The 54,965-nt window shown below is 67.4% G+C and carries 56 protein-coding genes (1 of these 56 running past the window's edge); 31 read left to right on the top strand and 25 right to left on the bottom strand.

The window, feature by feature from the left end; all coding sequences use genetic code 11:
* From BRO63_RS25730 to BRO63_RS25720, 3 genes are all read right to left on the bottom strand, one after another.
* Nucleotides 1–836: the 5' portion of a bifunctional helix-turn-helix transcriptional regulator/GNAT family N-acetyltransferase gene (locus BRO63_RS25730; protein WP_088142510.1), read on the bottom strand. Its footprint begins 172 nt before the window's first position; only the first 836 of its 1,008 coding nucleotides appear in the window; the start codon lies at nucleotides 834–836; its stop codon lies beyond the left edge, outside the window.
* An 86-nt stretch (nucleotides 837–922) separates the two neighbouring features.
* Entirely contained in the window at nucleotides 923–1,567 is a 645-nt protein-coding gene (locus BRO63_RS25725; protein WP_088142509.1) for a DNA-3-methyladenine glycosylase I, read from the bottom strand.
* Nucleotides 1,568–1,575: 8 nt separating this feature from the next.
* Nucleotides 1,576–1,986 (bottom strand): lysozyme inhibitor LprI family protein, encoded by a 411-nt coding sequence (locus BRO63_RS25720; protein WP_088142508.1) that lies wholly within the window; start codon nucleotides 1,984–1,986, stop codon nucleotides 1,576–1,578.
* Nucleotides 1,987–2,085: 99 nt separating this feature from the next.
* Between BRO63_RS25720 and BRO63_RS25715 the strand changes: the two genes are divergently transcribed.
* Nucleotides 2,086–2,904, top strand: a complete 819-nt coding sequence (locus BRO63_RS25715; protein WP_088142507.1) for a metallophosphoesterase — start codon at nucleotides 2,086–2,088, stop codon at nucleotides 2,902–2,904.
* A gap of 29 nt (nucleotides 2,905–2,933) precedes the next feature.
* On the opposite strand, the gene BRO63_RS25710 is transcribed toward BRO63_RS25715, so the two are convergent.
* On the bottom strand, nucleotides 2,934–3,365 hold the full coding sequence (locus BRO63_RS25710) for a YciI family protein (protein ID WP_088142506.1): 432 nt from the start codon (nucleotides 3,363–3,365) through the stop codon (nucleotides 2,934–2,936).
* Between the two features lie 189 nt (nucleotides 3,366–3,554).
* On the bottom strand, nucleotides 3,555–4,604 hold the full coding sequence (locus BRO63_RS25705) for an NADP(H)-dependent aldo-keto reductase (RefSeq protein WP_088142505.1): 1,050 nt from the start codon (nucleotides 4,602–4,604) through the stop codon (nucleotides 3,555–3,557).
* A gap of 160 nt (nucleotides 4,605–4,764) precedes the next feature.
* On the opposite strand from BRO63_RS25705, the gene BRO63_RS25700 reads away from it, so the two are divergent.
* The gene (locus BRO63_RS25700; protein WP_088142504.1) at nucleotides 4,765–5,541 is read left to right on the top strand and encodes a bestrophin-like domain; all 777 of its coding nucleotides are present in this window, start codon (nucleotides 4,765–4,767) and stop codon (nucleotides 5,539–5,541) included.
* Between the two features lie 27 nt (nucleotides 5,542–5,568).
* On the opposite strand, the gene fhuE is transcribed toward BRO63_RS25700, so the two are convergent.
* The 6 genes from fhuE to BRO63_RS25670 all read right to left on the bottom strand — a co-directional run bounded on the left by fhuE (nucleotide 5,569) and on the right by BRO63_RS25670 (nucleotide 11,906).
* Nucleotides 5,569–7,764, bottom strand: a complete 2,196-nt coding sequence (fhuE, locus tag BRO63_RS25695; RefSeq protein ID WP_088142503.1) for a ferric-rhodotorulic acid/ferric-coprogen receptor FhuE — start codon at nucleotides 7,762–7,764, stop codon at nucleotides 5,569–5,571.
* 264 nt (nucleotides 7,765–8,028) lie between these two features.
* The gene (locus tag BRO63_RS25690) at nucleotides 8,029–9,039 is read right to left on the bottom strand and encodes a Dyp-type peroxidase (protein ID WP_088142502.1); all 1,011 of its coding nucleotides are present in this window, start codon (nucleotides 9,037–9,039) and stop codon (nucleotides 8,029–8,031) included.
* 90 nt (nucleotides 9,040–9,129) lie between these two features.
* Nucleotides 9,130–9,918, bottom strand: coding sequence for an alpha/beta fold hydrolase (locus tag BRO63_RS25685; protein ID WP_179215215.1), 789 nt, complete (start codon nucleotides 9,916–9,918; stop codon nucleotides 9,130–9,132).
* Nucleotides 9,919–9,989: 71 nt separating this feature from the next.
* A complete protein-coding gene (locus BRO63_RS25680; protein ID WP_088142500.1) occupies nucleotides 9,990–10,298 on the bottom strand; it encodes a DUF1634 domain-containing protein in 309 nt (102 codons plus the stop codon).
* Entirely contained in the window at nucleotides 10,295–11,152 is an 858-nt protein-coding gene (locus tag BRO63_RS25675) for a sulfite exporter TauE/SafE family protein (protein ID WP_088142499.1), read from the bottom strand. Before BRO63_RS25675 ends, BRO63_RS25680 begins: the two co-directional genes overlap by 4 nt.
* 10 nt (nucleotides 11,153–11,162) lie before the next feature.
* Nucleotides 11,163–11,906, bottom strand: coding sequence for a GntR family transcriptional regulator (locus tag BRO63_RS25670; RefSeq protein WP_088142498.1), 744 nt, complete (start codon nucleotides 11,904–11,906; stop codon nucleotides 11,163–11,165).
* A 138-nt stretch (nucleotides 11,907–12,044) separates the two neighbouring features.
* Here BRO63_RS25670 and BRO63_RS25665 point away from each other — a divergent pair, with 138 nt between their 5' ends.
* On the top strand, nucleotides 12,045–12,554 hold the full coding sequence (locus tag BRO63_RS25665) for a DUF1993 domain-containing protein (RefSeq protein WP_088142497.1): 510 nt from the start codon (nucleotides 12,045–12,047) through the stop codon (nucleotides 12,552–12,554).
* Nucleotides 12,555–12,597: 43 nt separating this feature from the next.
* Here the strand turns inward: BRO63_RS25665 and BRO63_RS25660 are convergent, their stop codons facing one another.
* Nucleotides 12,598–13,359: a class II aldolase/adducin family protein gene (locus BRO63_RS25660; protein ID WP_088142496.1), complete on the bottom strand. Its 762-nt coding sequence runs from the start codon at nucleotides 13,357–13,359 to the stop codon at nucleotides 12,598–12,600.
* A gap of 204 nt (nucleotides 13,360–13,563) precedes the next feature.
* Between BRO63_RS25660 and BRO63_RS25655 the strand changes: the two genes are divergently transcribed.
* From BRO63_RS25655 to BRO63_RS25625, 7 genes are read left to right on the top strand one after another with little or no spacing between them, the layout of a single operon-like run.
* Nucleotides 13,564–15,093 carry a class I adenylate-forming enzyme family protein gene (locus BRO63_RS25655; RefSeq protein ID WP_256943407.1) on the top strand — a complete coding sequence of 510 codons (1,530 nt, stop codon included), beginning with the start codon at nucleotides 13,564–13,566 and terminating at the stop codon, nucleotides 15,091–15,093.
* A 37-nt stretch (nucleotides 15,094–15,130) separates the two neighbouring features.
* Nucleotides 15,131–16,120: a Bug family tripartite tricarboxylate transporter substrate binding protein gene (locus BRO63_RS25650; RefSeq protein WP_088142494.1), complete on the top strand. Its 990-nt coding sequence runs from the start codon at nucleotides 15,131–15,133 to the stop codon at nucleotides 16,118–16,120.
* Between the two features lie 17 nt (nucleotides 16,121–16,137).
* Entirely contained in the window at nucleotides 16,138–17,001 is an 864-nt protein-coding gene (locus BRO63_RS25645; protein ID WP_088142493.1) for an IclR family transcriptional regulator, read from the top strand.
* Nucleotides 17,002–17,027: 26 nt separating this feature from the next.
* Entirely contained in the window at nucleotides 17,028–18,212 is a 1,185-nt protein-coding gene (locus BRO63_RS25640) for an acyl-CoA dehydrogenase family protein (RefSeq protein WP_088142492.1), read from the top strand.
* Between the two features lie 13 nt (nucleotides 18,213–18,225).
* Nucleotides 18,226–19,356 (top strand): acyl-CoA dehydrogenase family protein, encoded by a 1,131-nt coding sequence (locus BRO63_RS25635; RefSeq protein ID WP_088142491.1) that lies wholly within the window; start codon nucleotides 18,226–18,228, stop codon nucleotides 19,354–19,356.
* 29 nt (nucleotides 19,357–19,385) lie between these two features.
* Nucleotides 19,386–21,494, top strand: coding sequence for a 3-hydroxyacyl-CoA dehydrogenase NAD-binding domain-containing protein (locus BRO63_RS25630; protein ID WP_088142490.1), 2,109 nt, complete (start codon nucleotides 19,386–19,388; stop codon nucleotides 21,492–21,494).
* Between the two features lie 14 nt (nucleotides 21,495–21,508).
* Nucleotides 21,509–22,690 (top strand): acetyl-CoA C-acyltransferase, encoded by a 1,182-nt coding sequence (locus tag BRO63_RS25625; RefSeq protein ID WP_088142489.1) that lies wholly within the window; start codon nucleotides 21,509–21,511, stop codon nucleotides 22,688–22,690.
* 574 nt (nucleotides 22,691–23,264) lie between these two features.
* On the opposite strand, the gene BRO63_RS25620 is transcribed toward BRO63_RS25625, so the two are convergent.
* The 4 genes from BRO63_RS25620 to BRO63_RS25605 form a co-directional block, all read right to left on the bottom strand.
* On the bottom strand, nucleotides 23,265–24,257 hold the full coding sequence (locus tag BRO63_RS25620; protein ID WP_088142488.1) for a Bug family tripartite tricarboxylate transporter substrate binding protein: 993 nt from the start codon (nucleotides 24,255–24,257) through the stop codon (nucleotides 23,265–23,267).
* 114 nt (nucleotides 24,258–24,371) lie between these two features.
* On the bottom strand, nucleotides 24,372–25,283 hold the full coding sequence (locus BRO63_RS25615; RefSeq protein ID WP_088142487.1) for a LysR family transcriptional regulator: 912 nt from the start codon (nucleotides 25,281–25,283) through the stop codon (nucleotides 24,372–24,374).
* Nucleotides 25,284–25,322: 39 nt separating this feature from the next.
* On the bottom strand, nucleotides 25,323–26,459 hold the full coding sequence (locus BRO63_RS25610) for a CaiB/BaiF CoA transferase family protein (RefSeq protein ID WP_088142486.1): 1,137 nt from the start codon (nucleotides 26,457–26,459) through the stop codon (nucleotides 25,323–25,325).
* Nucleotides 26,459–27,253 carry an enoyl-CoA hydratase gene (locus BRO63_RS25605; RefSeq protein ID WP_088142485.1) on the bottom strand — a complete coding sequence of 265 codons (795 nt, stop codon included), beginning with the start codon at nucleotides 27,251–27,253 and terminating at the stop codon, nucleotides 26,459–26,461. Before BRO63_RS25605 ends, BRO63_RS25610 begins: the two co-directional genes overlap by 1 nt.
* Nucleotides 27,254–27,403: 150 nt before the next feature.
* Here BRO63_RS25605 and BRO63_RS25600 point away from each other — a divergent pair, with 150 nt between their 5' ends.
* The 11 genes from BRO63_RS25600 to BRO63_RS25550 all read left to right on the top strand — a co-directional run bounded on the left by BRO63_RS25600 (nucleotide 27,404) and on the right by BRO63_RS25550 (nucleotide 37,136).
* Nucleotides 27,404–28,336, top strand: coding sequence for a LysR family transcriptional regulator (locus BRO63_RS25600; protein WP_088142484.1), 933 nt, complete (start codon nucleotides 27,404–27,406; stop codon nucleotides 28,334–28,336).
* A gap of 152 nt (nucleotides 28,337–28,488) precedes the next feature.
* Nucleotides 28,489–29,451: a tripartite tricarboxylate transporter substrate binding protein gene (locus tag BRO63_RS25595; RefSeq protein ID WP_088142483.1), complete on the top strand. Its 963-nt coding sequence runs from the start codon at nucleotides 28,489–28,491 to the stop codon at nucleotides 29,449–29,451.
* The gene (locus BRO63_RS25590) at nucleotides 29,444–29,818 is read left to right on the top strand and encodes a Zn-ribbon domain-containing OB-fold protein (protein ID WP_088142482.1); all 375 of its coding nucleotides are present in this window, start codon (nucleotides 29,444–29,446) and stop codon (nucleotides 29,816–29,818) included. The genes BRO63_RS25595 and BRO63_RS25590 overlap by 8 nt, the downstream gene beginning before the upstream one ends.
* Nucleotides 29,815–30,981, top strand: a complete 1,167-nt coding sequence (locus BRO63_RS25585) for an acetyl-CoA acetyltransferase (protein WP_088142481.1) — start codon at nucleotides 29,815–29,817, stop codon at nucleotides 30,979–30,981. Before BRO63_RS25590 ends, BRO63_RS25585 begins: the two co-directional genes overlap by 4 nt.
* Nucleotides 30,982–30,993: 12 nt before the next feature.
* Nucleotides 30,994–31,899, top strand: a complete 906-nt coding sequence (locus BRO63_RS25580) for an SDR family NAD(P)-dependent oxidoreductase (RefSeq protein WP_088142480.1) — start codon at nucleotides 30,994–30,996, stop codon at nucleotides 31,897–31,899.
* 7 nt (nucleotides 31,900–31,906) lie between these two features.
* Nucleotides 31,907–32,782, top strand: coding sequence for a MaoC/PaaZ C-terminal domain-containing protein (locus BRO63_RS25575; RefSeq protein WP_088142479.1), 876 nt, complete (start codon nucleotides 31,907–31,909; stop codon nucleotides 32,780–32,782).
* Complete coding sequence (locus tag BRO63_RS25570; RefSeq protein ID WP_088142478.1) at nucleotides 32,779–33,447, top strand: 3-oxoacid CoA-transferase subunit A; 669 nt, start codon at nucleotides 32,779–32,781, stop codon at nucleotides 33,445–33,447. Before BRO63_RS25575 ends, BRO63_RS25570 begins: the two co-directional genes overlap by 4 nt.
* Nucleotides 33,444–34,112, top strand: a complete 669-nt coding sequence (locus BRO63_RS25565; RefSeq protein WP_088142477.1) for a CoA-transferase — start codon at nucleotides 33,444–33,446, stop codon at nucleotides 34,110–34,112. Before BRO63_RS25570 ends, BRO63_RS25565 begins: the two co-directional genes overlap by 4 nt.
* Before the next feature lie 12 nt (nucleotides 34,113–34,124).
* Entirely contained in the window at nucleotides 34,125–35,300 is a 1,176-nt protein-coding gene (locus BRO63_RS25560; RefSeq protein ID WP_088142476.1) for an acyl-CoA dehydrogenase family protein, read from the top strand.
* Entirely contained in the window at nucleotides 35,293–36,249 is a 957-nt protein-coding gene (locus BRO63_RS25555; protein ID WP_088142475.1) for an acyl-CoA dehydrogenase family protein, read from the top strand. Before BRO63_RS25560 ends, BRO63_RS25555 begins: the two co-directional genes overlap by 8 nt.
* Before the next feature lie 215 nt (nucleotides 36,250–36,464).
* Nucleotides 36,465–37,136 (top strand): hypothetical protein, encoded by a 672-nt coding sequence (locus tag BRO63_RS25550; RefSeq protein WP_373557800.1) that lies wholly within the window; start codon nucleotides 36,465–36,467, stop codon nucleotides 37,134–37,136.
* A gap of 42 nt (nucleotides 37,137–37,178) precedes the next feature.
* Here BRO63_RS25550 and BRO63_RS25545 read toward each other — a convergent pair whose 3' ends face one another.
* Nucleotides 37,179–37,787, bottom strand: a complete 609-nt coding sequence (locus tag BRO63_RS25545) for a LysE family translocator (RefSeq protein WP_088142473.1) — start codon at nucleotides 37,785–37,787, stop codon at nucleotides 37,179–37,181.
* Nucleotides 37,788–37,925: 138 nt separating this feature from the next.
* Nucleotides 37,926–40,514: a carbohydrate-binding family V/XII gene (locus tag BRO63_RS25540; protein ID WP_088142472.1), complete on the bottom strand. Its 2,589-nt coding sequence runs from the start codon at nucleotides 40,512–40,514 to the stop codon at nucleotides 37,926–37,928.
* Between the two features lie 397 nt (nucleotides 40,515–40,911).
* Here BRO63_RS25540 and BRO63_RS25535 point away from each other — a divergent pair, with 397 nt between their 5' ends.
* From BRO63_RS25535 to BRO63_RS25520, 4 genes are all read left to right on the top strand, one after another.
* Nucleotides 40,912–42,090 carry a phage tail sheath family protein gene (locus BRO63_RS25535; RefSeq protein ID WP_088142471.1) on the top strand — a complete coding sequence of 393 codons (1,179 nt, stop codon included), beginning with the start codon at nucleotides 40,912–40,914 and terminating at the stop codon, nucleotides 42,088–42,090.
* A complete protein-coding gene (locus tag BRO63_RS25530; protein ID WP_256943406.1) occupies nucleotides 42,087–42,545 on the top strand; it encodes an AAA family ATPase in 459 nt (152 codons plus the stop codon). The genes BRO63_RS25535 and BRO63_RS25530 overlap by 4 nt, the downstream gene beginning before the upstream one ends.
* A 125-nt stretch (nucleotides 42,546–42,670) precedes the next feature.
* Complete coding sequence (locus tag BRO63_RS25525; protein WP_088142470.1) at nucleotides 42,671–42,886, top strand: hypothetical protein; 216 nt, start codon at nucleotides 42,671–42,673, stop codon at nucleotides 42,884–42,886.
* Between the two features lie 157 nt (nucleotides 42,887–43,043).
* Entirely contained in the window at nucleotides 43,044–43,583 is a 540-nt protein-coding gene (locus BRO63_RS25520) for a hypothetical protein (RefSeq protein ID WP_088142469.1), read from the top strand.
* 27 nt (nucleotides 43,584–43,610) lie between these two features.
* Here BRO63_RS25520 and BRO63_RS25515 read toward each other — a convergent pair whose 3' ends face one another.
* Nucleotides 43,611–44,468 carry an IclR family transcriptional regulator gene (locus tag BRO63_RS25515; RefSeq protein ID WP_088142468.1) on the bottom strand — a complete coding sequence of 286 codons (858 nt, stop codon included), beginning with the start codon at nucleotides 44,466–44,468 and terminating at the stop codon, nucleotides 43,611–43,613.
* Nucleotides 44,469–44,794: 326 nt separating this feature from the next.
* Here BRO63_RS25515 and BRO63_RS25510 point away from each other — a divergent pair, with 326 nt between their 5' ends.
* The 6 genes from BRO63_RS25510 to BRO63_RS25485 all read left to right on the top strand — a co-directional run bounded on the left by BRO63_RS25510 (nucleotide 44,795) and on the right by BRO63_RS25485 (nucleotide 50,106).
* Nucleotides 44,795–45,550, top strand: coding sequence for a substrate-binding periplasmic protein (locus BRO63_RS25510; protein WP_088142467.1), 756 nt, complete (start codon nucleotides 44,795–44,797; stop codon nucleotides 45,548–45,550).
* 54 nt (nucleotides 45,551–45,604) lie between these two features.
* The gene (locus tag BRO63_RS25505) at nucleotides 45,605–46,264 is read left to right on the top strand and encodes an amino acid ABC transporter permease (protein WP_054451769.1); all 660 of its coding nucleotides are present in this window, start codon (nucleotides 45,605–45,607) and stop codon (nucleotides 46,262–46,264) included.
* Nucleotides 46,261–46,992: an amino acid ABC transporter ATP-binding protein gene (locus BRO63_RS25500; RefSeq protein WP_088142466.1), complete on the top strand. Its 732-nt coding sequence runs from the start codon at nucleotides 46,261–46,263 to the stop codon at nucleotides 46,990–46,992. Before BRO63_RS25505 ends, BRO63_RS25500 begins: the two co-directional genes overlap by 4 nt.
* 10 nt (nucleotides 46,993–47,002) lie before the next feature.
* Nucleotides 47,003–48,301, top strand: coding sequence for an NAD(P)/FAD-dependent oxidoreductase (locus tag BRO63_RS25495; protein ID WP_088142465.1), 1,299 nt, complete (start codon nucleotides 47,003–47,005; stop codon nucleotides 48,299–48,301).
* A gap of 27 nt (nucleotides 48,302–48,328) precedes the next feature.
* Nucleotides 48,329–49,597, top strand: a complete 1,269-nt coding sequence (locus tag BRO63_RS25490; protein WP_088142464.1) for an NAD(P)/FAD-dependent oxidoreductase — start codon at nucleotides 48,329–48,331, stop codon at nucleotides 49,595–49,597.
* Between the two features lie 95 nt (nucleotides 49,598–49,692).
* Nucleotides 49,693–50,106 carry a DsrE family protein gene (locus tag BRO63_RS25485; RefSeq protein ID WP_088142463.1) on the top strand — a complete coding sequence of 138 codons (414 nt, stop codon included), beginning with the start codon at nucleotides 49,693–49,695 and terminating at the stop codon, nucleotides 50,104–50,106.
* Here the strand turns inward: BRO63_RS25485 and soxB are convergent.
* The 6 genes from soxB to soxY form a co-directional block, all read right to left on the bottom strand.
* The gene (gene soxB / locus BRO63_RS25480) at nucleotides 50,091–51,800 is read right to left on the bottom strand and encodes a thiosulfohydrolase SoxB (protein ID WP_088142531.1); all 1,710 of its coding nucleotides are present in this window, start codon (nucleotides 51,798–51,800) and stop codon (nucleotides 50,091–50,093) included. The genes BRO63_RS25485 and soxB overlap by 16 nt on opposite strands.
* 34 nt (nucleotides 51,801–51,834) lie before the next feature.
* Nucleotides 51,835–52,341, bottom strand: a complete 507-nt coding sequence (locus BRO63_RS25475; RefSeq protein ID WP_088142462.1) for a TlpA family protein disulfide reductase — start codon at nucleotides 52,339–52,341, stop codon at nucleotides 51,835–51,837.
* A gap of 23 nt (nucleotides 52,342–52,364) precedes the next feature.
* Nucleotides 52,365–53,021: a sulfur oxidation c-type cytochrome SoxX gene (gene soxX, locus BRO63_RS25470; RefSeq protein WP_088142461.1), complete on the bottom strand. Its 657-nt coding sequence runs from the start codon at nucleotides 53,019–53,021 to the stop codon at nucleotides 52,365–52,367.
* Nucleotides 53,022–53,031: 10 nt separating this feature from the next.
* The gene (gene soxA, locus BRO63_RS25465; RefSeq protein WP_088142460.1) at nucleotides 53,032–53,856 is read right to left on the bottom strand and encodes a sulfur oxidation c-type cytochrome SoxA; all 825 of its coding nucleotides are present in this window, start codon (nucleotides 53,854–53,856) and stop codon (nucleotides 53,032–53,034) included.
* Between the two features lie 87 nt (nucleotides 53,857–53,943).
* Nucleotides 53,944–54,258, bottom strand: a complete 315-nt coding sequence (gene soxZ, locus BRO63_RS25460; RefSeq protein WP_013396030.1) for a thiosulfate oxidation carrier complex protein SoxZ — start codon at nucleotides 54,256–54,258, stop codon at nucleotides 53,944–53,946.
* Nucleotides 54,259–54,295: 37 nt separating this feature from the next.
* Nucleotides 54,296–54,763: a thiosulfate oxidation carrier protein SoxY gene (soxY, locus tag BRO63_RS25455; protein WP_041656212.1), complete on the bottom strand. Its 468-nt coding sequence runs from the start codon at nucleotides 54,761–54,763 to the stop codon at nucleotides 54,296–54,298.
* Nucleotides 54,764–54,965 lie beyond the last annotated feature (202 nt).

Genomic DNA, 54,965 nt, shown 5'->3' with positions numbered 1-54,965 from the left:
TAGGTCTGGTCGAAATGCGCGTCGGCAAAGGCCATGGCGCGATCCAGCAAAGCGCGGCCCACGCCCATGCCGCGCAGCGACTCGTCGACGATGAACCAGCGCAGGTGCGCCTCCCCGGTGGCGAGATCGCCATCAATGACGATGGAGGCCAGCGTCCTGCCGTTGTCCGCGTACAGCCACATGTTCTTGCCGGCGGCAGGCAGGCCTTCGGCGAATTCGGCTAGCTCGGTCGCCACCTTGCGTTCAAAGTAGACGCCGAATCCCGAGGCCTGCGCGTAGTAGCGCGCATGCAGGCTGGCCACGTCGCCGATGCAGCCGGGCAGGTAACCCGCGTGGATCTGCTCTGCCATGCCGCCAGCGGCGGCCGGCGCGGTGTTGGGGTTCTCGTGCGACAGCGCGTCGGCGTAAAGGGAAAGAAAGCGGATCAGCGACTGCTGGTCCTCGGGCGCCAGCTGGCGCAAGGCGCGCGAAACCTGATCCGTGGCGAACTGGTCGATCTGCGAGCGCAACCGGGTCCCGGCCTCGCTCAAGTACAACCGCGACGAGCGCGCGTCTTCGCTGTCGGCCTCGCGCGTCAGCAGCCCGGCGGATTCCAGCTTGGCGACCTGCCGGCTGGTGTTGGACTTGTCCAGCCTGAGGATGGCCGCCAGGTCGCGCGCCTGGATGCCCGGCTGCAGGCCGATCTCGATGATCGCGTGGACGGCGGATGGCGCCAGTTCGCTGCCCGCCAGCGAACTGCGCATGAAGCCCAGCTCGCGCACCAATTTCCGGGAAAACTCCCGCAAGTCGCGGATGGTCTGGTCGCGGGATTGGGTGGGGATGTCGATCAGGTCCATGGCGCGCCTATAAGGTTGCGATTCGCAACCAATATACTTGCGAAGCGCAACCAACTCAAGCTATTTATCGCCTGCCGCGGCCCGACCTACTTCGGCCGCTTGAAGCCCGCGCGCGCCGCCTCGACCGCCGGACGGCAGACGCAGCCGCTCATGTGGTCATTGACCATGCCCACGGCCTGCATGAAAGCGTACATGGTCGTGGGTCCCACGAAGGTCCAGCCGCGCTTCTTCAGCTCGCGCGACAGGGCCGCCGACGCCGGCGAGGTCGGATTGCCGTTCCAGTAGTCCAGGTCCACGGTCGCGGGACGGTCCTGCGCCGGCGGCTCATGGCGCCAGAGCCAGGCCGACAGCGAACCCGACTCATGGGCCAGGACCTGTGCGCGCCTGGCGTTGTTGATGGCGGACAGGATCTTGCTGCGGTTGCGCACGATGCCGGCGTTGCCCATCAGGCGTTCGACATCGCGCTCCGTATAGCGCGCCACCCGCTCGAAGTCGAAGTCGTCGAAAGCCTCGCGGAACGCCTCGCGCTTGCGCAGGATCGTGATCCAGGCCATGCCGGCCTGAAAGCCCTCCAGGCAGATCTTCTCGTACAGGCGGCGGTCGTCCGCCACCGGCCTGCCCCATTCGTGGTCGTGATAGTCCGGCATGGACGGCTGCCAGAAACAGCGCGCCACGCCCTGCTCGTCCGTGATCAGGCTCGGATTGCTCTCACTCATGTCATTCGTCTTCATGCGGCGGCTTACTGCTTGCCCGGCACCGGGCAGCTCAGGTCGCCTTCCTCGCATTTCAGGTAGGCCCGCAATTCCTTGGTGCGCGCCTGCGTCAGCTTGTCCAGGCACAGGCTCAGCGTCATGGGATAGGCGCTGCCGCCGGACGTGCCGCTGGACGCAAAGGCGCATTCCGCGTCGCGAAAGAACAGCCAGGCTTTCTGGGCGGCATGCAGCTGGGTCGTCGCGTCCCGGTCGTTTTTCAGGCGCGCGGTCACTTCCTTGTAGGCCGCGTTCAAGTCGGCGTCGGACTTGCGGTAGGCCTGGTCGGCGCACAGGCTCATGTCCGTCTGCGTGGCCGCGTTGCCGCAATCCAGCGGCTGCGCCTGCGCGCTTGCGGCCAGCGCAAGCGCGGCGGCGGCGGTCATGATGGCGATACGCATGGAATTCCTCCTGTGTGGCTGGTGAACGGAGAAAGTGTCGCATGGAACAATGGCCCCTCGCAGCGGCGGCCCCGCCGCCGGTGGCCTAAGATGGCGGCTATGAAGATCCAATTGCTCTCAGACCTGCACCTTGAAACCGACCCGGATTTCCTGGCCCGCCCCGCGCCCGGCGCCGATCTGCTGGTGCTGGCCGGAGACATAGGCTCGTACCGCCGCGGCTCGCTCATGGCCGGCGCCGACTTCGGCCTGGGCAGCTATGCGCCGAACAACGGCTGGCCCACGCCCGTGGTGTACGTGCCCGGCAACCATGAATACGACAACGTCGATTTCGACGAAACCCACGCCAGGCTGCGCGAGCTTTGCGGTGAGCTCGGCATCCATTGGCTGGAACGCGAGACGCTGGTCATCGACGGCGTGCGCTTGGTCGGCACCACGCTATGGACGGATTTCGACGCGCTGGCCGCCCCCGGCGATACCGTGGGCGCGGCCCTGAAAAAGCGCGAGAAGGCTTTCCGCGCGGCGGACTTCTACCTGGAAAAGGCGGAGATGCGCCGCAACGGCGCGCCCTTCATGGCGGAACAGATGCGCGAACAAGGGCTGATCTGCCAGCAATGGCTGCAAGACGCCCTGCGCGTGCCCCACGACGGGCCGACCGTGGCCATCACCCACTTCGCGCCCACCTTGGCGAGCGCGGATCCGCGTTACGGCGTCACCCCCGGCACTGCGGGCTTCTGCAATGCGCTGGACGCCCTGCTGCCCCTGGCCGACGTCTGGATGCACGGCCATCTCCACTGCCCTCAGGACTATGTGAAGAATGGCTGCCGCATCGTGGCCAATCCGCTGGGCTACGCCAAGAAGGGCGAACAGCAGGATTTTGCGCCAGATCGTTTGTGGGAAGTGACGGCGGCAGAGGCTTGATCGCCATGTCGCCCGCGCCCACCGCCAAATCACTGCTTGGGCGCTTTCTCCAGCTGATCACGCAGCCGTGCCTCCTGGGCGCGCAGCTCCGGCGTGAATTCCTCGCCGAAGTCCGCCATCTCGTATAACGGGCGGATTTCGATGTCGGACGGCCCCGGCATCGGATTGGGGCAGCGCTTGACCCATTCAATCGCCTCCTGCAGCGAGGCGCACTCCCAGAGCCAGTAGCCCGCGATCAGCTCCTTGGTTTCCGCGAAGGGGCCGTCGATCACCTGCCGGCTGCTGCCCGAAAAGTGCACCCGCGCCCCCTGGGAGCTCGGCTTCAGACCGTCGCCGGCCAGCATCACCCCCGCTTTCACCAGCTCCTCGTTGAACCGTCCCATGTCGGCCAGCAACTGCTCGGTGGGCATCACCCCTGCTTCGCTGTCGGCGGTGGCCCTGACTTGAACCATGAATCGCATCTCGGTCTCCTAGTGTGGATGGTGGAACTTGCATGCTCCATCGACACGACGAACCGCGCCAGGCGAAATCGACAGCCTTCAGGAAAAAAAATGTATCCGTGGCCGGATCGGCATCCCCCAAGAAAAAACCCATGACGCCCAGAAGGCGCCATGGGTTCTGGCCGTTAGGCGCGCGGAACGATCAGCGCATTACGGCGCGGGATTCGGCTGGCGGGCGTGGATCTTGTCGATTGCCTCCAGCACCTCGGCCGACAGGGTCACATCCACGCTGTCGATGTTTTCCTTCAGTTGCTCGAGCGTGGTGGCGCCGATCAGGTTGCTGGTGACGAAGGGGCGCTGGTTCACCCAGGCCAGGGCCAGGTGCGTGGGCGAAATGCCGTGCGCACGCGCCAGTTCGACGTAGGCGCGGGCAGCGGCCTCGGCCTGCTCGTTGCTGTAACGGGTGAAGCGCGTGTATAGCGTCAAGCGGGCACCCTCTGGGCGCGCGCCATCCAGATACTTGCCGCAAAGCACGCCCATCGCCAGCGGCGAATAGGCCAGCAGGCCCACGCCCTCGTGGTGCGAGTACTCCGACAAGCCGATCTCGTAGACGCGGTTCAGCAGGCTGTACGCGTTCTGGATGGTCGCGATGCGCGGCAAACCCTTGTTCTCGGCATGGCGCAGGAACTGGCCGACACCCCAGGGCGTTTCATTGGACACGCCAATGTGGCGCACCTTGCCGGCGCGCACGAAGTCCTGCAACACCTCCAGGGTTTCCTCGATCGGCACGGTGTACTCGTCCTGGACCCAGGGATAGGACAGCTTGCCGAAGGTGGCCGTTGTGCGGTCGGGCCAGTGCAGCTGATACAAGTCCAGGTAGTCCGTCTGCAGGCGCTTCAGGCTGGCGTCCAGGGCCTCGGTCAGGTTCTTGCGGTCCAGGTGGGTCTTGCCGTCGCGGATGTGGCCGGGGCGCTTGGCATCACGCACGGGGCCCGCCGCCTTGCTGGCCAGCACGATGTCCTGGCGGCGCTTCGTGCGGGCGAGCCAGGTGCCGATATAGGTCTCGGTCAGGCCCTGCGTTTCGGGCTTGGGCGGCACCGGATACATCTCGGCGACGTCGACCAGATTGATGCCACGCTCCAGGGCGTAGTCCAGCTGCTGGTGCGCCTCGGCTTCGGTGTTCTGCTCGCCCCAGGTCATGGTGCCCAGTCCGATCAGGCTGACATCCAGGTCGGTACGGCCGAGTTTGCGGTATTTCAATTTCTGCTCCGTGCGGTGTCGCTTACAAGGGAAGCGACACCTTACTCCAAGAAGCTTTTCAAATACCTGGCAACGATGCCCGGCTGCGGGTTATTCGCCCCTTGCCCGCCGCGCCGCACTCGGCATACGCTCTATCCCCAAATAACCACCGGAAATCAACGTGCTGCGCGAAATTGATGAAACCTATGTGTTTTTCATCTGCGTCATCGTTTGCCTGGCCATCATCGAGCTGGGATTCCGCTTGGGACGCAGGCACCGCCGCGCTTCCGACGACGCCGCCAAGACCCATATCGGCGCGCTCCAGACCGCCTTGCTGGGCCTGCTGGCGCTGCTGCTGGGCTTTACCTTCGCCATGTCGGTGACGCGTTTCGAGACGCGCAAGAACCTGGTGCTGGAAGAGGCCAACGCCATCGGCAACGCCTACTGGCGCTCGCAGCTGCTGCCTGCGGCCGCGCGCGAACCGATCGCCAAGCTCTTGCTGGAATACACGACGACGGCGCTGGAGTTCAGCGACGCCGACAACGACAAGGAGCGCCTGGCGGCAGCCGGCGCGGCCTCGCGGCGCATCGAGCGCCAGATCCGCAGCACCGCCGCAAGCGTCCTGGAGAACCCGCCCTCGATCTCCACCGTCATGTTCATCCAGGCCATCAACGAAATGGCCCAGGTCAACGAGAAGCGCCGCGTCGCGCTGGAAAACCACGTGCCCGAGCCGGTCTTCTACCTGCTCTTCATCGTCACCGGCGGCGCCATGGGTTTCATCGCCTACGGCACCGGGCTGCACAAGCGCAGGCGGCTGATCTCGACCGGCCTGTTCGCCACGCTTATTTCCCTGGTGCTGACCTTCATCCTGGATATCGACCAGCCCGCCAGCGGCGTCATCATGGTCAGCCAGGAAAGCATGGTGCGGATGAAGGCGACGCTGGAGCAGGAGCGCTAGGCGCGGCGCGCCCCCGCTCCCGGCGCATCAGTACTGGTAACGCATCGTCAGCATGGCGCTGCGGCCCGCCCCCCACGCGCCTTGGCTGTAAAACCCGATCTGGCTGTAGTACTTCCGGTCGAACAGATTGTTCACATTGAGCTGGGCGCTCAGGTTGCGATTGAAGCGGTAGCGGGCCATCAGGTTGGTGATCGCGTAGCTGCCCTGGCCCACACGCTCTTCGCCATTGGGGCCGCTGGCCATGGTGTACACATGGCTTTGCCAGTTGACGCCGCCGCCCACCGTCAGCCGGTTCCAGTCACCAGGCAGCGTGTAAGTCGTAAACACGCGCACCAGGCTGCGCGGCTGGTCGGTCTGTATGGCGTTGCCATCGCCGTCGCGCGCGGTCCAGTGCGACCAGCCGGCCGCCAGATTCCAGCCTGGCATGACTTCGCCCGAGACCTCCAGGTCGAAACCGCGGCTGCGTGTGCCCTGCGCAGCGGTGTACGCCTGGTTGATGGTACCCGGCACCATGTAGCCCGGATCGACCTGGGCCACATTGTCCTGCTCGATCTGGAACACCGCAGCGCTGGCGTTCAGCTTGCCCTCCAGGAATTCGCCTTTGATACCGGCCTCGTAGGCCTTGCCCTCCAGCGGATCGAGCCAGTTGCCGCCGCGGTCCTGGTAGCTCTGCGGATTGAAGATGCCCGTATAGCTGACATAGGCCGTGTAGGTCTCGTTGATGTCGTAAAGCAGGCCTGCATAAGGCGTGAATTCGTTTTTCTTGAAAGACTGGCGGCTACCGCCGCCGAAGCCGACGGAGTCCGTCTCCCACGTGCTGTAGCGGCCGCCCACGATGAGCTTGAGCGGGTCGGCAAGGTTGAACCGCAAGGCGCCGTACCAGCCCGTTTGCTTAGTGGTGTACCGGTTGGCGGTGACCGAATCGCTGCTCCATTCCGGCTCCGGATACGAGCCGTCCCAGTCGAGGAAATTGCCCACGGCCGCGCTCGACAGGGCCGAGCGGTAGTCGAAGTCGCCGTGCTGGCGGTTGAAGCTGGCACCCACGACAGCCTCGTGACGGCGGCCGAACAGCGTGAACGGACCGGAAGCCTTGACGTCGAGACTGTTCTGCTTGCGGTCTCCCAGATACCACGCCGGCGATGCGTTCACGCCCAGGCCGGTGTCGCGATCGGGCCAGCCGTAGAGATAGAGCAGCTTGGCGTCCATCTCGTTTTTGGAGTGCGATCCCACCGCGTTGACGGTCCAGCCGTTGTCGAACCGGTGCTCCAGACTGGCGAAGGCGCCCTGGGTCGTGCTACCCCACGAACTCCAATCCGCGCCGGTATTCAGCGAGCGGCTCCAGTCCGTTCGGCCGCCGTCGGCGTACCAGAGCGGGAAGCCGCCCCAGCTGCTGCGCTTCGGGTCGTTGTCCTGGTAATTGAAACCCACGCTCAGCGTCGTGCGGGAGGTGATGTCCGCGTCCACCACGCCATAGAACACCTTCTTGCGATTCTGGTAACCATCCAAATAGGAGTGATTGTCCTGATAGGCCGAGACGATGCGTCCGCGCACGCTGCCGGCAGAGTTGAGCGGCGTGGACAGATCCACCGTGCCACGATAGGTGTCCCAGTTGCCAGCGCTGACGCTCATATCCGCCTTGAATTCGCGGCTGGTGGCGTGCTTGCGTACCAGATTGATCGACGCAGACGGGTTGCCCGCGCCGGTCAGCAGACCGGTGGCGCCGCGCACCACCTCGACGCGGTCATAGATGATGGGATCGAGCGATGACTCGCCCGCGGCGTAGCCCGTGTCGAAGCTCGTTGGGATTCCGTCATACATGTAGTTGCTGACGCTGAACCCGCGGGAATTGAACGAGTACCGCTCGCTGTCATAGTTCTGCACCGAAATACCCGGCGTGCTCGCCATCACGTCGACCAGCGACAGCATGTTCTCGTCGTCCATGCGTTGCCGCGTGACCACCGTGACTGACTGCGGCGTTTCACGCAATGTCAGCGGCAGCCCAGTACTGGCGGCGGTGGCGCGCGGCGTATACGAACCGGTGCCCTCCGTGGTGGTGCTGTCGGCGTTGCCGATCACCTGTACGGACTGCAAAGTGGCCACGCCCTCGTCTTGAGCGGCGGCCGTGCCGCAGGCCAGTGCCATCAGCACCAGGCACGGCGTGCGCCGCAGGACGAGGCGTGGACGAACGGAACGAGTGCGGCCGGCGGGCCCGGGGTGTTGCATATTGGCTTCCTTTCCCATGTTGAAACTTCGAATGGGAAGAAAGTGTAATGCAAACAATTCTCAGGCGCGTTATTGAATAGTCAAGCATCACCTGCTGGACGTCCGTATCGTTTTGGGGACGCAGCCCGGTTGCAGGCAGGCTGCCCGCCCCCGCCAGCTGCCTTGTCGAATGGCGCGACCAGAATGAAAACTGGCGCGGCCACCCTCGCGGCCGCGCCAGCAATTCCGGCTACCCGGTGGGCCAAGGCCGCTCGTGGCTGTGCTTCAGCCGACCTTGTCCGCCGGCGCCAACGCCTGCGCCGCCGGCTCGCCCGCGTCCGCACAGGCGGCGGGACTACGCTCGGCAAGCGCTTCCAGCAACTCGGACGAGGGCACGAAGAACAGGCCGCCCGTGACCGCATGGCTGAAGTCGAGCAGGCGGTCGTAATTGCCAGGCGGGCGTCCGACGAACATGTTCTCTAGCATCAGTTCGATGGGCCGCGGCGAACGCGCGTAACCGATGAAGTAGGTGCCGAACTCCCCTGCCCCCGGCCGGCCGAACGGCATGTTGTCGCGCAGGATCTTCAGTTCCTCGCCGTTTTCCTCGATGGTCGTCAGGGCGCTGTGCGAGGAGATAGGCTTGATGTCGTCGTCGAGTTCCACGTTGGACCACTTGTGGCGCCCGATGACGCCTTCCTGGCCCTCGACCGTCAGCGCGTTCCAGGCCGCCATGTCGTGCAGGTACTTCTGCACCAGCACGTAGCTGCCGCCGGCGAATTCCACATCCTCGTCGCCGATGACGGTGAAATCAACCGCCTCCTGCCCTTCCGGATTCTCGGTTCCGTCCACGAAGCCGATGATGGCGCGCCGGTCGAAGTAGCGAAAGCCCTGGACTTCATCCACGACCGTCACTGCATCGCCCAGGCCGCCCAGCAGCAAGGTCGCCAGTTCGAAACAGAAATCCATCGAGTCCGCGCGGATGTGCAGCAGCAGGTCGCCTGGCGTCGCCATCGCCAGGCGCTCGCCGGAACCGAACTCGCGGAAAGGGTGCAGCGCGGCGGGACGCGGCGCGCCGAAAAGCGTGTCCCAGGCCGTGGAGCCGAAGGCGGTGACACAGGAAAGATTCTGCTCGGGCGCGCGCGTGCCCACCGTGCGGACGACGGCGGCGACGTCGGCGCACCAGCCGCGCACGGTTTCGGCGGCGGCGGCGCCCCCGTTGAGCGTGGCAACGATGAATATCGCGTAGCGGGTGGTGGTGTTGTGTACAGCTTGGGGGGCGGGTTGACGGTCTGACATCGGATCGGGGACCTCAAAAAAACGAGCGCGGCGGCGCGGAAGGGCTAGTCCGATTCTAAGCGCGGACTGTGAACGCGGGAACCGGGTTGGTCAAGGGACCGCCCGCAACCACTCGCTCACCACATCCAGCACGATGCGGCTTTGTTCGCGGTGCGGGACATGGCCGCAGTTTTCCAGCAGCAAAGGGCGTGCGCCCGCCAGCGCCACGAGCTTGTCCTGGTGCCTGGGCGAACCGTACTCGTCGACTTCGCCGTGCAGCGCCAGCACGGGGCAACGCACTTGGCGCAACTGCTCGTCCAGGTTCCAGGCTGCGAATTCGGGCGACAGCCAGGTGTCGATCCAGGCGCCCAGCACCCATGCGGCTTTTTCCCCGTGATACTTCTTCAGGCGGTCCAGCTGGCCGGGTTCCGCGAAGTTCTGCTTGGCGGCCCGTATGCCCTCCAGCGTGCGGTCTTCGGCAAACATTTGCGCGGACTCGGTGATCAGCGCCCGGCAATCGTCGGCGTACACGCCGGCGCTGCAGACAGCCATGCCGCCGCCCACGCTGTGGCCAAACCCGACGTAGGGCCCGATGCCCAGTTCTTCACGCAGACGGCGGAATCCCCCCTGCGCCTCATCTGCCACAAAGCCGGGCTCGAACACGGCGGTATTGGGATCGGAGCGGCCAAAGCCCAAGCGGTCATAGGCAATGACGCTGCGCCCGGTGGCCTGCGCCAGCTGTTCGGGGAAATCCCGCCACAGCTCCACGCAGCCCAGCGAATCGTGGAACATCACGATGGACGCCACGGCCGCTTCCTGCCCGGCGGGATCCCAGCGCCGCGCGTAAAGACGGCCCTCGCTGGTATTTACGTAGACATCCTGGCTGGTAATGGCAAGCATGAAAAATCCTGGGGAAGGTATCCAGCGATGCGCCATCGCACCGCGCTCCGATTATAGGAAAGCCGGCAGCCTCACCGCAGTCCGGACACCACGCCCGCGGCGATGATGAGCAGCACCAGTGCGGAGATCGCCGTGTAGGCGTAATCGCGTTCGCGCAGGAAGATGGCCAGCATCAGCGCCACCCGCGCCACCGGCAGCAGGATGAACAGGGCCACCCCGGCCTTGACGAGTTCCAGTCCGCGCAGGCCGGCAAGCGCTTGCGGCAGGAAATCGAAGGCCATGCCTGCGGCGATGAGGGCCGAGGCGAGCCATGTTCCGTACCACAGCAAGCCGGCGATGACGCGGTCGCGCCACGCCTGTTTGTCCGCTGCCTGCGTCATGCCGGACCTCCCGGCAGGTGCACGCCCAGCGCGCTCAGCAGCATCTGCACCGCCAGCAAGGACAGCACGATCACAAAGAAGAGACGCAGCTTGTCCGCCGGCAGGCCCATCAGCAGGCGGGCGCCGAGCAAGGCGCCCGCGACCGAACCCAACGCAACAGGACCGGCGATGCCGATGTCGATGTCGCCGCGCACGAAGTAAGCGCCCGCGCTGGCTGCGGCAGTCACGCCGATCATGAAATTGGACGTCGCGGATGAAACCTTGATGGGCAGCTTCAAGGCCGCATCCATGGCCGGAATCTTGAGCACGCCCGAGCCTATGCCGAGCAACGCGGATATCAGGCCGGCGCCGTACATCAGCGACAGGCCCAGCGGCACGCGGTCCACCTGATAGTGCACCTCGCGACCCAGCGCGCGGTCGGGGAAGCTGGAGTGCAGGCGCAGCGCCGTGGCCCAGCTTGCGGCGCCAGGCGCGATGGCGGCGGCCTCGCGGCGGCGCGCCAGCATCTGCTGCGCGGACAGCGCCAGGATGACCGCGAACAGGCCGTAGAGAAATCCGGTCGAGACGTTGCCGATGAGGAACACGCCGGTCAGCGCGCCCAGCGTGGTGGCCGTTTCCAGGACGATGGCAAGCCTGACATTGGTCAGCCGCCCTTTCAGGAACGGCGCGGCGCTGCCGCAGGAACAGGCGATGACCGAGATGATGCTGGCCCCTATGGCCACATGGATGTCCACGCCGAACAGCAGCGTCAGGATGGGCACGATGAAGATGCCGCTGGCCATGCCCAGCACCCCGCCCAGTGCACTGGCGCCGAAGGCGGCCGCGAACAGCCAGAAGATCGTCGAGCTCTGCATGGCCGGCGGCTCAGGTCGGCCTGCGCGGCTGGCGCGACAAACGGGTGCTGAACCGGATCAGGTCGCCGCGGTAATACAGCTTTTCGTAGTCGACGGGCCGCTGCCCCTCGGTGTAGGAAGTGCGCTCGATAAGGAAGATCGGGCTGCCCGGCGCGACACCCAGCGCCCGTGCGACGCGTTCGTCCGCCGTCACCGCTTCAAGTTGGTACTCGGCCTCGATCAGCGGCAGGTCGTAGCGCAGCTCGAGCAGGTCGAAGATGGGTTCGGCCTCCAGGTCGTTGCTGGCGACTTTTTCGCCCACGTCCAGCGGCAGATAGGTTTCATCGAACGACATGGCCACGCCGTCCGCCAGCCGCACGCGCTCGATGCGATAGACCAGCGCGCCGCGCGCCACGCCCAGCTGGCGCGCGACTTCTTCGGTCGCCGGCACCGGCCGTTTGTCCAGCAAGCGCGCCGTGGCCTGGCGGCCAAGCGCGGCCATGTCCTCGACGAACCCGCTCAGCGCCGTCAGCGCCTGGGTCAGCTTGGGTTCCGTGACGTACGTCCCCTTGCCGCGCCGGATTTGCACCAAGCCGCGGGCCACCAGGTTTTCCACCGCCTTGCGCACCGTGGTGCGGCTGACGGCGAAGCGCTCGATCAACTGGTCTTCGGTCGGCAGGCGATCGCCGGGCGACAGGCTGCCGGCCGAGATTTCCGCGGCCAAGGCCGTTTCCACCCGGGCGTAGAGGGGGGCATATTCGGAGTCGTTTTGCATGAAGAGATCATAACATCATGATGTCATGATGACTCAAGCCCTGACACAGGTTACGAATGCGAGCGCCAGCAACTGGTAGTCTTCGCAAGCCTGCCCGGCGCCTCCCGCGCCGGCGCCCACTCTCAAGCGAGACACGATATGAGCAATTTCATGCACAGCGCCTCCGTTCCCGTCCTGACGCAAATGCTGTCGGCCCTGTCCGACGTGCTGAAAAAGGCGGAAGCCCACGCCACGGAAAAGAACATCGATCCGGACGCCTATCTGGGCGCCCGCCTGTTCCCCGACATGTTCCCGCTGGCGCGCCAGGTGCAGATCGCGTCCGATTTTGCGAAGGGTATCGCCTCGCGCCTGGCCGGTGCGGAAGTGCCGTCGTGGCCGGACAGCGAAGCCACCTTCGCGGGCCTGCAGGCCTTGATCGCCAAGACGCTGGAGCACCTGGGTTCGTTCGGCCCGGAACAATTCGCGCAGAGCGACGCCCTCGAAATCGTGCTGCGCCCGGGCACGCCCAAGGAAAAGAAACTGAGCGGCAGCGCCTACCTGCTGCACTACGGCCTGCCGCAGTTCTTCTTCCACGTCACCACGGCCTACGACATCCTGCGCCACAACGGCGTGGAAATCGGCAAGCGCGATTACATGGGCAAGTACTGATCCGGTCCGGCGGGCCCCATGCCATGGGGCCCGCGCCCGGCCGCTACTCCGCGTAGCCCGGGTTGCGGCGGTCCAGCCGGCGCAGCAGGCCCGGCCAGGCCAGCATGGCCTTGTGCGCGCGGTCGGCCTGCGATTCCACCGTGGCGTTCTTCAGGATGTCGGGCGGAATGTAGGTCAGCTCGCCGCCGGCCTGGGCCCGCACCTGCACCATGCAGGCGGCTTCCAACCGGTGCATGGCCTGGAAGGCTTCGGCCATGCTCAGCCCCACGGTCAACAGGCCATGGTTGCGCAGGATGAGATAAGTGTTGCTGCCCAAGTCGCGCACCAGGCGCGGCTGTTCCTCGGGATTGAGCGCCAGGCCCTCGTAGTCGTGGTAGCCGAGCGAACGCAGGACGATGAACGCGAACTGCGACAGCGGCAGCAGCCCGGCCTTCTGCGCCGACACCGCCACGCCGTTGATGGAATGCGTGTGCAACACGCACATGGCGTCCTTGCGCGCGGCGTGGATACAGCTATGGATGGTGAAGCCGGCGGGATTGATGTCGTACTCCGACTCCATGACCTTGCGTCCGTCCAGGTCGATCTTGACCAGACTGGAGGCCGTGATCTCGTCGAACATCATGCCGTAGGGATTGATCAGGAAATGTTCGGTCCCCGGCACCTTGGCCGTGATGTGGGTGAAGATCAGGTCATCCCAGCCGAACAGCGCCACCAGCCGGTAGAGCGCCGCCAGGTCCTTGCGGACCTCCCACTCCGTTGCGCTGACCTGTTCGCGCACGCTGGCGCCCTTGCCTACCGTATCCATACCGTCTCCATTTTTCGATGACTGCCCACGCCATCTGCGCGGGCGCTGTCTGGCACTTTATTCGTTTTGCCCGCGGCCGGCACGCGGCGCGGCCAGGGAGCGGCCACCGCGCCGCCCAAGAATTCACATATGTGATGGAAATGGCGGGATGTCATTCCTATGATTCCGCTCAATAGCAGCCCAGCACAGATGCCCCGCCACACCATGTCCGTTGATCTTCCCGATACCGATTTCCGCATCCACCAGCTGGTGGGCCGGCACCTGCCCCGCCTGGCCGCGCATACCGCCCTTGTTTCCGACGAAGGACGCTGGACTTATGCGGAACTCGACTCGGTGATCGATGCCTTGACCGCGTATCTGCGGAACCAGGGCTTGCGCGCGGGCGACCGCCTGCTGATCGCCGGAGAAAGCGGCGGTACCCAGCTGGCCGCCGTGCTGGCCTGCAGCCGCCTGGACGCCTGGGCGGTCGTCGTCAACGCCCGCATGACCGGCGTCGAGGTCGACGCCATCAAGACGCACTGCGAACCCAGGATGGTGCTGGCGACCAGCGGCCTGTCCGAGCAGGCCCGGGCCCACGGTCTGCGCCATGGCGCGCGCGAGGTCGAGCTTGCCGGACTGCGGTTCGCCTGCACCGATGCCGATACGGCGGCGCGGGCCGAACCCGCGCAGGCGGACGCGCGCGAACAGGTTGCCGTGATGATCTATACCAGCGGCACCACCGGCACGCCCAAGGGCGTGATGCTGACCCACGCGAACCTGGGCCATTCTTCGGCCGTCGCGCGCCATGCCCGCGCCACCGCGCCGGACGACCGCATCTATTCGGCGCTGCCCATCTCGCATGTGTACGGCCTGAGCACCGTGGCCCTGGCCGCGCTCGGCGCCGGCGCAACGCTGCAGCTGGCCAGCCGCTTCGACGTCGAGCACGCGATCGCGGCCCTGGCAGGCGGCGTCACCATGCTGCATGGCGTGCCCGCGATGTACGTGCGCCTGCTGCAGGCGCATGAGCAAGGCACGCCGATACCCGCGCCGCGCGTGCGCCTGCTGCATTGCGGCGGCGCGCCGCTGGATCCTTCGCTCAAGGCGCGCATCGAAGCGATCTTCGGCGAACCCATCAACAACGGCTACGGCCTCACCGAGGCCTCGCCGACGATCAGCATGGTGCCTTACCGCCAACGCCGCGCCGACCTGAGCGTGGGCTACCTGATCCCCGGCATGCAGGCCCGCATCGTCGCCGAGGACGGCCAGGCCGTGATTCCCGGCGGCGTGGGCGAGCTGCAGGTGCGCGGCCCCAACGTCATGAAGGGCTATTACAAGGCGCCCGAGCAGACCGCGCAGGCGCTGGACGCCGATGGCTGGCTGCGCACCGGAGACCTGCTGCGCGCGGAGCCCGATGGCGCGCTCTTCGTAATGGGCCGCATCAAGGACCTCATCATCCGCTCGGGCTTCAACGTTTACCCCAGCGAAGTGGAAGCCGCGCTGAACGCGTACACGGGCGTGCGCCAGTCCTGCGTGGTCGGCGTGCCGCACGATGGCGATGAACAGATCATCGCCTTCGTCGAAGCGGAGGAAGGCCGCAGCATCGAGGCGCAAGCCTTGCAGGCCTTCGCGCGCGAGCGCCTGGCGCCCTACAAGCGTCCGCAGAAAATCATCCTGCTTTCCAGGCTGCCTGCGGCAGATAATGGAAAGATCCTCCGCAAGGCCGTCGTCGACATGGCGCGCGCGCACTGCATCTGACTCACCAAAACAGAATATCCATCCACAGGAGACAAGCATGGGATTCGCAGCACGAAGGCATTTCCTGGCGGCAGCGGCCGCATTGGCCGCCGCCTGCAGCCTGACGGCGCAGGCGGCGGAAAGCGCCTGGCCCGATAAGCCGATCCGCTTCATCGTGCCCAGCGCCGCGGGCGGCGGGGCCGACACGGTTGCGCGCCTGCTGGCCCAACACATCGGCGGCGTGCTCAAGCAACCGGTCGTGGTCGAGAACCGCGCAGGCGGGTCGGGCGTCATCGCCGGCAACGCCGTGCTGGGCGCGCCGGCCGACGGCTACACCTTCATGCTGGGCTTCACCACCATGTCGCAGCTGCCGGCCACCTCGACCGTGAAGATCCCGTATCAAGTGGACCGCGATTTCATCCCGGTCTCGCTGGTCGCCCGCTCTTCCAATGTGCTCGTGGTCAACCGCAGCAGCGTGGACGTGGATACGGTCAAGGGCTTGGTGGAGGCGCTGCGCGCCGCTCCGCAGAAATACAGCTACGGGTCCTATGGCAATGGTTCCACCGGCCATTTCCTGGGTGCGCAGTTCCTGCAGGAAACCAAGACCAGCGCTCAGCACGTGCCATACAAGGGCGCCGCCCCCATGATGTCCGACCTGCTGGGCGGCGTGGTTTCCTTCGCGTTTCCCGACATCGGCTCGGCGCTGCCACACCTGAACTCGGATCGCATCCGCGTGCTGGCCGTCACCGGCGACAAGCGCATGGCCACCCTGCCGCAGACGCCCACCATGACGGAACTCGGCTACCAGGGCTTCAACCTGGGCGCCTGGTTCGGCCTGTTCGCGGCCAAGGGCACGCCGGACGCCATTGTCCAGGCCATGTCGGCGCAGATCGCCGACGCGGTCAAGGCTCCCGAGGTCCAGTCCAAGCTCGTCGGCATGAACCTGGACCCCGTGGGCAGCGATCCCAAGACCTTCGCCACGTTCTTCCAGACCGACTTGAAGCGCTGGGCCGAGCTGGCGGACAAGGCCGACATCCGCACCGACTGAACCCGAGGGCGCAAATCATGTCCCGATCCTCCCGCCGGCTCGAACTTCCCGACGCGTCCATCAAGGACAGCACGCGCGACCTGGGCCAGCGCTCGGTGAAGTCGGCCCAGCGCGTGCTTGAACTGATCGAGTTGCTCGAACAGCTCGGACGCCCGGTCACGCTGGCGGAGATCGTGCGCGCCAGCGGCTATCCGCAATCCAGCACCTGGATGCTGGTGCAGACGCTGATGCGCATGGGCTACCTGTGCCACAACCCGGACGACGGCACCTACATGCCCAGCCTGCGGCTGAACATGCTGGGAGGCTGGGTGCATGACCTGGCCCTGCCCCGCAGCAACCTGCGCCTGGCCATGCGCGCCTTGGGCGAACGGCTGGGCCTGAGCGTCATCCTCGGCCAGCGCAGCGGCCGCTATGTCCAGTACGCCCACGTGCTCTACGGCGCCAAGGACCGCAAGACCCAGGTCCCCATCGGCGTGGTGCGTCCGCTGATCGACACCGGCCTGGGCTACGCGCTGCTGGCCCAGTTGCCCGACGACGAAGTCTGCGCCATCGCCAGCGTCTGCCTGGCGCGCGCCGAGCACAAATCCCCGGTGACGACGCTGCGCCAGGTCCTCGGCATCGTCGACCGCGCCCGCAACGCGGGCTTCGTCTACTCGCACCGGCTGCAAAGCGCCAATCGCGCCTCTTTCTCCTTCGCGCTGGTCAGCGACCCCGGCGCCGGCGACCACACCGGGCTGATGGGCCTGGCCATCGCCGGCACGCGCCAGGACGTGGCGGCCCGCCTGCACGACATCCCCCGCACCGTCAATGAGGTGGCGGCCGAATTCCTGCCGGACGTGCCCATCCACATCAAGGCGTCGGCCTCTATTTCGCCGATCTGAAGACACCCCATAGAGCGATCATCAACATGGATATTGAAGTCACGCCCGAAGAGCGGGAATTCCGCCTGGAAGTCCGCAGCTTCGCGCAGGCCCACCTGCCCGAAAGCGTCCGTCGCAAAGTGCTGTACGGCGAAAAACTTGAGAAACAGGAATACGTCGATTGGCAGCGCCACCTGCACCGCCAGGGCTGGATCGCGCCGGCATGGCCCGTGCAATACGGCGGCACAGGCTGGAGCCTGGGCAAGCAGCGCATCTTCCTGCATGAGCTGGCCCTGCAATGCGCGCCCGAGACCATTCCCTTCGGCATCGCCATGGTGGGCCCGGTGATCTACACCTTCGGCTCGGACGAACAGAAGACCCAGTACCTGCCCGCCATCCTCGGCTCGGAAACCTGGTGGTGTCAAGGCTTCTCCGAACCCAACGCCGGCTCCGACCTGGCCTCGCTGCGCACGCGCGCAGTCGATTGCGGCGACCACTACCTGCTCAACGGCCAGAAGGCCTGGACCACCCACGGGCGCCATGCCGACATGATGTTCTGCCTGGCCCGCACCAGCGACACGGGCAAGCCGCAGCAAGGCATCTCCTTCCTGCTGCTGGACATGAAGACCCCGGGGATCGAGGTCCGGCCGGTGCGCACCATAGACGAAGGCGCCAGCATCTGCGAAGTCTTCTTCAATGACGTCCGCGTGCCGAAGTCGGGCCTGGTCGGCAAGGAAGGCGAAGGCTGGACCTATGCCAAGTTCCTGCTCGGCCATGAGCGCGCCATGATCGCCCGCGTCGGCCGCTCGCGCATGCAGCTGGCCCGCGCGCAGCGCCTGGCCTCGCATCCGCTCGCGGATGGCAGCCGTCCCATCGACAACCCGATCCACCGCCAACGCCTGTGCGATATCGAGGCGCGCCTGCGCGCGCTCGAATTGACCGAACTGCGCGCACTCTCCGCCTACCGGCCGGGAGCCGGATTCGAGATCGCGGATTCCTCCATGCTGAAGATCGAAGGCTCGGAGATCTGCCAGGCCCTGACCGAACTGCTGCTGGACCTGGCTGGCCGCTACGGCATGGTCTACACCGGCCGCTACACCCAGTCGCCCATCGGCGACGCCACGGCGCACGGACTGCTGGGCGACCACCTGTTCAACCGCGTGGCCACGATCTATGGCGGCAGCTCCGAAATCCAGAAGACCGTGATCGCGAAGAGCCGATTCCAGAAATAAGCAAGGACACGCCATGAACCTGAACCTCTCCGAAGAACAAGAGATGATCCGCGCCAGCGTGTTCGATTACTTTTCGACCGCTTACGGCTTCGACCGCCATCTGGAACGGCTGGCCAAGCCCGAAAGCACCGACCGCGCGGCCTGGCAAGCCATGGGCGAGCTGGGTTGGCTGGGGCTGACCGTGCCGCAGGACGACGGCGGCCTGGGCCTGGGACCGCAGGAAACCATGCTGCTGATGGAAGGCGCGGGCGCTGCGCTCTGCACCGAGCCGCTATTGGCCAGCGCGGTGCTGGCCGCGCCCTTGCTGGCCGGTGCAGCCGCGGGCTCGCCGGCGGCGCAGGCGCTGCAGGCCGCTATCGGCGGCCAGGCCAGCCTGGCGCTGGCCTGGACCGAAAGCGACCGCGGCTTCGCGCCGCTGCACGCCGACACCCGCGCCGAACGCGATGGCGAAACCTGGCGCGTCCGCGGCCGCAAAACACTGGTCGACAACGGCGCGCAAGCCGACTGGCTGGTCGTGACGGCACGCGGCGAAGCCGGCCTGGCGCTGCTGCTGGTGCAGGGCGGCGCAGACGGCCTGACCCGCTCGGGCGCTCCACTGGCCGACGGCACCCGTAGCGCCGACCTGGTGTTCCAGGACACGCCGGCCGCCGCCTGCCTGGCCAGCGGCCGGCAAGCCGAAACCCTGCTGTTGCGGGCTGTCTACCGGGGCCTCGCGGCAAGCTGCGCGGCGGCGTTGGGCGCCATGGAACGTTCGCTGGAGATCTGCCGCGAATATCTGCACGAGCGCAGCCAGTTCGGCAAGCCGCTGGCCGCGCTGCAAGTCTTGCAGCACCGCTACGTGGACATGCTGATCGCGGCCGAACGCGCCCGTTCCATGACCCTGCTGGCCGCGCTGCGCGCGGACGAAGCCGCCGCGGGCGACGCCGAGGCACGCCGCGATCTCAGCCTGGCCAAGCTGACCGTAGGCCGCAGCGCGCGCCACGTGGGCGGCCAGGCCATCCAGGTGCACGGCGGCATGGGCATGGCCTATGAGTACCCCATCGGCCACTACTACCGCAAGCTGCTGTGTTGCGACGCCGCCTTCGGTTCGCAGGACGACCATCTGGCCCTGCTGTCCGATAACCTGGCCGCAGCCGCCGCCTGACCTCCGCCCTTACTCATCCGGACCCCGCCATGGCAACCATTGCACAAGACCGTATCCAGGCCACGAAACAGGACGGCGTCCTGCTGCTGGGCCTGAACCACCCGCCTCTGAACACACTGGATCACCCGCTGCGCCAACAGTTGCACGACGCCCTGCAAGCCGCCGCCGAGGACGCGTCGGTGCGGGCCATCGTGCTGCATGGCGCGCAAGGCAATTTCAGCGCGGGCGCCGACATCCGCGAATTCGACCAGCCCAGGCAGGCGCCCTGGGCCGGAGACGTCGCCAATCTCATCGCGGCCAGCGGCAAACCGGTAGTCGCGGCCCTGCAAGGCGTGGCGCTGGGCGGAGGCCTGGAACTGGCGCTGGCGGCGCATGCCCGCGTCGGCACCGCCAACGCCAGACTCGGCCTGCCCGAGGTCAAGCTCGGGCTGTTGCCCGGCGGCGGCGGCACGCAGCGCCTGCCCCGCCTGATCGGCGCGGCGCACGCCCTGCCCCTGATCCTGGAAGGCCGCGGCGTGGACGGCAATGCCGCGCTGGCGCTGGGCTTGCTGGACGAGGTTTGCGATGAGGCCGGCCTGCTGGACTGCGCCGTGCGCAAGGCCCGGGCGCTGTGCGCGGGGAATCCCATCTCGCGCCGCGACACGTCCTCCGCCGCCGAAGTGCAGGCAGGTCTGGCCGCCGTCGCGGCGCAGCGCCAGCGCCTGGCTGCCAAGCCCCATTCCCTGCCGGCCCAGCGCCTGCTGCTGGACTGCCTGCAGGCCGCGCTGGAACAGCCGCTGGAAGATGGCCTGAAGTTCGAGCGCGAGGCATTTCTGCAATGCGTGGCCAGCGCCGAGCACAAGGGCCTGGCGCATGCCTTCTTCGCCGAACGGCAGGCGGGAAAGTCGCCGGCGGGCCAAGTCCGGCCGCGCCCGGTTCAGCGCGCCGGCGTCATCGGCGGCGGCACCATGGGCGCCGGCATCGCCGTGGCCATGCTGGATGCAGGACTGGACGTGGTGCTTATCGAACGCGACGCAGCCGCGTTGCAGTCTGGCCGGGAACGGATCGATGGCGTCTACCAACGGCAAATCAACTCCGGCAGGCTGGACGCGGCCACGCGCGAGCGACGTCTGTCGCGCCTGAGCGCGGCAACCGACTATGCGGCGCTGTCCGCCGCCGACCTGGTGGTGGAGGCGGTTTTCGAGGACATGGACGTGAAGACGCAAGTTTTCGCGCAGCTGGACCGGGTCTGCAAGCCCGGCGCCATCCTGGCGACCAACACTTCGTACCTGGACATCGACCAGATCGCGCGCAGCGTCTCGCGTCCGCAGGACGTGATCGGGCTGCATTTCTTCTCGCCCGCCAACATCATGAAGCTGCTGGAGATCGTGGTGCCTGAGCAGGTCGCCGACGACGTGGTGGCGACGGGCTTCGCGCTGGCGCGGCGTCTGGGCAAAGTGCCGGTGCGCGCGGGCGTCTGCGACGGCTTCATCGGCAACCGCATTCTCTACGTGTACCGCGAGGCCGCCAACCACATGATGGAGGACGGAGCCTCGCCCTACCAGATCGACCAGGCGCTGGAGCGCTTCGGTTACGCCATGGGCCCGTTCCGCACCGCCGACCTGACCGGCGGCGACATCGGCTGGGCGACCCGCAAGCGCAAGGCGGCCACCCGTCCGCCCGAAGCGCGCTACGTGCGCGTGGCGGACCGCTTGTGCGAACGCGGCTGGTTCGGCCAGAAGACCGGCCGGGGTTATTACCTCTATCCCGAACGCGGCCAGCGCGGCGCACCCGACGCCGACGTGCTGGCGCTAATAGACGAGGAACGCGCCGCGCGCGGCATCGCGGCCCGCGCGTTCAGCGACGAGGATATCGTGCGGCGCTACATGGCCGCGCTGATCAACGAAGCCGCCAAGGTGCTGGACGACGGCATCGCGCTGCGTCCCGCGGACATCGACGCCGCGCTGGTCAACGGCTACGGCTTTCCGCGCTGGCGCGGCGGCCCCATGAAGTACGCCGACGACGTCGGCCTGGCGGCCGTCCTGGCCGACATCGAATCCTATGCCAAGGAGGACGCCGCGTTCTGGGCCCCGGCGACGCTGCTGCGGCGCCTGGCGCGCGAAGGCGCAACCTTCGGCAAGCTGAATCAACCCAAATAAGGAATCGCTGCATCATGCGAGAAGCCGTCATCGTCGCCACAGCGCGCACCCCGCTCACCAAGTCCAAGCGCGGCGAGTTCAACATCACCCAGGGGCCGACCCTGGCCTCCTACGCCATCCAGGCCGCGGTCGAGCGCGCAGGCGTGGACCCGCAGCGCATCGAGGACGTGGTCCTGGGTTGCGGCTATCCGGAAGGCACCACCGGCCGCAACGTGGCCCGCCAGGCGGCGCTGCGCGCCGGCCTGCCGCAAAGCGTCGCGGGCGCCACCGTCAACCGCTTCTGCGCCTCCGGCCTGCAGGCCATCGCCGACGCGGCGGCGCGCGTCGTCATGGGCCAGTCCGGTCCGGTCGTGGCCGGCGGCGTGGAAAGCTGCTCGCTGCTGCGCACCCGCGACGACGGTGTCAGCGGCATCGACAACTGGCTGCAGGACCAGATCCCCCAGCTCTACCTGCCCATGATCGCCACCGCCGACATCGTGGCGCAGCGCTACGGAATCAGCCGCGAAGACCAGGATGCGTTTGCCTTGCGCAGCCAGCAGCTCACCGCCGCGGCGCAGCGCGAGGGCCGCTATGCGGACGAGATCATCTCCGTGCGCGCGACCATGGAAGTCACCGACAAGGCGACTGGCGCCATCCGCCGCGAAGACGTCACCGTCAGCGCCGACAACTGCAACCGCCCATCCACCACCGCCGACGGCCTGGCCGGCCTGACGCCGGTCATGGGCCCGGACCGCTACGTGACCGCGGGCAACGCCTCGCAACTGGCCGACGGCGCCTCGGCCTGCGTCCTGATGGATGCCCGCGACGCCGAACGCGCCAACCTCGAACCGCTGGGCGCCTTCCGCGGCCTGGCCGTGGCCGGTTGCGCCCCCGATGAAATGGGGATAGGCCCGGTCTACGCGGTGCCCCGGCTGCTGGAGCGCCACGGTCTCAAGGTCGAGGACATCGATCTGTGGGAGCTGAACGAAGCATTCGCATCGCAGGCGCTGTACTGCCAGCGCCGCCTGGGCATTCCAATGGAGCGGCTTAACGTCAACGGCGGCTCCATCGCGGTGGGCCATCCCTTCGGCGTGACCGGCGCGCGCCTGACCGGCCATGTGCTGCTGGAAGGCAAGCGCCGCGGCGCCAAGTACGCGGTCGTCACCATGTGCGTGGGCGGCGGCATGGGCGCGGCGGGGCTATTCGAGATCTTCTGAGCGCTCAAAGGCGCGGGGTTGGAACCGCTCCGCTCCGCGCCGCACGGCAAAAAAACTCCTTCGTAGGTTTGCGGGTTTGCAGGCGAAGGCTGTGTCGCTTCGTCGGCCGCACGTCGGCGCGGACGCGGTGAGCGATTTGCTGATGGCCTTCAGCTTTTGAGGGTAGACGGTGATGCCATCAGAAAACCCATCGCCGCATTCGCACCAGCGAACACAGTAGCAATCAACAAAATCATGTATGTGTTATTCGGCCGCCCGCGCGGCCGAATAACACGGGCAGCCCAAAACTCGCCCCTGACCACGGCTCCAGCAGCGCGACGACCCAAGACACACGTAGCCCGTCGGCGCGGGCGGCGTGGCGGCGAGCAACCTCGATGCGCCCGACGGAATCCGAAGGAGTCGCCGAAGGCGAGGACGAGGATGAGGATGGGGAAGTCCGGAGCGAAGGCTCCGGACCGCAATCGTGGGCGCTCGCCGCCACGCCGCCCGCGCCGATGGGCGACCTACGAAGCACGAACCGCAGGAACAACCACAAAAAAAACAAAAAAAGGGCGTCCGCCGACGCCCTTGCCGCCTACTGCGGTTCGATCTTCGCGTCGATCGCGCGCTGGGTCCAGACCTGGCGCTGCGACTGCGCGAAGGCCTGGTGTTCGGCCACGGTGTTGGGCGAGACCTGCATGCCCAGGGATTCGAAGCGCTGCAGCACATCCGGTTCGCGCAGGATGGCTGCGACTTCCTGGTTCAGCTTCTGAACGATGGCGTCGGGCGTCTTGGCCGGCACGGCCACGCCGACCCACACGACCAGGTCGAACTTCTGGTAGCCCAGTTCCGCCAAGGTCGGCACGCCGGGAAACTCCTTGGCGCGTTCATGGCCGGTGTAGGCCAGGCCGCGCAGCTTGCCGGCCTGCATGAAGGAGGTGACCACGGACAGGTCGGCGAACAGGTAATCGACATGGCCGCCCAGCAGGTCGGTCACGGCCGGCGGCTGGCTCTTGTAGGGCACGCCGTTGGCGGCCGCGCCCGCCACGGTGTTGAAAGTGGCGCCGGCGATCTGGCTGGTGGGCGAGCCGTAGGCGTAATTCAGGGGCTTGGCCTGCGTAGCCTTGACCAGTTCCTGCAGCGACTTGTACGGCGCGTCCTCGCGCACCACCAGCATCATCGGGATGGTGGCGATGCGTACGACATGGGTGAAGTCGCCGGTGGGATCGAACGGCAGCTTGCGGAACAGCGCCGGCGTGGCCGAGTGCGTCGAGCTGCTGGTGAGGATCAGCGTGTAACCGTCGGGCTGGGCGCGCGCGACGAACGAGGCGCCGATGGTGCCGGACGCGCCGGGCTTGTTCTCGATGACGACGGGCACGTTCAGGCGCGGGCCGAGCTTCTCGGCAATGATGCGCGCGCTGGTGTCGGTGGCGCTGCCCGGCGAGAACGGCACGACGATGGTGATGGGCTTGTCGGGATAGACGCCCTGCGCCAGCGACGTGGACGGCAGCGCGCCAGCCAGCGCGGTCAGGACGGTGAGGCTGCCGGCGGCCAGCAGGCGGCGGCGGACGCCGAACGGTCGGATCATGCTTGTCTCCTGTGAGGGGCCGCGGGTCGGCCTCTTGAACTCTGACCGTATGATGCTTGCGACCCGCTTATCCCAACAAGGGACTAATTTTCATAGACTTATTCCAAACCGGGATTAATTCTCCTGCGCTTGGCGCTGCCGCAGATATTCCTCGGTCGCCTGCAGGAAGGCCGAAGCCGCCAGCGACAGCCTTGCGTTGCGGCGCTGGATGAGCCAGAGCTCGTGCCCGTGCTTGCGCGCGCCGTCGATGGCCAGGATGCGCAAGCCCAGTTGCCGCGCCAGGTCGCAGGCATAGCCGGGCACCACGGTTATCCCCAGCCCCGCGCCTACCAGCTTCAACGCCGAGGTCAGCATGCCGGCCTCGATGCGGTAGCGGAATTCCAGGTTCAGATCGGCCGCCACGCGGTCCAGGCTGCGCCGCACGCTGTACACGTTGCGCAGCATGATGTGGTCGTGGGCGGCCACGTCGGCCCACGAGACCGAGCGCTTGCGCGTCAGCGCATGGCGCGGCGCGCACACCGCGTACATGGTGTCGCGGTAGATGACCCGCGTGGCCAGTTCCTCCGAAGGGGTTTCGACCGATACGACGCCGAAGTCGGCGCGGCCGTTGCGCACGTGCTCGATGGTGTCGTCGGTGGACAGCTCGAACAGGTCCAGCTTCACGCTGGGGTGGGCGCGGTGATAGTCCGCCACCACCTCGCCCAGCAGGCCGACCATCATCAGCGGCGAAGTGGCCACGCCCACGGTGCCGCGTTCCAGCGTGCGCAGGCCCGACATGCTGCGCTCGGCCGCGCGCACCGTGCCCAGGATTTCCTGCGCGTAGGCATAGAAATCGGCCGCGCCGTCGCAGGGCGTGACGCTGCGGGTGGAGCGCTCGAACAGCGGCTGGCCGACCTCGGCCTCGAGTTCGGCGCAAAGCTTGCTGACGGCCGATTGGGTCACGAAGGCTGCCCGCGCGGCCGCAGTGAAACTGCGCAGTTCGTAAAGCGCGCAAAACACGCGCAATTGCTTGAGAGTGATGTTCATGGTCGAAGTCGCCGCCTGGCGCCGCCGGCCATGCCGGCCTCAGCGCGCAGGCTTGAGCATATCGCGATCGGCGTCCTGGCGCGGCGCCTGGCGCCTGATGTCGCCCGGCGTGCGTGAAAAACGCACCGGGATGCCGGCCGCCATCAGCGGCCCCTCGGTCGGATGCTCCAGGCGCTGGAAGAATCCCGTCGCCTTCAGGTGCGGATCCTCGAACAGGGCTTCCGGCGTGTTCACGCGTGAATGCGGAATGTCCGCGTCCGCCAGCAGCGCCAGCCATTCCCCGGTGCCGCGCAATGCGACGATGTCCGCCAGGTCCTGATAGAGCTCGTCGAAATGCCGCGCGCGCGAGGCCACGTCGACATAGCGCGCGTCCGCCGCCAGGTCGGCGCGTTCGGCCAGGGCGAAGAAGCGCCGCCACTGCGCGTCGGTGTAAGGCAGAAGCGCCAGGTAACCGTCGCGCGTGCGGTAGGGACGCCGCTGCGGCGACAGCACCCGGCTGTAACCCATCGGCCCCTGCGGCGGCACGAAGCTGTGGCCGCTCATGTGTTCGACCAGCGTGAAGGAGACCAGGGTTTCGAACATGGGAACTTCGATCTCCTGCCCCTGCCCCGAACGCTCGCGTTCGTACAGCGCCATGGGAATGGCGTAGGCCAGCGTCAGCCCCGCCACCTTGTCGGCAAGAATGGTGTTCACGTAGGCGGGTGCGCCGCTGTTGCGGCCTTGCAGGTCGGCCAAGCCGCTCATCGCCTGGATGATGTCGTCGAAGGCCGGACGCGCCGCGTAAGGGCCGTCCTGGCCAAAACCCACGGCCGAACAATGGATCAGCCGGGCGTTGCGCGCGCGCAGCGTGGCCGCGTCCAAGCCCAGGCGAGCCAGGGCGGCCGGACGCACGTTGGACACGAACACGTCCGCGCCATCGATCAGGCGCAGCAGGCTGTCGCGGTCCGCCGCCGTCTTCGCGTCCAGCGTCACGCTGTACTTGTTGCGGTTGAGGTTCAAGTAGGCCGGCCCCATGCCCGGACTCATCGCCGGGGCCGAGGCCCGGAACACATCGCCCTCGGGCGCCTCGACCTTGATCACCTCGGCCCCCATGTCGGCCAGGATCTGCGTGCCATACGGCCCCATGGCCACCGAGGTCATGTCAACGATGCGCACGCCCGCGAGCGGGCCGGCCATTACTTGGCCTCCTGCTGCTTCTTGCGATTGACGAAGGGGGCCATGTAGCGGCGCGGCTCGTCGGTGGTGAAGGCCTCGCCGAACGCCGCCACGCTGCGGTCCAGGCCGGCTTCTACCGTGGACTCGCTCCAGTAGCGCAACAGGGCCTTCTGCGAACGCACGGCGATCGGGCCGCTTTCGGCGATGGGCGACACGGTGCGTTCGACCAGCGCGTCGAGCGCGCCGGTTTCGCAGACGAATTCCAGGAAGCCCCACTGCCGGGCCTGCGCCGCGTCCACGGTCTCGCCAGTCAGCAGCAGCCAGTTGGTGGGGCCGGGGCCGATGATGGCCGGCAGCAGCACGGCATGGATCACGGACGGGATGCCCACGCGCACCTCGGGCATGCCGAAGACCGAGTCCGCCGATCCCAATCGAATGTCGCAAGCCGCGGCCAGCTCCATCCCAGCGCCCAGGCAGAAGCCCGGAATGCGGGCGATGGTGGGCACCGGAATCGCCGCCACCGCATCGCACAGGTCGCGCAGCCGCGTGATGAACTCGCGCGCGCCTTGCGGATCGAGTTCGGCCATTTCATAGATGTTGGCGCCGCCCACGAAGGCGCGCTCGCCCGTGCCGCGGATGACCACCGCGCGGGCATCGTCCTGCGCCGCGATCCAGCGGGCGGCGTCGGTCAGGCTCAGGGTGACCGCCGAGGCCAGGATGTTCAGGCTCTTGGCATCGTGGATCTGCAGGGTGTAGACGCCGCGCTCGTCGCGGGTCACGAGGGCATGGGTAAAGGCGGGAATAGGCGCAGTCATGGAAACTCCAGCTAGGGTTATGCCACCGATGCTAAGGGTGAGGTTTGATCACAACAAACGAGTAATTTTCATGAAATAAGTCTGAAATGGAATAAATCCCACAAACCGGACGGCTTGGGTACGATAGCCGCCTCTTGCGGGAGTCGCACCATGGGTATCACGCTGCGCCAGCTCCGGGCCTTCTGCGCCGTGTACGAGCTGAAGAACTTCACCCGCGCCGCCGAGGCGCTCAACCTGACGCAGTCCACCGTCAGCAAGCTCTGCTCCGAACTGGAGAAGGCGATAGGCATGGCGCTGTTCGAGCGCTCCGCGCGCGGCGTCGAACTGCTGGAGGGCGCGCCCGAGCTGTATGCCTATGCGCAGGAAACCTTCGGTTCGCTGCGCGCGGCCGAACGCAGCCTGAGCAGCCTGGCCGGGCTGGAACGCGGCGAGGTCTCCATCGCGGCCTCGCCCATCATGATGCACACGCTAATCGCGCCAGTGGTGGCGCAATTCCACGCGCGGCATCCCAACATCGTCTTCGACCTGCATGAACTCACCGGCGACGAAGCCACCGAGCATGTCCTGCACGGCAAGGCCGACATCGGCCTGGTGGCCCTGGAAAGCCAGGATCCCCGGCTGGACTGCCGCGTCGTCTACCGCGGTCCCATGTATGCGGTGGTGCCCGCCGGCCACCCCCTGGCACAGCACGAAGAAGCGCGTTGGCGCGAACTGGCGCGCTACCCGCACATCCTGCTGCGCGGCACCTATACCGTGCGCCGCAAGATGGACCAGATCCTGCAGGACCAGGGGCTGACGGTGCGCAGCGTGGCGCAGACCGGCAGCCTGACCACCGCCTTCGCCATGATCCGCGGCGGCATGGGCATCACGGTCATGCCCGGCTACGTGCGCCATGTCTGCCAGGAAATGGGTTTGAAGGCGCTATGTATCGCCGGCCGGCCCCAGGCCTTGCACGAGCTGTCCGTCCTGCGCCGCGCCGACTACCGGCTGTCGCGCGCCGCAGCCGCGTTTCTCGCCGCCTTCGAGGCCCATCTCGCTGAACAGGGACAGCCCGCCGCGGCCGGCAATTCATCTCTTTCTTGAATGCCTTCATGACAATTAATCAATTGTTTGCATGATGAACCGCTTCCATCATTGACGCGTCGAGGCCCCCGCCCTACGCGCCATCCGCAAGGTCACCTCGACGCCATAACCAAGCAGGGCAAACCAGCCCGCAGGACGAGGAGACCTACGACATGAAACTCAAGCCTGGCCTGAAGCAGCTGCTGACGCTGCTGGCCGCCCTTCCCGCCATCGCCGCCGCCGACACCTATCCGGCCAAGCCCGTGACCCTGGTGGTGGCCTATGCCCCGGGCGGCATGACCGACATCCTGACGCGCCGCATCGCAGCCGATCTGCAGACCCGCCTGGGCAAGCCCTTCGTGGTCGAGAACAAGCCGGGCGCAACCGGCCAGATTGCCACCGAGTACGTGTCGCGGCAGAAGCCGGACGGCTACACCATCCTGGTGGGCGCGACCAGCCACGTGATCAACCCAGCAATGAAGAAGCTGCCCTACAACGCCCGCAAGGACTTCGCTCCCGTGGCGCTGCTGGCCGTCAGCCCCAACTTCCTGCTGGTCAACGCCAACCAGGGCATCAAGACTTTCGCCGACTTCAAGGCCTATGCGCAAAAGCAGGCCTCGGTGCCCTACGGCACGGCCGGCGCCGGCGGCGCGCCCCACATCGTGGGCGAACTGCTGCGCGCGCAGAGCGGCCTGCCGCTGATGCACGTGTCCTACCGTGGCGCGGGCCCGGCCATGACCGATCTGGTGTCGGGCCAGGTGCCCTTCGGCATGGCCGAGTCCGTGACCGCCAACGCCTATCTGCAGTCCGGCAAGATCGTGCCCCTGGCCATCGCCTCGGCGCAGCGCCAGCCGCGCTACCCGGATGTGCCCACCCTCAACGAGCTGGGCTACAAGGGCTTCGACCTCAGCACCTGGGTGGGCGTCTACGCGCCGGCCGGCACGCCCGCCGACATTGTGCAGACGCTGAACAGCGAGATCCGCAAGTCGGTGATGCAACCAGCCACGCAGGACTACATCCGCTCGACCGGCTCCGAGCCCGGCGACCTGGACCTGGCGCAATACCAGAAGTTCGTCAGCGACGAGATGGACAAATGGCAGGCCGTCATCTCCCAGGCCGGAGTCAAGGATGAGTGAGGTCCGCATCGGCTCGCTGTCGCCGGAAGCCTATTTTTCCGAGGCGCTGCGCGCGGGACGCCTGGAGGTCCAGGTGTGCCGCAGCTGCGGGCTTTCGTTCTTCTTCCCGCGCACGCACTGCACCCACTGCCGTTCGCAGGAATACGCCTGGCGGCCCATGCGCGCCGGCGCCACGCTCTATTCCTATTCCGAAATCCCGGCCACGCCGCAGGCCCCCGCGCGCAATGTGATCCTGGCCGACATGGACGAGGGCTTCCGCATGATGTCCACGCTGCTGGACGAAGACGAGCTGCGCATCGGCATGCGGCTGACGGCCCGGCCCGACCCGCAACGCGCCCGCGTGGTGTTCGAAAAGGAAGCCCCATGACGGACTGGAACAAGAACCTGCGCGGCGCCATCGCCATCACCGGCTGCGCCACGGCCGGCATCGGCGACGCAGGCGGCCTGAACGACCTGGAGATCACCTCGCTGGCGGTGCACGCCGCCGTGCACGACGCCGGCCTGCGCATGGAGGACATCGACGGCCTGATGAGCGCCAGCCTGTCCTCATCGATGTGGCTGAACAAGCTCTCCGAATACCTGGGCCTGTACCCGCGCTTCATGGACAGCACCCAGATCGGCGGCGCCTCATTCGTCGGCCACCTGCTGGTCGCCGCGGCGGCGATCCAGGCGGGCCTGTGCCGCAACGTCGTGATCGCCTACGGCGCCACTCCGCGCGGCGGCAACGGCGTCTCGGCGACCTCCGGCGCCCGCGCGCGGCTGGATCCGTTTCCCTACGAGGAACCGTTCCAGCCCTTCAATCCGCCGACCAGCTACGCGCTGGCGACGCGCCGCCACATGCATGAGTACGGCACCACCCGCGAGCAACTGGCCGAGGTGGCAGTGGCCGCCCGCGCCTGGGCGCGGCTGAACCCGGAAGCCTACAAGCGCGAACCGCTCTCGATCGACGACGTGCTGGCCGCGCGCGTGATCTCCTCGCCGCTGACCGCGCGCGACTGCTGCCTGGTGACCGACGGCGCAGGCGCCATCGTGGTCACCGCCGCAGACCGCGCCGACGCCGCCCGGCCCGTGTACGTGCAGGGCACGGCCATGGCGCATTCACATCGCCAGATCGCCTGCATGGCCGACCTGACGCGCACCGTGGCGGGACAGAGCGCCGATCTGGCGCGCGAGCGGGCCGGCGTGGCGCTGGCCGACATCGACCTGGTGCAGCTCTACGACGCCTTCACCATCAACCCCATCCTGTTCCTGGAAGACATGGGGTTCTGCGCCAAAGGGGAAGGCGGCGCCTTCGTGTCGGGCGGGCGCATCGCTCCCGGCGGCGAACTGCCGGTGAACACCAACGGCGGCGGATTGTCCTGCGTCCACCCCGGCATGTACAGCATGTTCGGCCTGGTGGAAGCGGTGCGCCAGTTGCGCGGCGAATGCGGCGAACGGCAGGTGAAACAGGCGCGCACGGCGCTGGTGCACGGCAATGGCGGGGTGCTGAGCGCCCAGGCCACGACCGTGCTGACCAATTGGATGGATTGAAGGAGATTCGACATGCTGGAAGGAAAAGTAGTGGTCGTCACCGGCGCGGCCAACGGCATCGGCCGCGCCGCGGCGGTGGCCCTGGCCGCGCAAGGCGCGCGCGTGGTGGTCAATGACCTGAATGTGTCGCTGGACGGCACCAGCGCCTCGCAGAGCACGGCCGCGCAGGTGGTCGAGGAAATCCGCGCCGCTGGCGGCGAGGCCATCGCCAATGGCGACTCGGTGGCCGAATACGCCAGCGCGCAACGCATCATCGAGGCCGCCGCCGACGCCTACGGCCGGGTGGACGCGGTGGTGAACAACGCCGGCATCGTGCGCGACAAGATGTTCCACAAGCTCACGCCCGAAGACTTCGACGCCGTGGTCAAGGTGCATCTGTACGGTTGCTTCAACCTCAGCCACGCCGCCGCGCGCCACTTCCGCGAACAGGGCGGCGGCAGCCTGATCAACATGACCTCCAACTCGGCGGTCATCGGCAACCGCGGCCAGGCCAACTATTGCGCCGCCAAGCTCGGCATCGTCGGCCTGTCCAAGGCCATGGCGCTGGACATGGCGGCCTTCAACGTGCGCTCGAACTGCATCGCCCCGCTGGCCTGGAGCCGCATGACCGAGACCATCCCGGCCAAGACCGAGGAGCAGGCGCGCCACGTCGAGAAGATCCGCCGCATGGGGCCTGAGACCATCGCGCCCCTGATCTGCTACCTGGCTTCGGACGCTTCCGCCGATGTGTCCGGTCAGGTGTTCGCGATCCGCCTGAACGAGATCTTCCTGATGAGCCAGTCGCGCCCGGTGCGCTCGGTGCACCGCTCGGACGGCTGGACCACGGAGAGCATCGCCGAACACGGCATGGCCGCGCTGCGCGCCTCTTTCATGCCGCTGGACACGTCCGCCCAGGTGTTCGCCTGGGATCCGGTCTGAGGTAGCCATGGCGCTGGACTACCGCAGCCTGAAGGCCCACGCCTTCGCGCCCGAACGCCAGGCCTATGGCGAGGATGACTGCATCCTCTACGCCCTGGGCGTGGGCGCGGGCCTGGCCGCCGACGACCCCGTCGGCGACGAAACCCGGTTCATCTACGAGCAGGGCCTGCGCGCCCTGCCCGCCATGGCCTGCGTGCTGGCCTATCCCGGCTTCTGGATGCGCGATCCGCGCCATGGCCTGGACTGGAGCCAGGTCGTGCATGGCGAGCAGCGCATGCGCTTCGCGCGCCGCCTGCCCGCCAGCGGCGAAGTCACCTGCCAGATGCAAGTCGCGCGCATCGCCGACAAAGCCCCGGGCGCCTTCGTCGTGACGCGGCGCACGCTGAACGAAGCGGCCACGGGACAGGAAATCGCCGTCATCGAACAGCTGAACATCTGCCGTGGCGACGGCGGCTACTCCGGCGGCGACGCCGCGCTCAGCGACGCGCTGGACGCCCCCATCCCCGCGCCGCCCGCGACGCCGCCGGACAGCGTCATTGTCCTGCCCACCAGCCGCAACCAGGGCGCGCTGTACCGCCTGAATGCCGACCGCAATCCGCTGCATGTGGATCCGGCCAGCGCGCGGCGGGCCGGCTATGAACGCCCCATTCTGCACGGCGCTGCGCTGCTGGGCATGGTCAACCGCGCGCTCGAAGCCTGCCTGCGGCAATTGCCCGGCCTGCGGCTGGGCGAACTGGACCTGCGCTTCATGGCGCCGGTCTATCCCGGCCTGGACGTGGCGGTGTCCCTATGGCGGCAGCCGCAGGGCATGGCCCTGGCCTGCCATCAGGCCGGCGCCTTGTGCGCCCAGGGCCGCGCCGCCTGGGCCAAGGAGGAACAATGAAAGACAAGACTTGCGCAAACGTCGAAGAAGCCCTGCGCGGCATCGAATCGGGCGCCGTGATCTTCGTCGGCGGCTTTGGCGGCTCGGGCATACCCGCGCGCCTGCTGGCCGGCCTGCTGGCCAAGCAGAAAGTGGACGACCTGACCCTGATCAACAACAACGCCGGCGCGGGCGAGGCCAGCTTCCTCGCCCTGGTGGCCTCGGGCCGCGTCAGCCGTATCGTCTGCTCCTACCCGCGCATGCCGGGCAACGAGGTGATCCGCGAGCGGGTACAGGCGGGCAGCCTGGCCGTGGAGGTCATGCCCCAGGGAACGCTGGTCGAACGCATCCGTGCGGGCGGCGCGGGCATGGGACCGTTCTACTCGCCCACCGGTTATGGCACGCCGCTGGCCGAAGGCCGGGAAACGCGCATGTTCGGCGGCCGCGGCTACGTGCTGGAAGAGCCGCTGCGCGCGGACTACGCCTTCATCCGCGCCCATCAGGCCGATCAGTTGGGCAATCTGGTCTACCGCCGCGCCCAGCGCAACTTCGGTCCCGTCATGTGCATGGCGGCCCGCAACACCATCGTCGAAGTCGAAGAGATCCTGCCCTGCGGCGCGCTCGATCCCGACGCCATCGTCACGCCCAGCCTGTTCGTGCACCGCCTGTTGGGGAGCCTGCAATGAAACCACTGTCACGCGAGCAACTGGCCGCGCTGGTGGCCGCCGACCTGCCGGCGGGCGCCGTGGTCAACCTGGGCATAGGCATGCCCACCATGGTCACCGACCGCCTCGACCCCGCGCGCGGCGTGCAGCTGCACAGCGAGAACGGCATCCTCGGCATGCGCCTGCTGCAAGACCACGAGACCGCCGATGGCGACCTCATCAATGCCAGCAAGCAGTCGATCGCGCTCACTCAGGGCGCGGCCATATTCGACCACGTCTATTCCTTTTCCATCATGCGCGGCGGCCACATCGACATCACGGTGCTGGGCGCGTTCGAGGTCTCCTGCGAGGGCGACCTGGCCAATTGGTCGCTGGGCGCGGACGATCCCATGCCGTCCGTGGGAGGAGCCATGGACCTGGCCGTGGGCGCGCGCAACGTCTGGGTCATGATGGAAGCGCTGACCCGCGAGGGCGCGCCGCGCCTGCGCGGCCGCTGCAGCCTGCCCCTGACCGGCGCCGGCGTGGTCGGGCGGGTCTATGCCGACATCGGCATCTTCGACGTGCGCGATGGGGCCTTTGTGCCGCTGGCCCTGGTGGACGGCCTGCCGCCCTCCGAACTGCACCGCTGGATCGACGCGCCCGTGCGCATCGCGCAAGCGCCGCGCGTCCTGCATCCCCACTCCTGATTGCTCTCAACCATGATACGCACCGAACATTTTCTCGAAGACGCCGAGGGCTGGCTGCGCACCGCGCTGGCCCAGCTGCGCGAACAGTATCCGGCCACCGCCTCGCATACGCAGGAATGCCGCCAGGCCTGGAACCGCATGCTGTGCGCGGCCGATCTGATCGCGCTCACCTGGCCGCGCGAATACGGCGGGCGCGAGCTCAGCACCGCCACGCTGATCGCCTTCCACGAACTATGCGCGCGCCTGCATGCGCCGCAGCCCATCAACAGCATCGCGCATGCGATCCTGGCCCCCACGCTGCTGCGCTTCGGCACGCCCGCGCAGAAGGCGCAATTCCTGTCCGGCATCCGCGACGGCAGCGAGATCTGGTGCCAGGGCTACTCCGAACCCCAGACCGGCTCCGACCTCTCTTCCGTGCGCACCCGCGCCAAGCCGGATGCCGCCGGCTGGCGCGTCAGCGGCCGCAAGATCTGGACCACCCAGGCGCATCTGGCCAAGTGGTGCTTCGCGCTGGTGCGCACCGATCCCGACAGCCAGGCCCACCGCGGCCTGAGCTTCATGCTCATCGACATGCAAGCCGAGGGCGTGCGGGTCGAGCCCATACGCCAGATGACGGGCGAGGCCGACTACAACGAAGTGCTGTTCGACGCCACGCCGGTTCCCGAGGGCCGCATCCTGGGCGCACCTGGCGAAGGCTGGCGCATCGCCATGGCCGCCGCCGAGTACGAGCGCGGCATCTATTTCATGCCGCGCGTCATCCAGCTGGAAGACGAACTGCGGCAACTGACCGGGGCGCTGGCGCAGGCCGCGCTGGACGCGGACGAACGCGCCGTGCAGGCGCGGCGCGTGCGCGACCTGGCGGACCTGTGCCAGGTCATACGCTGGCGCGTGGACCGCGTGCTGCGGCAGGTTGCCGCGGGCGACACGCCCGGCATCGACGGCGCCATGCTCAAGCTGCTGTGGAGCGAAACCCGCCAACGCATCTGGGAACAACGCGTGGAACTGCTGGGCGAGGCCGCCCTGCTCGGCCCGCAGGCCGGCGCGCCCCATGCCGGCACGGCCAGCGTGCTGCGCGAATTCCTGTGGTCGCGCGCCGAAACCATCGTGGCCGGCACCTCGGAAATCCAACGCAATATCGTGGGCGAACGCCTGCTCGGCCTGCCCAAGGACAGGGGACAACATGCATAGCGAAATCAGGACACTGCTGTCCTCCACCTTCGGTCGCCTGCTGGAACAGCAGCATCCCGTCGCCCACGCTCGCCGCGCGCTGCCCGCCGACGACCCCGCCCAGCGCGCCCTGTGGAAGGAGCTCGCCGAAGGCGGCTGGTTGGAAGCGGGTTCGGAAGCCTTCCAAGCCGAGTACGGCCCCGGCACGCAACTCATGGGCGAATGGGCCGGACGCGCCCTGCTTACCCTGCCTTACGGTGCATCGGCGTTTCTTGCCAGCGCCCTGCTGGAACAAACGCCCGCCCTGTCGGCGGTCGTGCTGGACCTGGCGGCGCATCCGGCCAGCATCCGCTGCGACCGCGCCGGCGACGAGCAAGGCTGGATCGACGCCTACGGCCCCACGGCCCAGTACCTGCGCCTCGCCCGCCAGGACGAAGGCTGGCTGCTGGCGCGCTACGACCCGGCGATGCTCGAATCCGTGCAGGGCCTGGATCCCACCGTGGCGCTGGCCCGCCTGCGCGGTTCCGCCGTCGCGCAAACCGAACTGCCGGCAGCGCAGGCTGTACCGGCGCTGCAGAACCACCTCGCGTTCATGCTGGCGCAGTTGGTCGGCACCGCCGGGGCCTCGCTGGACCTGGCCATCGCCTACGCCAAGGAACGCGAACAGTTCGGCCGGCCCATCGGACAATTCCAGGCGATCAAGCACGCCCTGGTCGACGCCTGGACCGGACTGGACAACAGCCGCTACGCCGTGGAGGCCTTGCTGGCCGCGCGCGATTCGGCCGACCCGGAGCTTGCCGCATTGGCCGCCCGCCTGGCCGCCAGCGCCGCGCGGCGCGCCGTGAAGCTCTCCATCCAGGTGCATGGCGGCATAGGCTTCTCGTGGGAGCACGACGCCCAGCTTTACCTGAAGCGCGCCTACCGCCTGGCGGTCGAGGTCGAACGGCTGGCCGCGCTGATGCGGGACTAGCGTTCCAGGCATGCGCGCGCCGGAAGGGGCGCCGATAGAGGGTCATCAATTACGGCCGCCAAGTAGGGGCCGTTAACATAGCGGTTTTCCACAGCCGCTTTCCCTTGCGGGTTCCGGCGCGGCGCGACCGCGCCCGCCAGGCCCCTCCAAGCCCGATGAACCATGCCCCGCACCCGCCCGGCCGCCTGACATCCTATTACCGGAGCGGCGACGCCATGCGCAGCCGCAGCGTCAGCGGCACGGTGCTGACCGGCACGCTGGACCTGCCCGCGCCGCCCGCCCGCCTGCTGGCGGACTGGGAGCGCGAAATGGCCACGCGCCTGTTCCTGGAACCCGGGGACGTCGAACAGATGCCGCTGGTCCGCACACAGGCGCGCTGGCCTGAGTACGGCCTGTGCCTGCAGGCCATGGGCGACTGGATGCACGGCCAGGGACTGCCCGGCGTGCTGGCGTGCGCCGACATCGCCCTCATGGCTTGCCGCGGCGCCCGCTACCACCATGACGGCGCGCAATATGGCGGCGCCGCCTTCTGCAATCTGTTCCTGAGCGATGACCGCGGCCTGGACGTGCACTTCCCGGCTACCGGCCTGCGAATCCCGCTGCTGCGCGGCACCGCCATGATCTTCGACACCGGCCAGCCGCATGGCGTCATCCTGCGCCGTGGCACGGGCTTTCAAGAGGCCGACTTCGCGGCCGGCCTGGAATTGGCGCAATTGTTCCTGACCTGGGAACTGCCCATCGAGGATGTTCGCGTCGCACGAGCGCTCGGCATCGAATTCGATGTCGATCCGGCCACCGCCACGCGGCTGGACGAGGAACAGATCCGGATGAATGGCGCGCGCGCCGCAGTCGATCCGGAATCCGGATCTTGGTTGCGGGATGAGTGAAACTCCAGCGCCTGCCTGAACTTTCAGCCTCGTCCGCTACGCTCAAGACCCCGGCAGCGCCGCGCCCATGGCGGCAAACAAACCGCCGCACACCTTGTTGAAGCGCCGGCCGGCGCGCTCCAGCCAGGGGCGCACGCGATGCGCCAGCCGCGCCAGCACGTACTCGACCAGGAACTCCACCACGACGAAGGTCCCCGCCATGATGGCGAACTGCGTGTACAGGCTGCGGGCCGGATCGATGAACTGCGGCAGGAAGGCGCCGTAGAACAGCAGCGCCTTGGGATTGGAAATGGCCGACAGGAGGCCCTGGCTGAACATGCGCATGCCGCGGATGCGCGGCATGTCCGGGGTGGGCTGCAGCTGCACGCCCGGTGCGCGCCAGAGCTGGATGCCCAGCCAGATCAGATAGGCGCCGCCCGCCCACTTCAACACCGTCAGCGCCGGCCCCCAGGCCTTGAGCAAGGCGCTGATGCCCAGCATGGACAGGGCGATGAGCGCCACGAAACCCACCGCGCCGCCGGCAATGGTGCACAACGCCTTGCGGTGTCCGTGCAGCGCGCCATGCGTCAGGGCAAGCAGCGTGTTCGGCCCCGGGGTTATCGACAGCCCGATGACCGCGACCAGGTAGATGAGCCAGCTATGCAGCGCCATGGCGGATTGCTTGAAAGTAGGGAAAGCGGTCAGTCTAGTCCGCTGCGGCAGGGCCGCGCAAATGCGATCGGCATGGAAGGCGGGACGGCATGCGCGCCGCGCCCTCCTGCCGTGCCGCCCGATCCTGCTGCGCCAAGCTCAGCGGCGGAACCCTCCCCCATGGAACCCACCGAAACCGCCGCCCCAGCCTCCGCGGCCACCCATGCCGCGCCCCTGCCAGCCGCCGCCCTCCGCGCCGCCCATGCCGCCGCGGTCGCGCCAGCCTTCGCCCTGCATGCCGCGATCCTGCCAGCCGCCTCCCTCCATGCCGCCCATGCGGTCGCTGGAATAATCGCGCGCCTGGCGCTGGCCGTTCAGGTAATTGCTGCCCGACTGCGCGCTGGGCTGCACCGGTTGCCAGCCCGAGCTGGTGTGCTGTTGCCAGCCATTGTCGTTGTGCTCGTAGACATTGCCGTTGTGATCGGCATATACGTTGCCGTTGTTCCACGCCATGCCGCTGTTCGTGTTGCGGTCGTAGGTGGCGCCGCGCCGGTCCACGCTGCTGACTCCGTCGCCAGCCGTCCCGGTCGCCGTGGCGGAAGAAATGGTGCTGCGGCCGGTGTTGGTGTTGGTGCGCACGTCCTGGCGGCCCGCGGCCCATTGGCCGTCATCGTTGGCGACCGCGCCCGCGCGGCCCGCGCCCGATGCGCCGGTCGCGGGGTTGGTATAGGCGTCGCGCCGTCCGGCCGCCGCGTTGCCGGTGTACTCGTTGTAGGCCGCGCCGCGCGTGCCTTCGAAGGCCGCGCCGGTCTGCGGGTTGTAGCCTTCGGCATGGGTGCCCTGCCATTCGGTGCCGGTCCAGCCGTTCCAGCCGGCGGCGTGCGTGACCACGCCGGAGCCGCCCCAGGCGCCGTAGACATCGACCTGGTTGACGTTGACGCCGCCCCAATAGGGCGCGCCCCAATAAGGCCCCCAATAGGGCGCGGCGCCCCCCCAGGTCTCGCCCGCGACGAAGCCGAAGGCAAAGCCGGTCGCGGTGGCGAAGGCCGCGTCGTAACCATAGCTGGGCGGATAGCCGACCCAGGTGTCCTGCACGATGACCGGCGGGTACGCGTAGCCCGTGCCATACACCACGGTGCCGTCAGGACTGGCGACCACGCCCATATAGCCCGGCGTGTAGCCGAACACCACGGTCTGCGCGGTGGAACCATACACCTGCACGTAGGTGACGTAGTGCAGCGGCGAACTGACGGGTATGGTGTAGATGGCCGCCGGCACATGGTCCGCCACGCGCCACGGGCCCCGCGGCGAATCCGACACGAACCATACCGCGCGCGACAAGGCGTAGTAGCGGCCCTCGGCCTGGATCACCGGCACTTGCGAGTTGGCGGCGTAGTACAGCGCCGTGCCCTGAATGGGCCGCAGCGTAGGCTCGCCGCCGGCATACTCGACCTGCAGCTTGGCCCCGCTGCGCGACACCGTGGCGGTCTGCGGGATGGTCGAGGCGATCAGCGCCTCCTTGGCCTGCGGCGTGCCCGGCACCGAGGCCAGCACGCCAGACTGCGGATCCCGGGCCGGAATACGGGCGAAATCGCGCGGCAGCTGCTTGCCCGGCACGTAGGACCAGGGCCCGTCCAGGCTGGCGCCACGGAACCAGCGGCCGGACACCAGCAGGTAGTAGCGGTTGTCGCCGGGATTCATGAACAGGGCGTGATCGGCGTTGGCCACCGACAGCAGCGAGGTTCCCGGCACGGGCCGCATTTCGGGCTGGCCGACGGTCACCAGCAACTCGGCCGGCGCGGTCGACACCGCGATGGCGGGCGCGCGGTGCGGCGGCTTGCCGCCATGCGGCAGCAAGGGATCGGGCGCGGCCTTGCGGCGCGCCGCGTCGGCGGCAGCCAGCAATGCGGCAGGCGGCTGCGGCAGGTCCGTCCAGGGTCCGGTGGCGCTGGCCGCTTCGTACCAATGGCCGGCCGCTTGCAGGAAATAGCGGTCGGCGCCATTGGCCAGCATCAGCGCGCGCGTGTTGACCACCCGGCGCCAGCCCGCCGCGTCCGGCACCTCGGCCAGGACGGGTCCGCCATCGATCAGCACCAGCACGGTGGGCACCGTGCGGTAGATGATACGCGGCGGTGCGTTGTCCACCGGGACGGTCTTGGTGGCCGGGTTGTTCTGCGACAGCGTGTAGCTCAGTTGCAGCGCGTCGAGCCGCGTGACCACGCCCTTGGCGGGCAGGCGGGCCTCGAGCTGGCTGCGCAGCTTGGCGGCTACCTCCGGCGAGGTAGGCACCTGCACGCGCTCGATCCGGATGTCCGAAAGATGCACCAGGCCCGCCGGCTTGTTGACCTCGGCCCGGGCGGAAAATTCGGCCACGCCATAGGTCGGATTGCCCTTGGCCGCGCCAACGGCCACCGCCATGCGGCCCGAAATACGGTCGGCGGTCCAGGTATCGATCTGCGGTTGATAGAGTTCCACCCGCGTGCCGTCGGCGCCCTCGAAGCTGCGCGGCCATTGCAGCGAGCGCGCGGCCTCCTCCTGGGCGTCGGATTGGGCGGGCGCCGTTTGCGTCGGGGTCTGTCCCTGCGCTTGCGCCTGTGCCGTGCCGCTAGTCATCAGGCTCGCGCCGGCAGCCAGGCCGGCCACGGCCAGGGCCAGGGCAAGGCGTGAAAGACGCCCCGGCGGGCCCGCCGGCACGGACGGCGTTGTCGGGAAATCATGCACGCGCCACAGTCGGGTCAGGCTATACATCTCGCGCTCCTCGTTGAGGGCCGCGGCCGCCAGTCGGGGCCTCGGCCACTCTGATTTCCCGCAGCGCCGCCGCTGCGGGCCATGCGTCTGCCGGCCTCTGCGCAAGGCGTCCTGCATGGGCCGGCTTCTGAATAAGCAACAGAACGTTAACACCGCTGAAAAGCTATTGCCCGCTTTTATCAGACCTTCTATAAAACATCTCATCAGGGCTGCTACTTTTGCCCGATTGCCTTTCCGCTGCCATCCAACTAGAAGCGCGGCGCAACGCCCGCCACACGCCGGCATTCCCGTGCGTTGCGCCCAGGCCCGGGCCCCAGTCCGCGGCATCCTGGCCGTCCCTCGAAGACTTTCCTGCTGCAAGCACACGCCGCCAAGTAGCCGTGGAAAGGAGCAGTTCATGGCCCCTGCCCTGAATCATCCCGGGGTGTATGTCCAGGAAGCGCCCGCTGCCGCGCACACCATTGCCGGTGTGCCGACCGCGGTGGCCGCGTTCCTGGGCACGGCCATGCGCGGACCGCTCAACCAACCGGTCCGGGTGCTGGATTTCGCCGGTTACGAACGCGAGTTCGGCGGTCTGGCCGAAGGCTGCGAACTCGGCTACGCGGTGCTTCAGTTCTTCCTCAACGGCGGCGCCGAGGCCTGCGTGGTGCGCGTGGCGCCGACCGGGCTGAACGGAGCGCAAGACGCGCATGCCGCCTTCATCGGCCAACGCGCGCAGCGCCTGGGCCTGCATGCGCTGGACGAAGCCCATCCCTTCAATCTGCTGTGCCTGCCCGGCATCACGCACGCCGGCGTGCTCGCCGATGCCGTGTCCTACTGCAAGGAGCGGCGCGCCTTCATGATCATCGATGCGCCGCCGCAGGCGGCCGATGCTGCCGCCATGGCGACGACGGTCATGGGCACGGCGCTGCCCAGGTCCGATCATGCCGCGGTGTACTTCCCCTGGATTCAGGCGACCGACCCGCTGCGCATTGGCCAGCCCCGATTGACGTCCCCCTGCGGCGCGATCGCCGGCCTGTATGCGCGCACCGACGGCATTCGCGGCGTCTGGAAAGCGCCGGCCGGCATGGACGCCAGCCTTGCCGGCGTGCTGTCCCTGGCCGTCGCGGTCAGCGAAGACGAGAGCCGCAACCTGAACACGCTGGGCGTCAATTGCCTGCGCACGTTTCCCGGGCGCGGCACGGTCTGCTGGGGCGCGCGGACCTTGCAGGGCGCGGACCACTTCGCTTCGGAATACAAATACGTGCCGGTGCGCCGGCTCGCGCTCTACCTGGAGCGATCGCTCTACCGCGGCACGCAGTGGGCCGCGTTCGAGCCCAACGACGAAGCGCTCTGGGCGCAGATCCGTCTGAACCTCGGCGCCTTCATGAACGCGCTGTTCCGCCAGGGCGCATTCCAGGGCGGCACGCCGCGCGACGCCTATCTGGTCAAGTGCGATGGCGAAACCACCACGCAGCAGGACAGGAACCGTGGCGTGGTCAACATCCTGGTGGGATTCGCTCCGCTCAGGCCGGCGGAATTCGTGGTCATCCGCATCCAGCAACGCGCCGGCCAGACGCAAGGACTACAGCCGTGAATGCGCCTGCCGAACCACGCATCCTGGCCTTGTGGGACACGGGCAGCCAGAGCCGCGCGCACGCGCTGGCGCAGGCCGCCGCGACTGCCGAAGCGCTGGCGCGCGAGACAGGGCTGGAGCTGTATCGCATCGACCTGTCGCAGATCGTCAGCAAGTACATCGCCGAGACCGAGAGAAACCTGGACCGTCTGTTCGAGTCGGTCGAGCAGCGCGGCGCCATCCTGTTCTTCGACGAAGCCGACGCGCTCTTCGGCGAACGCGCAACCGTCAAGGACAGCCATGACCGCTACGCCAATATCGAGCCCAGCTATCTGCTGCAACCCATGCAGTCGTACCGCGGCCTGGCGTCGCGGGCCGACAGCCTGAAGTCCAACCTGGACAGCGCATTCCTGAGGCGGCTGCGCCTCGTGGTCCAGTTTCCGGCCGCCGCGCCGGATCAACCTGCCCGCCCCTGAAGCCGCGTTTTCCCGGCTGCCGACGGCGGCGCCGAAGTCACCATGGCGCGCCTGCTGCAAGCCGTCCGCGCCGACGCAAGCCTACACGCCAGGCCCTGGCCTGGCATCAAGACCAGAGGACACCCATGAAACCCGTCATCAACGAATACGTACGCGAACTCAGCCACCCCGGTTACGACGCGGCCCAACGCAATGCCTTTGTCGCCGCCATGGTGAGCAAGCGGCTGATGCGGCGCACGGAGCAACGGCGCGAGGCAGGCGAGGCCGACGCCGCGCTGGCCAGCGCGCTGGGCGACAGCGCCTCGGCCTCTGACGCGCGCGCCGGCAGCGACAAGACTTGAAGGCTGCGCAGCCGCAGGATGAAGCTGCGTCCGATACGGGCGCGGCACACGCAGGCAAGCCAGGCCGGCCGCCACGGTATCATCAGGCCTGTGGCGCCGGCTTGCTCCTCCGGGGGAAGCTGGCGCTGCCACCTCCGCCCACATCCTGCATAACGCGATGACCCCATACATCTCGGCCGGCATTCTGCTACTAGGCGTTTTCGCCGCCATCGCCTACCGCAGGCAGCGGCAGCGCACGATGGACACTGCCGGCCGGCGCCTGGGCAGCGACCTGATCGCGGGCGGCGCGCTATACGGCGTGGCCGCGCCGCCCATCGGCGGCGCGGCCGTCATCATTGCCCTGACCGCCGCGACCCGGGATCCCGAGACCCTGCTCATGCTGGTCTACGCCTTGCCCTGGTTCTACATTTTCGGCTTCGTGCCCGCCCTGCTGTGCGGTGTCGTGGCCGGCGCGCTGCGGCCGGCGCATCCGTCCTGGCGCGCCTGCGCCGGGATGGCGCTGGTCGGCGCCGTCTATGGCTTCGTTTTCCTGCTCGGCTTCATCTCCCACAACCGACCGTGGCAGGAAGACTTCGGCTTTCCCTTGACCGTCGGCGCCGCGCCCGGCGCGCTCAGCGCCTTCGTGTGCGCGCGCTTGCTGTACGGCAAGCCTGGTCGCCGCAGCGAGCCGGGCGACCAGACGCCGCAAACGGCCTGAGGCCGCGACCACCAGCCGCCGCCAGCCTCACGCCTTGCGCCCGCTGGCGCGCCCTGGCGGCTCGGCGTGCAGGTCGCGCGCTGCGCCGCCGCCAAACGCCGTCAGCGCGCGAGGCGTGGGCTGCGACATGGAAATCTGCCTGGCGGTTTCCAGCATCATCGGGACGTAGCGGGATACCGCGCGCTTGACCGTCCATTTGGCCGCCGACACGGACAACTGCAGTCCCGCCACCACGCGCTGGTTCAGATCGTAGACCGGCACAGCCAGCGCCAGATCCCCGCGGTAGTACTCCTCCTTGCAGCAGGCGTAACCCTGTTCGCGCGACAAACGGATCTGCGCCATCAGCTCGTCCAGGTCGGTCAGCGTGTTGGCGGTGTACTTCACGCGTTCGCTGGCCTCCAGGGCCTCGCAGGCTTGCTCGTCGCTCATGCCGGCGAGGTACACGCGCCCGGTGGAGGAGCAGTACATGGGGATGCGCCGTCCCACCGGCATGTGCACCAAGAGCCGCAAGGGGCTGGGGAAGCGGCCGATGTAGATCATGTCCTGCCCGGCCGGCTCCGCAAGATTCACGGTTTCGCCGGCATTGCGGTTGAGTTCCAGCAAAAAGGGATTGGCGCGATCCAGCAGCGTATGCGATTCCAGGTAGCGGCAACCGGCGTCCAGCGTGCGCGACGACAGCGAATAGCGCTTGCTGACAGGGTCCTTGTTGAGCAGGCCCAGCGCTTCCAGCGTGAACGCGAAGCGCTGCGCGGCGCTGCGGGTGATGCCCGCCGCGGCGGCAATGTCCGGCAGGCTCATGGAGGTGTGTTCGGCGTCGAAGGCATCGAGCACGGCGATGCCGGTGGCCAGCGATTGGACGTACAGCGTGGAGGATTCCGGATTCATGGCTGGGCTGGGCGGCGCAGGCCGCCAGTCTATTAGTGTTCGATACGTAGAGATTGCATTCCAATCCAATTGAATGCAAGAAAAAGTGGCAGATCTTTTGACATATTCTACCTTTTCCGTACCAGGTAATCCCGGGAAAACCCTTAAATAAAAAGCGCTTAGCTGAAAGCCTAGTTGATTGACAGGCTTTCCTTGGCCGGATTATAAAATCTACATGCGATATATAGTTATCGCTATTCGATACGATAATGCGCACCTGACAAGGACGAAATCGGACGTCCGGTACACCGTGCAGGTGCGCGATTCCAGCTTCCAAGGGGATTCCGATGCTGCACAAAGTGTTGAAAACGTTGTTGGCGACGGCGCTGTGCGCCGCCGCCCTGTCGGGCGCGCACGCCCAGACCGTCAAGGTAGGCGCCACGCCCACCGCGGTGCCGTTCAACTTCCTGGACCCGAAGACCAACACCCTGCAGGGCGTGATGATCGATATCGCCCACGCCGTGGGCAAGCAGGCCGGCTTTACCGCGGAAGTGATGCCGATTCCGTTCGCCTCGCTGGTGCCAGCCCTGCAGACCAACAAGATCGACATCATCGCCTCGGCCTTCGCCAAGACGCCGCAGCGCGCCGAGGTGGTCGATTTCACGCAGTTGGTGGTGGAGTACGGCGAGGCCCTGATCGTGCCGGAGAAGGACAAGACCGAATACAAGAGCATCGCCGACCTGAAGGGCAAGACCGTCGGCGTGCAGATCGGCACGCTCTACGTCGAACCGCTGAAGGCCGCGCCCGGCCTCAAGGAAATCAAGATGTACGAAACCATGTCCGACCTGGTGCGCGACGTGGCGCTGGGACGCCTGGACGCGGCGTTCGGCGACGGACCAGTGATCTCCTACCAGGTCCGCACCCAGGGCGTGCGCAACGTGCGCTACGTCGAAAGCTATCAGCCGGCCATGCCCACCAACATTGCGCTGGCCGTGCGCAAGGGCGACGCCGAACGCGTCAAGCAGCTCAACGCGGCCATCGATGCGTTGCGCCAGGACGGCACTCTCGCCGCCATCATGAAGAAGTGGGGCGTCGCGCCCTGATCCCGAGCGCCGCGGCCCGATCCGCCGCGGCGCGCCGCCTAACAGGTATCCAAGATGTTCCAGTCATTTTTCAGTGACGCCGCGGAGTTCTTCCCGGTGCTGATGCAGGGGGTGCTGACGACCATCGCCATCACTGCGGCGGCGCTGGTCATCGCCACGGCGCTCGGCCTGTTCTGGGCCCTGCTGCGGGTCAGCGGCGTCGCGCCGCTGTCGCACGCCAGCCGCATCCTCACCAACATCATCCGCGGCGTTCCCATCATCGTCGTGCTGTTCTACATGTACTTCGTGCTGCCGGAGATCGGCATCAGCCTGACCGCCTTCCAGGCCGGCGCGCTGGGCCTGGGCATCGCGTACTCCTCATACATGTCGGAAGTATTCCGCTCGGGCATCGACGCGGTCGATCCCGGCCAGTTCGAGGCGGCCCAGTCGCTGGGCATGTCGCGCGCCAAGCTGATGCGCCGGGTGGTGCTGCCGCAGGCCTTCAAGGTCGCGCTGCCGCCCTACGGCAACAACGTGGTCATGATGCTCAAGGACTCCTCGCAGACGGCGGTCATCACCGTGGTCGAGCTGTCCATGCAGAGCAAGCTGATCGCCTCCTCCACCTTCAAGAGCGCCACCATCTTCACGCTGGTCGCCCTCATGTACCTGGCCATGAGCCTGCCCATGATGTACTTCATCGGCAAACTTGAACGCCGCTTGGGGCGCCGTCAATGATCAAGATCGAAAACCTCAGCAAATCGTTTGGCGCCCACCGCGTGCTGGAAGGCATCAACGCCGAAATCCAGCAGGGCGAAGTGGTCTGCCTGATCGGGCCCTCCGGCTCCGGCAAGTCCACGCTCCTGCGCTGCATCAATGGCCTGGAACGCTACGACGGCGGCCGCATCACGATAGACGGCGTTACCGTGGACGCGCGCCGCAAGGACATCCAGAACATCCGCCAGCGCGTGGCCATGGTGTTCCAGCGCTTCAACCTGTTCCCGCACCGCACGGCGCTGGAGAACGTCATCGAAGGCCCGGTGCACGTCAAGGGCGAAAGCGTCGAGTCCGCCACTGCGCGCGGCCGCGAGATTCTGACGTCGGTCGGCCTGGCCGAAAAGATGAACCACTATCCGCAGCAGCTCTCGGGCGGCCAGCAGCAGCGCGTGGCCATCGCCCGCGCGCTGGCGATGGAGCCCGAGGCCATCCTGTTCGACGAACCGACCTCGGCGCTAGACCCGGAACTCGTGGGCGAAGTGCTGTCCGTCATGCGCACGCTGGCCGAAAAGGGCATGACCATGGTCATCGTCACGCACGAAATGGACTTCGCCCGCAACGTCTCCGACCGCGTGCTGTTCCTGGAAAACGGCCGCATCGCGGAACAGGGTCCCTCGCGCGAAGTGCTGACCGATCCTCGCAACGAACGCATGCGTGATTTCCTCAAACGCGTCACCCACGCCCAGTAGCTCCGGCACCATGAACCATGATCTGTTTTCGCCCGCAGCCACGCTGTGGGCCGCGACCGCGCCTGCGCGCGCCGCCTCGCCGGCGCTGGCCGGCCCGCTGCATGTCGACGCCGCCGTGATCGGCGGCGGTTTCACCGGACTGTCGGCCGCCTTGCATCTGGCCGAGGCCGGCCTCAAGGTAGCGCTGTTCGAATCCCATGAAGTGGCCCATCGCGCCTCCGGGCGCAACGGCGGCCAGGTAGTGCCGGGCTTCAAGCCCGGACCCGCCGCGCTGATCCGCCGCTTCGGCGCGGACACGGCGGCGCGCATGATGCGCTTTGCCTATGGCAATGCCGACTATCTTTTCGAGCTGGCCGAACGCCTGCGCATCGATTGCTCGCCCACCCGCAACGGCTGGATCCAGGGCGCATTCTCGGCGGCATCGGGCAGCTATCTCAAAAGCCGCGCGCGGGAGCTGAACGCGCATGGCGGCGACGTCGAATACCTGGACGCCGACGCGATGCGCGCGGCCACCGGCTCATCGTTCTGGCCCGCGGGGCTGCGCGAAAGGCGCGCGGGCGCGGTACAGCCGCTGGCCTTCGCGCGAGGACTGGCGCGCGCGGCGCAAGACGCCGGCGCGGCGGTGCATGACCACTCGCCGGTATCGGCCGTGACGCCGGCGCCTGGCGGCGGCGCGACGCTGAGCGTCAACGGCTTTGCCGTCCAGGCGCGCCACGTCGTGCTGGCGACAGACGCCTACACCGACCGGCTATGGCCTGCCGTAGCGCAGTCCTACGTCAACGTATCCAGCGCGCAGATCGCCACCGATCCCCTACCGCAGGCGCTGCAGGAGCAGTTGCTGCCGCTGCGCGCCGGCATCTCCGAGACGCGCAAGATCACCTACTACTGCCGCATCGACCCCGAGGGGCGCTTCGTCATCGGCGGCCGCGGGCACTCGTCCGAGCGCCTGGATCCGTCAACCGGCGAGCAGCTGCGCCGCGCCGCGATCGCGCGCTTCCCGCAGCTGGCCGATGCCACTTGGCGCCACGGCTGGGCCTGCCGCGTGGGCATGACCATGGATGACCTGCCGCGCGTGCATCGCCTGGCGCCGGGTATCTGGACCGCTTACGGCTACTGCGGACGCGGCGTGGCCATGGGCACGGCGCTGGGCCGCGTGCTGACCGACGCCATCCGCGGCGTGCCGGCGCGCGAACTCGAGTTTCCCGTCACGCCCATCGAGCGCATGCCCTTTTACCCGGCGCGGCAGTTCGGCGCGACGCTGGCCATCAACTGGTACCGCCTGCGCGACGCGCTGGGCTATCCCGCCTGACCCCTGCCCTGGCGCTTTCATATCGTCATGACGACTCAAACGAAATTTCCAGCCACGGTGGACGTGGCCATCATCGGCGGCGGCATCATAGGCGTGAGCACGGCGCTCGCGCTGGCGCGCGCGGGCGTGCGCTGCGCGCTGTTCGAAAAAGGCGCGCTGGCCTGCGAACAGTCCTCGCGCAACTGGGGCTGGGTGCGCACACTGGGGCGCGATCTGCCCGAGGTGCCGCTGGCGCTGCGCGCCAACCAGCTCTGGCGCGACATCCAGGACCAGGTCGAAGTCGGCTACCGCCGCAACGGCCTGGTCTACCTGCAGGAAAACGATAGCGACGCCGCCGAGCACGAAAGCTGGCTGGCCAAGGCGCGCGCCTACGGCGTAGAGGCCGACATGCTGGGCCGCGAAGCTGCGCTGCGCCTGCTGCCCAGTTCCTCGCGCGCCTGGACGGGTGCGCTCTACAGCGCCGCCGACGGCGTGGCGGAGCCGCAGATCGCCACCCAGGGTGTCGCGGCGCTGGCGCGCCAGGCCGGCGCGCTGATATACGAAAACTGCGCCGTGCGCGGCCTGGAGACCAGCGCAGGCCGCGCCGACACGGTCATCACCGAACGCGGCACTTTGCGCGCGCAGGCGGTACTGGTGGCCGCCGGCGGCTGGTCGCGCCTGTTCTGCGGCAACCTGGGCGTGGACTTCCCGCAGCTGAAGGTGCGCGGTTCTGTGCTGCGCACCGAGCCGTTCGACGCCGGCGTATCGCTGGCCATCAACGGCCGGGACTTCACCTGCCGCAAGCGTGCCGATGGCGGCTACACCGTCTCGCAGTTCTCGGCCTCCCTGGCCGAACTGGTGCCCGACAGCTTCCGCCTGATGGGCAAGTTCCTGCGCACGTGGATCGCCAATAATTCGCTGGTAAAGATCCGCTTCAGCAAGCGCTTCTTCGAGGAACTGGCGACGCCGCGCCGCTTTCCGGCCGACCGCGAGACGCCTTACGAGCGCTGCCGCGTGCTCGATCCCGCGCCCTACGCGCGCGGCATAGACCAGGCCTGGGCCCGCCTGCAGCACGCCTTCCCGGTGTTCCAGCAGGCACGCATCGCGCAGTCATGGGGCGGCTACATCGACGTGACGCCGGACGCCATGCCTGTCATCGCACCGGTCGCCGCCGTGCCGGGGCTCTATCTGGCATCGGGATTTTCGGGACACGGCTTCGGCATCGGCCCGGCGGTGGGAGAAACCATGGCCGCCCTCATCCAGGGGAATGCAGCGCCGGTGGACATCCGGCCATTCCGGCTGGAGCGATACGCCTAGGAGAGACGACGGCCGCATCATTGCCCCATGGCGCGCATGCGCTGATATCATGGCCATGCGCCGCGGCACCGCTGCCGCACCCAGAGGAGGCAAGTATGTTGAAAAAACTGCTGGCATTGATGTTGGGCATGGCATTGATGGGCGCGGCAAGCGCCACGCTGGCCGCCGACAAGGTCGTCTATCACGTCAACGATTCCGCCTCGCAGGCGCTTTCCGCGCTGCGCAACATGCGCAACCAGCTGGACACCGCGCCCGACACCTCCATCAAGCTGGTGGCCCATGCCGATGGCGTCGACTTCCTGATGACGGACTACAAGGACGCGGCCCAGGTCGGCCCGCTGATCTCGGCGCTAGCCGCGCGCGGCGTGGCCTTCGAAGTCTGCGAGATCACGCTCAAGAACCGCAAGCTGGCCAAGGATGCCTTCGTGATGGAAGCGGACTTCACGCCCTCCGGCGTGGTCCGCATCACCCGCCTGCAGCAAGAAGGCTATGCCTACATCAAGCCCTGATTGCCGGCCACGCCCTTGACCGCGGGCTGATTGGGGCTTACCTGGCCTATCGTCTTGCGGTCGCGCAGATAAGTCGCCACCACATCCCAAATGGGCTCGCCGCTGGCGCCTTCAGCCACCGGCGCCCAGCCGGCCACCTTGTACTGCTTGTCGGCCTGGACCGGCGAGCCTCCCAGGCGCATGTCGCTGATCCGCGCCCCCGCCGCGCCCGCCGGATCGATCGCATACTGCAAACCGCCCACGCGCACCATGTCTCCGCCCTGCTGGTAGTAGGGATCCGGGTTGAACAGATTGTCGGCCACGTCCTCCAGGATGGTCTTGAGGGTGGCGCCGCTCATCTGCGTCACGGTGGTATGGGGATAGGTGATGGCGGTCTGGTCCAGCACGTTTTCCATCGTGATCGCCTGGCCCGGCAGCAGGCTGGTGCCCCAGCGGAATCCGGGCGAAAAGGCAATCTCCGCGCCCTTGACCTGCATCAGCGCATCCAGGATCACCTGATCGAAGGTGCCGTTGAAATTGCCGCGCCGGTACAGGGTTTCCTCCGTGGTGGCCAAGGGCTGCGACAGCTTTTGCGCATACGGCGCGCGGATGCGCTCGACCAGCTCCGCCATGGCAGGGTCCGCCGGCAGGTACTGGGCGAACACCGGCATCAGCGTGTAGCGGAAGTCGGCCACCTTGCCGTCCTTGACATCGAAATCCAGCACGCCAAGGAATTTGCCGTTGCTGCCGGCATTGGTGACCAGCGTCTTGCCGCCGGCGTTCTGCACCGCCACCGGGGCGGGCACGCCGTCATGCGTATGGCCGCCCAGGATCGCGTCCAGGCCGCGCACGCGCGAAGCCAGTTTCAGATCCACGTCCATGCCGTTGTGCGATAGCAGCACCACGGCTTGCGCACCCTTGCCGCGCACCTCGTCTATGGTTTCCTGCAACCGCTGTTCCTGGATGCCGAAAGTCCAGTCCGGCACCATGTAGCGGGGGTTGGCGATGGGCGTATAGGGAAACGCCTGGCCGATCACGGCCAGCGGCACGCCGTTCATTTCACGCATCGAATAGGGAGCGAACACCGCGTCGCCGAAGTCGCTGGTCTCGACGTTCTGCGCCAGGAACTCGACCTTGCCCTTCAGGTCCTTCTCCAGCACTTCCTGCACGCGGTCGGCGCCCAGCGTGAACTCCCAATGCGCCGTCATCATATCCACGCCCAGCAGCAGGCAGGCATCCACCATGTCCTGTCCTCGGGTCCAGAGGGCGGTGCCCGACCCTTGCCAGGTGTCGCCGCCGTCCAGCAACAGCGCGCCCGGGCGCGAGGCCTTCAGGCGCTTGACCAGGGTCGCCAGATGGGCGAAGCCGCCCACCTTCCCGTACTGCCCCGCAGCCTGGGCGAAGTCCAGACAGGTAAAGGCATAGGCCTGGGCCGAACCCGGCGTGATGCCATAGGCCTTGAGCAGATGTTCGCCCACCAGATGCGGCGCGCGTCCCGCAGCCTGCCCGATGCCCAGGTTGACGCTGGGCTCGCGGAAATAGAGCGGCATGAGCTGCGCGTGGCAATCGGTGAAATGCAGGAAGTGCACGTTGCCGAAGGCGGGCGCGTCGTAGAACGCCTGCGCCGCCTGCGCCGCCGCTCGCGGGTGGTGCGACAGGCCCATGCCGCCCGCGGAGGCGACTGCCAACATCTGAAGAAACTCGCGTCGATTGATCATCGGTCCAACCGTGTGAGAGGGAGAGAGGCGCTCAGGAGCGCGGCGTGGCATGGCGCAGCAGTTCGAGCACGTCCTCCTCGAACATCTCGCCGGGGATGGCCTCGAGCAGCTTGCCATTCGCGTCCAGCACGAATATTTCGGGAATGACGCGGCGCTTGCCGAAGACCGCCCGCAGCGCTTCGTTGTCCATGGCCACGCCAAAGGTGTAGCCATGCTTGGCGACGTAGTCGCGCGCGGCCTGCTCATCCTTGTCGATGCTGACCGTCAGGATGCGCAGGCCCTTGCCGCGCGCGGCCTCGGTGAGCTTCTGCAGATGCGGATTCTGCCGCGCGCAGTAGGGGCACCAGGAAGCCCAGTACTCCACCACCAGCGGCTTGCCCGCGAAATCGGCGGCGGACAGCCGGGTGCCGTCCAGCAGCTGCACGTCCGGCATCACGAGCTTGTCCCCCACTTTCGGCGGCGCCTGGGCATGGGCCGCCGCGGCGGCCAGCATGCCCACGGCCAGCAGCAAGCGGCCGTATCTGGAAACAGCGTTCATGCGTCCTGCGCGCGGGGCGGCGTTCAAGGCTTGGCCTGGTCGTCGTTGACGGCGGATTGCGGATCCAGCAGCAGCGCCATGACATCCTTGAGCTGCTGTGCCGTCAGGATGCCCGCCGCGCCGAAGCGCGGCATGTTGGAACAAGGCATGGTGGCGTGCGAGTCGTAGATCTTGTTCCAGGTGTAGGCGACCATTTCCTTGCCGTTGCCGCGCAGCTTGCCGTACTGGTAGAGCGACGGACCGATATTGCCAAACGAAATCTCGGCCTTGGTCATCTGGTGGCAGGCATAGCAATTGCCGCCATTGATGGTCTTGGCCGTATCCGAGAACTGCAGGCCGCGGCCGTTCTGCGCCACTTTCTCGCCCTGCCGCCAATCGCCGATGTAGTTGCCGTCGGCGGGCGGCTTGACGTTGGCGGCGGCTTCCTGCGTGATCTTCAGGGCCGTTTCCGCGGGCATCTCGCCGCCTGCATCGGCGATCGAACAGGCCCGCTGCATGGTCGATTGATCGATCCGGTCCAGCTTGGCGAGGCCGCGCTCGACGAAGGAGTCCTTCAGCTCCGCCACCAACGCCTGGTGATCGACAACCGCCTTCGGCGCCGGCTGTTGCGCGGCGGCGTTTGCCGCCAGTAGCAGGCCCAAGGCCGCCAGGCCGGGCCAGGTCGTGCGTATCTTGCGCATGATTCCCCCTTTACCGCTTGATGGCCGGGGCCATCATCTGGCCGCCGTTGGCGTTGACACCCAGGAATACGGTCAGGTCCACCGAGGCGTCCGAACCGTATTTCAGCAAGGGCATGCGCTGCTGGCGGAAGCAGTCCTGCAGGCGCCATTGCATGGAACGCAGCGCACCTTGCGACACGCGATAGGCCGGCCAGCTGGCGAAGGCCGCGCGCGCGGGCTCCTGCTTGGTCAGGTTGGGCAGGTCCTGCAGGCGGATGCGCTTGTTGTCCCCGGTGTGGCAGGACGCACAGGAAAAGTCATACGGACCGCCGCGGTAGTAGAAGATGTCGCGGCCGCGCGCGTAGGCGGCCTGCTCCTTGGGGTGGCTCTGCGGCACGGCGATCTTCATGCCGCGCGACATGCCGGCCACATACGCCACCAGCGCCTCGATGTCGGTCGAATACTGCCCGTCGCCCGAGAACGGCTTCTTGGTGACCTCGGCGGCCTCCATGCCTTGCAGCTGCACCATGCAATAGACCAGGCGGCTCTCCAGGTCCATGACGCGGCCGGCATCCTCGAAGTAGCGCGGCAACTGCGCATACGCGCCCTTGACCACGCCGGCGCCTTGGCCCAGGTCGCATTTTTCCAGCGAGGCGTTCTTCGGCCCGCGGCTTTCCTTCCACAGGTCCTCGCCCGCCATCTCGATCAGCTCGGCGGGGTTGCCGTCGGCCAGCATTTCGCGGTACTGCGCGATACCCTGCGCCGTATCCTGCTCGGTCGCGGCCGCGGCGAACCTCGCCCCAGCCAGCGCGACACCGGCCAGCGCACAGGCGGCGGCCATGCGTTTCCTATCCATGTATGTCTCCTCACGCGGTTGCCCTGCCGGCCTTGCGTGCCGACGGGCGCTTATTGTTTGTCCGCCTTCACTCACACATTCGAAACGCTAGGTCACCGTGGTGGTGTCCGTGCGGGTCGCGCCTTCGCTGTCTTTCCACGTGACGCTGACCTTGTCGCCCTTGGCACCGCCCTTGAACTTGAACGACAGGAACGGGTCGCGCGACACCGCTGGCCCCCATTGCGCCGCGAGCACCACCTTGTCGCCGTTCTTCACCACGACGTCCTGGATGAAATGCGCCGGCACCACTTTGCCTTCGGCGTCCTTGCGCTGCCCGGTTTCCATGATGTGGCTCATCAGGACCTTCACCTCGATCACGCCGTCTTTCTCCGCGGCGCGGATCCGCATCGGCCTTGCTTCCATGTGCTGTCTCCTTGATTGGTCGTAGCCGGTGCGCGGATCAGCCGCCGCAGCCGCCCAGGGTCACCTTGATTTCCTTGTGCGCCGTGTAGTACTTGCCGTCGGCCTTGACCAGGGCGTACACGTCCGAGGTCTGGCCCATCTTCACGCGGGTCGCCACTTCGGGCTCGGTACCCGCGGGCAGCGTGAAGCTGGCAGCCAGGGCGTTCGGATTCTTGGTGACCAGGATGGAGATCTGCTCGGTGTTGGGCAGCTTGCTGACCGCCCCCACCGGCACCACCGCGCCGTTCTCGGCGATATCGGGGGCCACCAGCGTGATCTGGTCGCTGGCCACGGCGTCGCCACCGCCCAGCGCCTTGATCACGTCCTGCATGCTCTTGGCATCGAAGGCCTGCTTGTTCCAATCGGCCTGCACCGCCCAAGCCTGGCTGGGCCGCAGCAGGCCCGCCGCAACGGCCAGGCTGAGCACCGTGCCCAGGCCGACCACCTTGCGCCGCTGCCGATCGATGTGTTGTTGCGTCATAGCCGTCTCCTCTCTCCCTGAGTGTTCAACCCGGCGCGGGTGCGCCGGCCAGAATCCAGTCCACGATGCGTTTCAGGTCGTCGTCGCTGACGCCCGGGTTCGGCGGCATCGGCATGGCGCCCCAGACGCCGCCGCCGCCCTTGCGGATCTTCTGCGCCAGCATGGCGTGCGCGTCGGCATTGCCGGC

The sequence above is a fragment of the Achromobacter xylosoxidans genome, from assembly GCF_002192695.1.
Taxonomy (GTDB): Bacteria; Pseudomonadota; Gammaproteobacteria; order Burkholderiales; family Burkholderiaceae_B; genus Achromobacter; species Achromobacter xylosoxidans_C.
This window is presented reverse-complemented; position numbering and strand designations above follow the sequence as displayed.

Bases quoted from the DNA above. Each gene is read 5' to 3' on its own strand.
- BRO63_RS25725 (WP_088142509.1), bottom strand. From the start codon at position 1,567: ATGAAGACGAATGACATGAGTGAGAGCAATCCGAGCCTGATCACGGAC.
- BRO63_RS25720 (WP_088142508.1), bottom strand. From the start codon at position 1,986: ATGCGTATCGCCATCATGACCGCCGCCGCCGCGCTTGCGCTGGCCGCA.
- BRO63_RS25715 (WP_088142507.1), top strand. From the start codon at position 2,086: ATGAAGATCCAATTGCTCTCAGACCTGCACCTTGAAACCGACCCGGAT.
- BRO63_RS25710 (WP_088142506.1), bottom strand. From the start codon at position 3,365: ATGCGATTCATGGTTCAAGTCAGGGCCACCGCCGACAGCGAAGCAGGG.
- fhuE (WP_088142503.1), bottom strand. From the start codon at position 7,764: ATGCAACACCCCGGGCCCGCCGGCCGCACTCGTTCCGTTCGTCCACGC.
- BRO63_RS25690 (WP_088142502.1), bottom strand. From the start codon at position 9,039: ATGTCAGACCGTCAACCCGCCCCCCAAGCTGTACACAACACCACCACC.
- BRO63_RS25685 (WP_179215215.1), bottom strand. From the start codon at position 9,918: ATGCTTGCCATTACCAGCCAGGATGTCTACGTAAATACCAGCGAGGGC.
- BRO63_RS25680 (WP_088142500.1), bottom strand. From the start codon at position 10,298: ATGACGCAGGCAGCGGACAAACAGGCGTGGCGCGACCGCGTCATCGCC.
- BRO63_RS25675 (WP_088142499.1), bottom strand. From the start codon at position 11,152: ATGCAGAGCTCGACGATCTTCTGGCTGTTCGCGGCCGCCTTCGGCGCC.
- BRO63_RS25670 (WP_088142498.1), bottom strand. From the start codon at position 11,906: ATGCAAAACGACTCCGAATATGCCCCCCTCTACGCCCGGGTGGAAACG.
- BRO63_RS25665 (WP_088142497.1), top strand. From the start codon at position 12,045: ATGAGCAATTTCATGCACAGCGCCTCCGTTCCCGTCCTGACGCAAATG.
- BRO63_RS25660 (WP_088142496.1), bottom strand. From the start codon at position 13,359: ATGGATACGGTAGGCAAGGGCGCCAGCGTGCGCGAACAGGTCAGCGCA.
- BRO63_RS25655 (WP_256943407.1), top strand. From the start codon at position 13,564: ATGTCCGTTGATCTTCCCGATACCGATTTCCGCATCCACCAGCTGGTG.
- BRO63_RS25650 (WP_088142494.1), top strand. From the start codon at position 15,131: ATGGGATTCGCAGCACGAAGGCATTTCCTGGCGGCAGCGGCCGCATTG.
- BRO63_RS25645 (WP_088142493.1), top strand. From the start codon at position 16,138: ATGTCCCGATCCTCCCGCCGGCTCGAACTTCCCGACGCGTCCATCAAG.
- BRO63_RS25640 (WP_088142492.1), top strand. From the start codon at position 17,028: ATGGATATTGAAGTCACGCCCGAAGAGCGGGAATTCCGCCTGGAAGTC.
- BRO63_RS25635 (WP_088142491.1), top strand. From the start codon at position 18,226: ATGAACCTGAACCTCTCCGAAGAACAAGAGATGATCCGCGCCAGCGTG.
- BRO63_RS25630 (WP_088142490.1), top strand. From the start codon at position 19,386: ATGGCAACCATTGCACAAGACCGTATCCAGGCCACGAAACAGGACGGC.
- BRO63_RS25625 (WP_088142489.1), top strand. From the start codon at position 21,509: ATGCGAGAAGCCGTCATCGTCGCCACAGCGCGCACCCCGCTCACCAAG.
- BRO63_RS25620 (WP_088142488.1), bottom strand. From the start codon at position 24,257: ATGATCCGACCGTTCGGCGTCCGCCGCCGCCTGCTGGCCGCCGGCAGC.
- BRO63_RS25615 (WP_088142487.1), bottom strand. From the start codon at position 25,283: ATGAACATCACTCTCAAGCAATTGCGCGTGTTTTGCGCGCTTTACGAA.
- BRO63_RS25610 (WP_088142486.1), bottom strand. From the start codon at position 26,459: ATGGCCGGCCCGCTCGCGGGCGTGCGCATCGTTGACATGACCTCGGTG.
- BRO63_RS25605 (WP_088142485.1), bottom strand. From the start codon at position 27,253: ATGACTGCGCCTATTCCCGCCTTTACCCATGCCCTCGTGACCCGCGAC.
- BRO63_RS25600 (WP_088142484.1), top strand. From the start codon at position 27,404: ATGGGTATCACGCTGCGCCAGCTCCGGGCCTTCTGCGCCGTGTACGAG.
- BRO63_RS25595 (WP_088142483.1), top strand. From the start codon at position 28,489: ATGAAACTCAAGCCTGGCCTGAAGCAGCTGCTGACGCTGCTGGCCGCC.
- BRO63_RS25590 (WP_088142482.1), top strand. From the start codon at position 29,444: ATGAGTGAGGTCCGCATCGGCTCGCTGTCGCCGGAAGCCTATTTTTCC.
- BRO63_RS25585 (WP_088142481.1), top strand. From the start codon at position 29,815: ATGACGGACTGGAACAAGAACCTGCGCGGCGCCATCGCCATCACCGGC.
- BRO63_RS25580 (WP_088142480.1), top strand. From the start codon at position 30,994: ATGCTGGAAGGAAAAGTAGTGGTCGTCACCGGCGCGGCCAACGGCATC.
- BRO63_RS25575 (WP_088142479.1), top strand. From the start codon at position 31,907: ATGGCGCTGGACTACCGCAGCCTGAAGGCCCACGCCTTCGCGCCCGAA.
- BRO63_RS25570 (WP_088142478.1), top strand. From the start codon at position 32,779: ATGAAAGACAAGACTTGCGCAAACGTCGAAGAAGCCCTGCGCGGCATC.
- BRO63_RS25565 (WP_088142477.1), top strand. From the start codon at position 33,444: ATGAAACCACTGTCACGCGAGCAACTGGCCGCGCTGGTGGCCGCCGAC.
- BRO63_RS25560 (WP_088142476.1), top strand. From the start codon at position 34,125: ATGATACGCACCGAACATTTTCTCGAAGACGCCGAGGGCTGGCTGCGC.
- BRO63_RS25555 (WP_088142475.1), top strand. From the start codon at position 35,293: ATGCATAGCGAAATCAGGACACTGCTGTCCTCCACCTTCGGTCGCCTG.
- BRO63_RS25550 (WP_373557800.1), top strand. From the start codon at position 36,465: ATGCGCAGCCGCAGCGTCAGCGGCACGGTGCTGACCGGCACGCTGGAC.
- BRO63_RS25545 (WP_088142473.1), bottom strand. From the start codon at position 37,787: ATGGCGCTGCATAGCTGGCTCATCTACCTGGTCGCGGTCATCGGGCTG.
- BRO63_RS25540 (WP_088142472.1), bottom strand. From the start codon at position 40,514: ATGTATAGCCTGACCCGACTGTGGCGCGTGCATGATTTCCCGACAACG.
- BRO63_RS25535 (WP_088142471.1), top strand. From the start codon at position 40,912: ATGGCCCCTGCCCTGAATCATCCCGGGGTGTATGTCCAGGAAGCGCCC.
- BRO63_RS25525 (WP_088142470.1), top strand. From the start codon at position 42,671: ATGAAACCCGTCATCAACGAATACGTACGCGAACTCAGCCACCCCGGT.
- BRO63_RS25520 (WP_088142469.1), top strand. From the start codon at position 43,044: ATGACCCCATACATCTCGGCCGGCATTCTGCTACTAGGCGTTTTCGCC.
- BRO63_RS25515 (WP_088142468.1), bottom strand. From the start codon at position 44,468: ATGAATCCGGAATCCTCCACGCTGTACGTCCAATCGCTGGCCACCGGC.
- BRO63_RS25510 (WP_088142467.1), top strand. From the start codon at position 44,795: ATGCTGCACAAAGTGTTGAAAACGTTGTTGGCGACGGCGCTGTGCGCC.
- BRO63_RS25505 (WP_054451769.1), top strand. From the start codon at position 45,605: ATGTTCCAGTCATTTTTCAGTGACGCCGCGGAGTTCTTCCCGGTGCTG.
- BRO63_RS25500 (WP_088142466.1), top strand. From the start codon at position 46,261: ATGATCAAGATCGAAAACCTCAGCAAATCGTTTGGCGCCCACCGCGTG.
- BRO63_RS25495 (WP_088142465.1), top strand. From the start codon at position 47,003: ATGAACCATGATCTGTTTTCGCCCGCAGCCACGCTGTGGGCCGCGACC.
- BRO63_RS25490 (WP_088142464.1), top strand. From the start codon at position 48,329: ATGACGACTCAAACGAAATTTCCAGCCACGGTGGACGTGGCCATCATC.
- BRO63_RS25485 (WP_088142463.1), top strand. From the start codon at position 49,693: ATGTTGAAAAAACTGCTGGCATTGATGTTGGGCATGGCATTGATGGGC.
- BRO63_RS25475 (WP_088142462.1), bottom strand. From the start codon at position 52,341: ATGAACGCTGTTTCCAGATACGGCCGCTTGCTGCTGGCCGTGGGCATG.
- soxX (WP_088142461.1), bottom strand. From the start codon at position 53,021: ATGCGCAAGATACGCACGACCTGGCCCGGCCTGGCGGCCTTGGGCCTG.
- soxA (WP_088142460.1), bottom strand. From the start codon at position 53,856: ATGGATAGGAAACGCATGGCCGCCGCCTGTGCGCTGGCCGGTGTCGCG.
- soxZ (WP_013396030.1), bottom strand. From the start codon at position 54,258: ATGGAAGCAAGGCCGATGCGGATCCGCGCCGCGGAGAAAGACGGCGTG.